Source organism: Rhizobium sp. CCGE 510, assembly GCF_000292525.1.
Taxonomy (GTDB): domain Bacteria; phylum Pseudomonadota; class Alphaproteobacteria; order Rhizobiales; family Rhizobiaceae; genus Rhizobium.
The window spans coordinates 1-56,493 of record NZ_AEYF01000045.1 but is presented as its reverse complement, the minus strand read 5'-3'; the positions used below and the strand labels follow the sequence as shown (position 1 = coordinate 56,493).

Genomic DNA, 56,493 nt, shown 5'->3' with positions numbered 1-56,493 from the left:
ACCTCGCCGGCGTGGACATCGAGTTCGATATCGGTGAGTGCCGACACCGCCCCGAAGTTCTTCGATATTCCGCGCAGGCTGAGGACGGGCTGGCGGGAAGGGGCAAGAGTATGAGAGGTTTCAGACATCGCCTGGCCTTTCCGAAGCGAAACGGCAAGCGCGACCGGCCGACCGGCCGCGCTTGCCTGGGTTCGATTACTTGGTGATGCCGAGCTTCTTGCAGCCGTCGGCGTAGCGGCCGGTGCACAGCTCCTCGGCGGTGTTGATCTTCTTATCGATGATCTCGGCCTTGAGGTTTTCGGCGGTGACGACAGCGGGCACGAAAAGCTGCGCCGGGGTGTCGTAGAGCGTCATTTCGGCCTTCGGCGTTTCTCCGGCCAGGAGCTTGACGGCGACGTCGGCGGCGGCAGCGGCGACAATTTCGCTGGGCTTGGAGATCGTGTTGTACTGATCCCCCGATATGATCAGCTGTAGTGCCGCGATCGTCGCATCATTGCCGGTTACCGGCGGCACGGGATCGACACCGGCTGCCTTGAAGGCTGCAATGGCGCCGCCGCCGGTGCCATCATTGGCGGCGACCACGCCGACGATCTGTTTGCTGAAGCGGGTGATCTGACCGGCTGCCCATTGCTGGGCATTCGCCGGCTGCCAATTCGGCGTGTCGAATTCGGCAAGCGTCTTGTATCCGCCACTCGCAAGACCATCGTGAATACCGTCCTTGATCAGCCCGGCAGCCGCATCGGTTGGCGAGCCGTTGATCTGCAGGATGCCGCCGCCATCGGTCGGCACTTTCTTGGCCTTCAGATGCTGGACGAGCGATTCCGCGATTGCCTTGCCGATCGCCTTGTTATCGAAGGAGACGTAGAAATCGGCCTTGCCCTTCGGGATAGGGCGGTCATAGGCAATGACCTTGACACCCTGGCTCTGGGCGAGCTGGACGAGAGACGCGGCGGCTGCCGAATCCACCGGGTCGAGCACGATGACTTTGGCACCCTGGGTGATGGCCGAATTGAACTGCTGCTGCTGTTTGGCGATATCGGCGTCGGCATTCTGATAGAGAACCTTGCACGAGGCGCAAAGCTTCTTCATTTCCGCGACAAATCCCGGATGGTCGTGCTCTTCGTAACGTGTCGAGCCCTGGTCGGGCATGAGGAATGCGACCGTCGCATCCGAAACGGCGTTTTGCGCAAAGGCGGACGTACCGCCGAGCAGGGATAGGACAAGTGCGGTCGCGCCTGCCACCTTGGTCGAGAATTTCATCATTTCCATATCCTCCCATTGGAAAAAATTGTGTAGCTTCGTCGTTGCATTGTTCTGCTGTGGCCGTTCGGCTGAGCGAACCGCCACGCCTGTCCCGGCGGTTTGCAGTTTTCTGAGGACAAGCGTCTCCTCTCGCGAACCGCTGATTGCGCGCTCGCGTTCAATCGATGTTGGTTTTGGCTCCTCCTCCTCGTCCTCCCTATCGCCTTCTTACGCGGACTTCCGCCATAGTCCCGACAACGGTGCTCGTCCGGCTTGATTAAGCCGCCTTCGCCACGTTGATATTGTCGCCCAATAGCCGCCGGAAGCGGGAAGGCGTCATGCCCTTTTCCGCGAGAAATTGCCGATTGAAATTGGACAGATTGTTGAAGCCGACCTCGAAGCAGATATCGGTGATCGATGCGTGGTCGTCGCTCATCAGAATCTGACAGGCGAGGTTGATGCGCAGTCGCTTCACATATTGCACCAGCGACATGCCGGTATGGCGGCGGAAAGCGCGCGAAAAGGCGCCTGTGGACTGTCCGGCAATCCTGGCGAGATCGGCCTCGTCGAAGGATTTGGTCAGATTTTCCCTGATGTAGGCGAGTGCCTTGTTGAGGCCGGCCGACATATAGCCCGATGGATCGGGCAGATAGTTCGGGCTGGCAAGAAGCTGGGAATCCTGCGCTCGGCTAAGCAGGCCGACGATCATCATGAAGAGTTCGATGCGACGTACACCGTGAGCCTGCTGCACCTCGTTCATGAGGGGAGCAACCTGCCGGCTGGTATCGGCGCCGAAGAGCACGCCGCGGCGGGAGGCTTCGAGAACCGGATCGAAGGGCCCTAGTTCGGCCAGCACCCTCATCGTGTCGCTGATGAAATTCTCGCTGAACTGGATGAGCTGGCATCGAAGCGGAATGCTCGACCCTTTCGGCACATCGCTGATCCAGTTATGGGGAAGATTAGGCCCGGCAAGCACAAGGTTGCCCGGCTCGAACTCGCCGATGAAGTCGCCGACGAAATACCGCCCCGTCGTTGCGACGACGAGATGAAGTTCGTATTCCGGATGAAAGTGCCAACGAACCGTATGATAGGGATAGCCATGCGCCTTCGTTGCGAAGGATTCGCCCGGTCTGATCTGAATGACTTCCAAGTCAGGTTCCATTGTTCCTCCTCCGAGGACGGGTGGTAAGCCCGCGCACCAAATTCCCTTTTTGGCTTTATTGTTATGCGGAGTGTAGTGGGCACTTCTCACGCCCGCCACCACGATTCTCAGGCAAAACTGATACTTTTTTGATGATGAACGCTCCGCAGCTGGCGGAAAGACGGCAGCGACATGCATACCATCCGAGGATTGTGTCAGGCCGCCAAAGCCGCAATGACGTTTCTGACCAGTGCAGAGGAGGACAGCCGGCTCGTGGCACAGCTCGGGGCGCCGACCGCGCCGACCCGTATGGAAACGCCGCCGCGGGCATTGGCGATCGCAAACATCGACTCGTCGGTCAGATCATCGCCGATGGCAATCGGGCAGCGGTTCCTGAAAGGGTCGGACTGGAAAAACCGTTCCAGCGCATCGCCCTTGCTCGATCGTGCGGGACGCAGCTCGAAGACCATCTTGCCGAGCTGCAACGCCCAGTTCGGCCCGGCCAGTTCCGCATAGTGGTGCATGCGGTCTTCGAGTACCTTTTCATATTCGGGCGCCAGCCGGTAATGGGCGGCAACGGCGGCGCCCTTATCCTCGATCAAGACTCCCGGATAGTGCTCGGCTTCCGCAGTCAGCGCGTGCTTCAGCGCCTGAAACTCAGGTGTCGCCTCGACTGTCTGCATTCCCGCTGCGCTCCTGATTTCCGCGCCATGAAGGCCTGCCGTCGGAAACGCAAACGGTTTGAACAGCGCGTCTGCATAAGCAAGCGACCGTCCGGTGACCAATGCCAAGGCGCCGCTAAGCTTGTTCGACAGGCGGTGAAGTTGCCCGGGAAGCGACTCCGGAACTTCGATCGCGTCCGGCGTGGGCGCAAGATTGAGCAGCGTCCCGTCGATATCGAGAAACATCGCCCAACGATCCGGCTCTTCCAAGACCAGTGAAAGCATTTCCTGGGTGGCGCTATCGTCCTGCACGGGATTCTCCAAACGCTGCAGTCATTGAAGCTAGGTCGCCAACCGACGAGGGCAAGGTGAGCTTTCAGACTCCGGAACATCGAGGGGCTGGTCCGCGTTGTATCTCGCCGCCCGTTCGAGCACTCGCGCCGTAGAAGGTATTTTGATGGCCAAAAGCAGTTCCGACCCCCGTGACGAGGTCAATGCCCCGCTAGCACATGGCGCGTTAAACCTGCCATCGGTGACGATCGACGACTACAATAACGAGCTGCGGGACAAGAACGGTTTCGTTGGCGACAACGCCAACAAGAAGACTTTTCAAATGAAGCTCGACGATTGGAGAAAACGCATCCGCAAGGTTGGAGACGACCCGATCGGCAAGACCGCGACGGCGAAGCTTTCCAAGAAAAAGATCGATGCCTTCCTCAAGGGCGACGATATGGAGGCAGCGGCATTGGTCATGGGAGCGGTGGAAGACTTCGCTCAGGACTTCGCCGACGTGATTGGAAAATTCCTGAAGGACAAGCGCTGGGTCAAGACGGAACGTATCGTCGTCGGCGGCGGCTTCCGGCAGAGCCGGTTCGGCGAGCTGACCATCGCCAGGACCATGGTTATCCTCAAGGCCGCCGGCATAGACGTTGAGGTAGTGCCGATCGTTCACCATCCTGATGAGGCTGGACTGATCGGCTCGGTGCATCTGATGCCGCGCTGGATGTTCAAAGGCCACGAGGCGATCCTGGCCGTTGATATCGGCGGCACGAACGTACGCGCCGGCGTCGTTAAATTCGGAAAGGACGACGCGCCGAACTTCGCGGATGCGAGCGTATGGGAGTCGGCCATCTGGCGTCATGCCGATGATGAGCCAAGTCGCACCGCAACCATCGAGAAGTTGGCTGCGATGCTGCACGAACTGATCGGCAAGGCGGAGAAGGCCAATCTCAAACCTGCGCCCATCATCGGGATCGCCTGCCCCGGGATTATTAAAGCCGATGGCTCCATCGAACGCGGCGGGCAGAATCTGCCGGGCGGAAACTGGGAGAGCGACAGCTTCAACCTTCCCGCCGCGCTGATGAAAGCCATACCTGAGATCGGCGACGACAGCACATTCGTGATGATGCACAACGACGCCGTCGTGCAGGGATTATCGCAGATTCCTTTCATGAACGACGTGTCGAGGTGGGCGGTACTGACGATCGGTACCGGTCTGGGCAACGCGCATTTCACCAATCGAGAGGCAACAAAGGCGCGATAGGTCAATTCCACCCGGGGGGAGAGCCAATCAGGTTGGCGGCAGCTCCAGAGGCTTCTCCCCTTTTTCGCTTGGGAAAAGATGGTGATAACTGCCGCGGGTTGTTCTCGGCGGGTTCGAATTGCGCTTAATTTCTCTGGCATCACACAAGCCATGCGCAGACGAAAGATGGATCATGAACTTCAAGGGAATAAGCGCTCCGCTCAATGCTGTCCGTCTCGAACAAATGCTCGGGCTTGTCCCGTCACGCCGCGATCCTGAAACCCGTGATGCAAACGACAAATCCTCCGGCAATGAACCCGTCCGCGGGCTGGAGGCCGAAAACCAGTACCGTTCGCCTGCCTAAATGACAAACGATCTTCCGTGGACGATCTGTGCAGGGTGGCGGAACCTTCACGGCGATTGCTGAGAAGCCAAGATCGCCAGTCAGGCGCACGAAATCAATGCCGACGTCACGGCGATCATAGCGACGGCGCATTCGAACACGATGACTTTAGGCCCGGTAGGCCTAAAATCTAAATCCTGTTCTAAATTAAACAGTTAGAGCATGATGTCGTGAGAAAACCGCTCACACTTTTCGGCATCATGCTCTAGAAATCGACTGCGCTCGGCGGCATCAGCAGGCTATCAATATCGTCGATCCGGGAACGCAGACCGCCGCGCGCCAGGGCCTCGTCAACGCAGGCGGGGGCATCCTCGATGCCGACGGCTTCAAAGTCTGCCTCGCTTCCGACAACGAAGACATCGCCGACCGCTGAGACGCGGTATTGTTCGATTCGATATCCATTCAATGAAACGGCCACAAAGCCCCAGGCGATCAGCCTCGGTGGCAACTGGAAAATGCTGCACTGCCAATAAAATCGCCATGCATTCCACTGCGCGTTTTTTCGGCAGCACCCATTGACAATTCACTCTTCATGGCACTTGATAGGCTATTCCAGTAAAGCAGACAGACGTCCATTATACTGGAACAATGGGAACCATCCATAAGGGGAACGCCATGACCATTTCCTTTCGCACCGGCGTGATGTCGCTGGTCGCCGCTGCCATGTTGTCCACGCCTGTGCTGGCCGACGGCAGCAAGCTCGATGAAGTGCTGGCCCGCGGCCACCTCGTCCTCGGCACGGGCAGCACCAACGCGCCCTGGCACTTCAAAAGTGCGGACGACAAGCTTCAGGGCTTCGACGTCGACATGGGCCATATCATCGCCAAGGCTCTCTTCGGCGATCCTGAGAAGATCGAATATGTGAACCAGTCGTCCGACGCCCGCATCCCGAACATTACCACGGACAAGGTCGACATCACCTGCCAATTCATGACCGTTACCGGCGAACGCGCCCAACAGGTTGCCTTCACCATTCCCTATTATCGCGAGGGTGTGGGCCTGATGCTCAAGGCGGACGCCAAATATGCCGACTACGCCGCCCTCAAGGCGGCCGGTTCTTCGGTCACCATCTCGGTTCTGCAGAACGTTTATGCCGAGACAATGGTGCATGCGGCATTGCCGGAGGCGACCGTCGATCAGTATGATTCCGTCGACCTGATCTATCAGGCCCTGGAGTCGGGACGGGCCGATGCCGTCGCCACGGACCAGTCGTCGCTCGCCTGGTACATGACCCAAAATCCGGGCCGCTATAAGGACGCCGGTTACGGCTGGAACCCGCAGACCTATGCCTGCGCCGTCAAGCGCGGCGACCAGGACTGGCTGAACTTCGTCAACACCGCCCTGCACGAAGCCATGACCGGCGTTGAGTTCGACTTCTACGCCAAGTCCTTCAATACCTGGTTCGGCAAGGATCTGACGCCACCGCAGATCGGCTTTCCTGTAGAATTCAAGTAACGGCTAGGCGGAGCGGGGCTGGTCTCCCGCTCCGCTGCGCGGGATGAGTTCAGGCCGGGTCGGGTCGGCCTGAAATCTGAATCCTGTTGTCAGTTAATGAGTGAGAGCATGTCTAGAAAACCGCTCACATTTTTCGGCTTCATGTTCAGTCTGAAAGGGCGGCCCGTATGGGTTACACGTTGAATTTCGGCGCCGTCTGGCGCAATTTCGATTTTCTTTTGAGCGGGCTCGCGCTCAGCCTCGGCCTTGCGGTGATCTCGATCCTGATCGGGGCTGCGATCGGCCTTGCCGTGGCATTCGCGCTGACGTCCAAAAGCCGCTTCGCGGTCGTGCCTGCACGGGTCTATGTCACGGTAATCCGCAACCTGCCGATTCTCGTGCTGGTGCTTTTCGTCTTCTTCGCGCTGCCGCAGATGGGCTTGCGCCTCGACAAGATAAAAAGCTTCGTCCTGGTCCTATCCCTCTATTCCGGCGCCTATCTGGCCGAGGTGTTCCGCGCCGGGCTGTTGTCGATCCCGGGAGGATTGACGGAAGCCGGCCTCGCCATCGGCCTGACAGGAATGCAGATCCGCAGCTCGATCATCGCGCCGCTGATGCTGCGCAACGTGCTGCCATCGCTGTCCTCGACGATCATCTCGCTGTTCAAGGACACCTCGCTCGCCGCCGCCATCGCGGTGCCGGAGCTGACCTTTGCTGCCCGCAAGATCAATGTCGAGAGCTTTCGCGTCATCGAAACCTGGATGGTCACATCGGCGCTCTACGTCGTGACCTGTTTCCTCATCGCCGCCGTGATGCGCTTCGTCGAGCGCCGCCTGGCCCTGCCGAGATAGACCTGATGTCCCACACCTTTCTCGAACAACTCTGGATCGCTCGATACGTCATCATCAACGGCGTCGGTGTGACCGTATCGATCTCCCTGCTGGCCATCCTCGCGGGTTCCATACTCGGCGTTTTCGTCGGTTTGGCGCTCGTCTATGGCGGAATTGTTTTGCGTCTGGCCGTGCGCGCCTATACCGATATCATCCGTGGCACGCCGGTGCTGGTGCTGGTGCTGGCGAGCTATTATGTCTCCGCCGCCGTCGGCCTCGATCTCGGGCCGTTTTCAGCCGGCGTGCTCGCCCTTGCTGTTTTCTGCTCCTCGCATGTCGGCGAAATCGTCCGCGGTGCGCTTCAGGCGATCCCGAAGGGGCAGACTGAAGCCGCCAAGGCGATCGGCCTGACCTTTACCCAGACCTTCACCTCGGTGCTGTGGCCGCAGGCCATGCGCCAGTGCCTGCCGGCCTGGGTGAATACGGCGGCCGAGATGGTGAAGGCTTCGACGCTGCTCTCGGTCATCGGCGTCGCCGAGCTTCTCCTGCGCACGCAGGAGATCATCTCCCGCAATTTCATGAGCCTCCAGTTCTATTTCCTGGCTGGTGGTCTCTACTTCATCATCAACTACGGCATCGAGCACTTCGGCAAATATGTCGAGCGCAAGACCGCTCTGCCGTCCTGAGGAGACTTCCCGATGGCCAATACCATTCTCGACATCAAGGGTCTGCGCAAGACTTACGGCATCCACGAAGTTCTCAAAGGCGTCGATTGCGCCGTAGAGGAAGGCGAGGTCATTTCCATCATCGGCTCGTCCGGCTCGGGAAAGACCACCTTGCTGCGCTGCGTCAACATGCTGGAAGAATTCCAGGGCGGCACGATCAGCCTCGATGGCCAGGAGATCGGCTACCGCGCCGAAGGCGCGACGCGGCGCCGCAAGAGCGAGAAGGAAATTGCCCGCCAGCGCGCGCTGACCGGCATGGCTTTTCAACAGTTCAATCTCTTCCCGCATATGAGTGCGGCTGAAAACGTCATGCTCGGCCTCGTCAAGGTGAAGAAAATGACGAAACCGGAGGCCCGCGCCATTGCGGAAAAATGGCTCGATCGGGTCGGCCTCGCCGCGCGCACCAACCACTATCCCGGACAGCTTTCCGGCGGCCAGCAGCAGCGCGTCGCGATCGCCCGCGCCATCGCCATGTCGCCGAGGCTGATGCTGTTCGACGAGGTGACCTCGGCACTCGACCCGGAGTTGGTGGGCGAAGTGCTGCAGGTCATCAAAGGGCTTGCCTCCGACGGCATGACCATGCTGCTCGTCACCCATGAGATGCGCTTCGCCTACGAGGTTTCATCGCGCGTCATCTTCATGAACCAGGGCGTTATCTGCGAGGAGGGAGATCCGAAGGAAATGTTCGTGCGGCCGAAGACCGAACGGCTCGCAGAATTCCTCAAAACCTCGAGCTTCAATTGATGCACGTCGCCCGGAAGTAAAGAGGCCCCGTACTGATCGGCCCCGCGGATCGGACTGATGCTCGATCTGAGGCGAGTTTCCACGCGCGGTCGCTTCATCTTCAAGAAAAGATCTGCTGACGGGCAGCCGCGCGCGAAAACGTCAGTCTTTGTTGCCGGCAGGTGCGGGCAGCAAGACGGGTTCGGCCGAATGTCTCGGCAGCATCAGTTGTGCCAGAATATCGTCGGCCGAATGGCTGGAACCGCCAATGCCGGCTTCGCGCAGCTGACGATCGAGATCGCCGCCGTTTTCCAGTGCGGCGAGCTCAGCACCGGCTTCGATGCGGCCGGCCGTGACTTCCTGGCGTTTCTTGATGCGTTCGAGACTTTCGACGGCGCTGCCGAGACGGGTATTGATGCCCGACTGGTTATGGGCGATCGCCGACTGAGCGCGCAATAGCGACTCGTTGGCTTTGACGTTTTCCACCTCGCGCTTCATCTGAGCAATGCGCGCTTCGGTGTCCTGGATAGTCCGCAGCATTTGCTGCTGGCGGGGCAGCAGCCGATCGAGCTCTTCCTGGTCGCGCTGCACTTCGGCACGGCTTGTGGCAATGCGCTGCGCCAGACCCTGGGCGAGATCCGTGCGGCCGGCCGAGATCGCCGAGCGAGCGCTGTCGGTATCCTTGCTCTCCTTTGCGCGGTTTTCGTCCAGTCGGCGCATAACGCTCTTGTTGGACGCCATGATACCGGCCAGATCGGAGCGCGCCCGGCGCAGCGACTGTTCGGCGTCGCGGATTTCCTGGTCGAGAATGCGCATCGACTGGTTGTCGGCTGCGGCTTCCGCTGCCTCGTTAAGGCCGCCGCGAATGGCGGTGAAAATCTTTCCCCAGGTGCTCACGCTGCAATCTCCCCGCTTTTCCATTCTTCGATCATGTGTGCGGCGTCGACGGCATTGGCCGCCAGAATTGCGACCTCTTCGACCACCGTGTCGGCCGACGAGTGCGCCGACAGCGAACCGAACAATTCATACCATTCCTCACCATCGATCGTGGTGATGCCGAAGCTTGAGAGCGGCACGAACTTATGCGTCTTGAGCACCATGCGTTCAAAGGCTTCGCGCTTGGGCACATCCTTGCACGGCAACAGAACGGCGCTGACAAGGATATCGCGCTCCCCGCTCACCGCGACGAAGACGTCGAGATCGCCTTTTTCCTTGAGAGTCACGCATATGACGTCGCCCTGTTCGGGTACGGCGACATCCACATCGCCGAGTGCCTCCGGGTCGGCGGCGAACAGGCGCGTTAAAGTGGTGAGGTTCCAGGTCTCCAAAAAATCCTCCATCGGTTAGAATTTCGAAAAATATCTGGGTATTCGATATGCCACTTAAAGGGGTGGCGCGCTAAATAAATTTCGCTAGGCTGCGCATCCGGAACGGGGGCGAATCGCGTGCCATTTATCGCTTCATTGATGCGGCGTGTATATCTCTCGCTCAGCGAATTGGCTTGGTCCGCCCTTTTTATTCTTCTCGTGATCCATCTGGCCGCCTCCTATCTGCTCTTTGTGCTGGCCGGCGAAGGTGATCTCGTCGGCAATCCGATTGATTTTCTATATTATTATATGGTGACAGCAACGACTGTCGGCTATGGAGATCTGTCTCCAAAATCGGGATTTGGCCGGATCATTGCCGTCCTGTTCGTTCTTCCCGGCGGCATTGCCATCTTCACCGCTGTTCTTGGCAAATTGTTGACAACGATCGGCACGATCTGGAGGAACCGTATGCGTGGATTGGGTGACTATAGCGAACGCACCGGCCATATCATCGTCTTGGGCTGGCAGGATGGGCAGACACACCAGACCCTGCGGCTGCTACATGCTGAACGGCAGGCCAACGAACCGATGAGCGTTCTGGTTGCCAAGGACCTGGCGGAAAATCCCGCCAGCGATTTCGCCGACTATATCAGGACCGAACGGCTCGCCGATGCCGACGCTCTGGCCCGCGCCGGAGTGGCGCAGGCCCGGGCAATCATCGCGCGCGGAGCAAATGACGACGAGACGCTGGCCGCCGTGCTAGTTGCCGAAGACCATGCGCCCAATGCCCATATTGTCGCCTATTTCGCCGACGATCGCACGGCACAGATGGTCAAACAACTCCGGCCGCGCGTCGAGGCGGTGGGCTCGCTCGCCGAGGAGTTGCTGTCGCGTGCAGCCCGCGATCCGGGCTCTTCGGAGATCACCGCACGGCTGCTGTCGGCCGCTTCCAACGATACGGCCTTTTCCCTGCCGGTTCCGCCTTTGCAAAAGCCGCTGCTCTATGGCGACGTGTTTTTAAGCCTCAAGCGTCAGCATAACGTGACGCTGGTGGGCTTGCTGAGCCAGGGCATAACCGACCTCAATTGCCGGGACGAGGTGCTGATGCGGGGCGGCGAGACCCTTTACTACATCAGCGGAATGCGGCTAGATCCCGCTGCCATCGCTTGGGCTCGAATGGGAGAGGTATCATGATCGGCTGGTTCGGCAGAGACAAGAACGAAAAGCCCTTGCCCAAGGAACTTGGCCCCTTGAGCGCCGCCATCGGCGGGGCGCTGGAGATCGATTTCCTCTCGCTGGAGGCCGAGGCTTTGGAGAGCGAGCCGGCCATGCCGCTGCCACGCAGCGGCCCCTTCATCATTGCCGGCTACGGCGAGATTTCGCTCGATGCCGCGACGGTTCTGTCGCGCTACTACGATGAGGATCACCGGATGATCCAGGTGATGTCGGCGTCGGGCCAGCCGGGCGATGCCGTCGACGACATCAGCTTTTATCAGTCTTGGGACAGCGTCGTGCCTGCCGGGCAGAGCGAATGGAACCGCTGGACCGGGCCGGGCGGCCTGATCGGCCTGCCATCCTACGATGCCGACGGTATCCTCTACAGCCGCTTCTGGGGTGAAGGCCCGGAGCGCGCCCAACTGGTGGAGTTTGTCGAAAAGGTCGACGATGGTGAAGCGCAGCGCTCCATTCACCAGACCTGCATGCTGTACTATCGCCCGCTTGGCTCGACGCGCGAAATGCTTCTGATCAATGTCGAGCGCGACCTCGACCTCGGACAGAGCCAGGCGGGAAGTTCGGTGGAATTTCTGATCGGTTACGGACTTGCTCCCGCCGATGTCCGCCGCGTCTGACACCCTATCGATTTTTGACGGAGGAGTTTTTCAATGCTCGATTATGTGGCGGGTCTGCCTGCCTTCCTTGGTTATTTTGCCGTCGGTCTTGGCGCCTACGCTGTTTTCGCGGTGATCTACACATTCCTGACGCCGCAAAAGGAAGTCCAGCTCATTCGTGCCGGCAATCTCGCCGCCGTCACGGCATTCCTGGGCGCGCTTGTCGGATTCAGCCTGCCACTGGCTTCGGCCGCCGCCAATTCGGTCAGCATCATCGACTACATGATATGGGCGGCGATCGGCATTCTGGCGCAGATCCTTGCGTTCTACATTGCCAATTTCACCATGCCGGACCTGCATGAGAAAATCACTGCCGACAATATCGCCGCGGGCATATGGGGCGGCGGCATCGCACTGGTTGTCGGTATTCTCAACGCCGCCTGCATGACCTATTGAGGGGAGGAGAACGATGCGCAGACGTAAGAGCGGGCACAAACGACCTTTCCTCGCCCTTGGCACGATCGCCGCCTCGACCCTGGCGCTATCCGGTTGCGGCGACCAGACGCCTTCGGAGGTCATGTTCACCTCCGTCGACCAATGCGTGACATCCGGCATGGATCGACAGGTCTGCCAGGCCGGTTATCAGGATGCCATGCGGGCTCATCTCGCCGCCGCGCCGCGTTTCAACGGCATGGCCGCCTGCGAGGCAGAATACGGCGCGGGCCAATGCAGTGAACAGCAGGCGAATTCAGTCTCCAACAATAGCGGCGGTAGCGGCAGCGTCTTCATGCCGTTTCTGGCAGGCTACATGCTGTCTTCGGCGCTGAACAACATCAGCGACTATTCCGATTATCGCCGGCGCCAGGAGGCGAATGGCTACTACTACGGTTCGACGCCGATTTATCGCAATCGCGCGGGGCAGACGTTGACAACGACGGTTCGCTCAGGCGGTGCGGGCGGAGACAGTGTGACTGCGCCCTCGCGCCAGAGCGTCAAACCGGTCAACGTCAACACCCGCACCGTCGCCCGTCAGGGCTTCGGCGGCCGTTCGTCATTCAGTTTCGGCGGCTGACATGAAGCGTATCACCCTTCCGGCCCGTCCTGACTGGCGTGACAAGGCGCGGGCCGTCGGCTTCGGGTTTCACGTGATGTATGGCGAGCCCTACTGGCTCGACGATGCCGCCTATAGCTTCACGCTCGATGAGATCGAGACGCAGATCGAAGCGCCGAGCCAGGAATTGCACGACATGTGCATGGATATGGTCGGTGATATTGTCAACAGCGAAGAGGCGCTCGACAGGCTGGCCATTCCGGAGGATCTGCGCGATGTGGTGCAGCGCTCCTGGCAGCGCGGCGACCGGCATCTCTATGGCCGGTTCGATCTTGCCTATGACGGCGCCGGCCCCGCCAAATTGCTCGAATACAATGCCGATACCCCGACTTCGGTGTTCGAGACAGCCTATTTCCAGTACAACTGGCTGACCGACCAGATGGCTTTGGGCGTCCTGCCCAAGGATGCCGATCAGTATAATTCCTTGCAGGAAAGCCTGGTCGAGGCGTTCGAGCAATTTACCAAAGGGCCGATCTTCCATTTCGCTGTGATGACCGACAATGAGGAGGATCGGGGCACGACGGTCTATCTGATGGACTGCGCAGTCCAGGCCGGCCATCGCGTCGAGCTTCTGGACATCCGCGAGATCGGCATCGATGCCGAGGGCCGCTATACCGACCTGCAGGATCGGGTGATCGACCGCTGCTTCAAGCTATACCCATGGGAATTCATGCTGCGCGAGCCGTTCGCCCGCGAACTCGCGCGCTCCGGCGATGTTTTCATCGAGCCCGCCTGGAAGGCCGTGCTTTCCAACAAGGGGCTTCTGCCTCTGCTCTGGCAGCGTCACCCCAATCACCCCAACCTGCTGCCCAGCTATTTCGCCGACGACCCGGCGGCCGCGACCTTGACCGACTATGTGCGCAAACCGCTGCTGTCGCGAGAGGGCGAGAACGTCACCATATTCCGGGATGGCCGGGAATCGATGTCCGCCCCCGGCGATTACGGCGACGAAGGCTTCGTCATCCAGGCCTACGCCCCGCTTTTCGAAAGCGATGGCGGCTTCGCCGTGCTCGGCAGCTGGGTTGTCGGTGATCGCGCCTGCGGTCTTGCCGTTCGCGAAGACCGCTCGCGCATAACCGCCAATCTATCGCGTTTCGTGCCGCACGTCATCGTCGATTAAGAGGTATTCCTTCTCCTATCCTCTTGTGCAAACAGCAGAAAACATTCTCATGACTGATCCTGTCACCGTCTATTCATTGCCCGGAACCTGCTTTTTTGACTTGGCTCCGGCTGCAGGCGGCGAGCCTTATCGCATATTCCTGTCCATTCCGGCGGAAAGACCGCCGGTGACAGGATGGCCGCTCCTCGTGATGACCGACGGCAACGCCACTTTTCCCTTCGCAGTGGCCAGCCTGGTCACGCAGGCACCCTATCCCACGGGTACGAATCTCGGTTGGGGGGTGATCGCGGCGATCGGCTACCCCACTGACGAGCCCTATGATGCGCTCCGCCGGTCCTGGGACCTCGGGCCTCCGCCGGTCAAATCCTATCCGCCCTTCGTGGAGGGCGGTCCTCCTGTTGTCATCGGAGGGACCGGTAAACTGCTGGATTTCATCGAGAACGAGTTGATACCGCGGATTGCGGAGATGGTGACGCTGGATCCACTGCGCCGATCGCTTTTCGGGCATTCCTTCGGCGGCCTCTTTACCCTCTATGCCCTGTTCGAGCGTCCGGGTCTGTTTGCCAATTGGATTGCGGCCAGCCCAACCATCTATTGGGAGAACAATGAAATCCTCAACAATGAGGCGCGGCGTCCAGACGCACCGGGTAATGCACCCTTCCTGCATCTGTCGGCCGGAGAATATGAAGGCGACGAGTTGGCGCCCTTTCAGTACCGGAACGAGGATGCCGCCGTTCGTCTGGAGAAGAGGAAGGCGGAGCGGACTGTCCTCCTGGCGCGGGAGATGGCGGAGCGATTAAGAAGCACTGCCGACGGATTGCATGCCGAATTCGAGCTTTATGCCGGCGAGACCCACATGTCCGTCCTTGCGGCGGCGGTGAATCGTGCGGTTGGTATTGCGTTTACAGTCAAGGGCTCGACCGGCAGGTGACGCGCTCTGCAACCCATCAACGGTGAATACGATCATACTCTGAGCCGAACGTCCCCGCCGATGCGAGCCAGGCGCAGGTTGGTCTAGGGGCCGGCGGCAGGGGCGATCTGCATTTGCGCGGGCTGGACTGTATCCGGTTTTCCGGCAAGCGGGCCTTGGTCGGTCAGGCTTTCGTCTGCCGAGGCCGGCGGCGCCGGCGATTGCGCAGTCGAACCCGTCCGTTCCATTCCTATGGCGGGATTGGAGAGCTGACCCGTTTTCGCATCAGTCGAGGCTTGCGAGTTTACCGAGACCTGGTCGGTGCCGATTGGCTGCGGCGAGATCTTGCCGTCGGACGAAGCAACGCGCCAGACGGTATTGCCGGCGTCATCGGCAACGAGGAGGGCTCCCGTGCCATCGATCCCGACGCCGACCGGCCGTCCTTTGGCGAGGTCGCCTTGGATAAAGCCCGTGACCACATCCTGCGCCTTGCCGGATGGCTTGCCGTTTTCGAATGGCACGTACACCACCTTGTAGCCGTTGAAGCTGTCCCTGTTCCAACTGCCGTGCTCGCCGATGAAGGCGCCGTTGGCGTAGGCGGTTGGAAGCGCCGAATTCATCGAGAAGGTCAGTCCGAGTGCTGCGACATGGCTCGACAGGGCGTAATCCGGTGGGATCGCCCTTTCGACCATGTCAGGACGGGACGGATGCACGCGCTGATCGACATGTTTGCCATAATAACTCCAGGGCCAGCCGTAGAAACCGTCTTGCTTGACCGAGGTCATGTAGTCGGGAACGAGGTTCGGACCAAGTTCGTCGCGCTCGTTGACGACGGTCCAGAGAGCGCCCGTCTCCGGATTGAAGGTCAGGCCGTTCGGATTGCGCAAACCGGAGGCGAAGACACGCGCGGCACCGCTCTGCCGATCGACCTGCCAGATCGCCGCGCGACCCTTTTCGGCTTCGAGGCCATTCTCGACGATGTTGGAGTTAGAGCCGATCGAGACATAGAGCATTTGTCCATCCGGGCTGAGCGCCAGATCCTTTGTCCAATGGTGATCGATCGGACCACCTGGAAGCGGGGTCAGGACCTTCGGTTGGGCGGTGATTTCATTCTGCCCAAGTTCATAGGGGTAGGCGAGGATAGCGGCCGTCGAGGCGACATAGAGGGTATTGTCGATCCATGCCACGCCAAACGGTGAATCCAGCTTCTTCAGGAGATCATGCTTCTCATCCACCGTGCCGTCGCGGTTCGTGTCGCGCAGCAGTGTGACAATGTTGCTCTCTTTCTTCTCACCAACATCGCCATGGGCGATCGACATGATCCAGCCCCGGATGAAATCCTTCGGCCGTGAGGTCGGTTCGCCAGACGGTCCGCGGGACTGGATCACCAGCACATCGCCATTCGGCAAAGTGTGGACTGTCCGGGGATTGGCGAGGTCCTGGGCATAGGCCGTGACCGTCAAGCCATCCGGCGCGGTCGGTGTCTCGCCATCCTTCCAGCCGACGACCTTCGCCACTTTCAGGTCCGGGAGCAGCGAGAAGGCCGGATCCGGGAGGACCGGGTTCGGTCCGATCTGTTGAGACATGTCAAAATTTCCGCTCTGCGCGTAAGCGGCGAGGCCGCCGGCGATAGATAGCGACAAAGCCGAAGCACCGAGGATCTGGGACTTCATCATCATATCCTCCAGGCCAGTCTGGCATACCTGCGGGCCGAAACGGTTGCCGCCATGAGGCACAACAGAAAGGTGGCAGCCGAGAGGGCCAGTCCAAAGGGAACCACAGCGGTCCAGCCATCGCCGGCGTGGACAAGGCTGTTGGCAAAGGCGAGTGCCAGTATGATCAGGTAGAGGAGGAACGACAGGACGGGAGGCCGTAGCGGACGGGTGCGGGGACGCATGAGATCCATCAATCCGGCCAGGATCGCGAGCGCGCCGAATACCAGTCCGGCAAACAGCAGCCATGCGGAGAAGTTCTGCCACATCAAATTGCCGCTCTGCCAAAAGGCGATATCGGTTGCGAATGCGAGCGTGAAGCAGACGAAGGGAAACGGGACAAAGAGCGACTGTATCGGGTAGGCGGCCGCGTCTCGGTCACTGGAGGAAAGTATAGCCATGGCCCGCTCCGTGGGACAGAGTGCTTGGAGATGCTTACCAAACAGCGGCGGCAGGAGATGGTTCCGTGTTCATGGGACGGCTGCGGCATTGCCCAGGCGAAGCGTGATCGGCTGCACAGTGCCGCGCGCGGCCGGTCTTCGACCGCGTCGCCCAACGAATTCTATGGCGAGGTATGTACGCCATCGAGCATCTGCCGCGCCTCAGTCCGCGGCGCGGCGACGGAATGACGCTTGACGAGCGAGCATTCGAGCTTGGCAATTGGATAGCGTTTGCCCGGCATGGTTTCCGGGTTAAGATGTTCGATCGCCCATTGCCCCATGGCAAGATGTGGAAGGACCGAAGTCGTCAGCGGGGGGACGAGATGTCGTGAAATTTCTTCGTCGTCATAACCCACCACCGACATGTCCTGGGGAATGCGAAGCCCTGCATCCTTGAGCGCTTCATAACACCCGATGGCCGTGCGGTCGTTCTGGCAGAAGATCGCGGTCGGCGGCTCTTGAAGCGCCAGCAGTTTCATCGTGGCGGCATAGCCGGCACTGGCCGACCAGTCGCCTTCAATGACCAATTCCGGATCGAAGGGGATATCGGCGGTCGCCAGCGCGCGCCGATATCCGGTCAGCCGGTCTTGCGCGGCCTGCATCCAGATTTCACCGGTGATCGTCGCGATGCGATGGTGCCCGTGCATGATCAGATGCCGGGTAGAGCTCTGCCCTCCGGCGATCTCGCTCGGCACGACGGCCGGAAAAGCATGGTCCGCCGTATAACAATTCAAGAGGACCGTCGGGATGTTGAGCTTGCTGACATAGGGAGGAAGCTCAACCTGGCGGGTATAGATCGTCATATAGATGAGCGCCGATATGCCGCCGCTCGTCAACGCCTTGATGGCTTTCGGCTCCATGATGGGATCACTGAGCGTCTGGGCTACCAACAGGACATTGCCGGCGTTCCAGGAGGCTTGCCGCGCGCCTTCAATCGCAACGATCGCTTCCGGGCTGGTGGCGAGTTGATCCACGGCGAAACCGATCACGTTGTCCAGTCCCGAATAAGAGGTCTTCGTCGTGTAAGTCGTCCCTGTGTAGCCGAGCGCGCGCGCCGCCTCCCATACGCGGTCGCGGGTCTGCTGTGAGATACGGGTGCCGGGCGTGTCGTTGAGAACGAAGGAGACGGCCGCCTGTGAACAGCCAGCCGCCGCGGCGATGTCCATCATCGTCACGCGTGCGGACTTGTCCACGGCAGGCTTGTTGCTCTTTTGGGTTTTAGGTTGTCGCATTCGTGGAAATCGTCTCTGCTTGAGATGATGGTCAGGGCGACCGTTTGTCGTTCTGGCTAATTAATATTAGCATCTATCTGAAAGCGCTGGCAATTGCATCAATTGCTGCAACGCCAGCGGTTATTGCCAGTTGCCAGTACAAAATTGCATCATACTCCGTACGCAATGAAATGTTTTGATCTGGATTGATAATACTATTTACTAATTAAAATTCTTCTATACCGTCGCAGGGCGATCGGAAACAATGCCACTCGTCGCTTTGCGACGGCCCTGGGAGGGGGCGCATTTAGCCGACCGTAAATTGCAAACGGGCCCATGCTGAGGCCCCTCGGGAGGTGTATTATGAAACAGCTGAAACGCAATGCAGCCTTGTTCTTCGCCGGGTTGATGCTGAGCGCGGCCCCGATTGCCGTATCCCATGCCGCCGACAAGCCGACGCTTGCATTCGTCGTCAACGGAGCGTCCGACTTCTGGAAAGCCGCAGAGGCAGGCGTGAAGAAGGCGCAGGGTGAAATGCCGGACTACCAGATGGAGCTGAAATACCCTGAGCAGGCGGCTGTCGCCATTCAGCAGCGCTTGATGGAAGATCTGGTCAGCGCCGGCGTCAAGGGGATCATGGTCTCCGCTGTCGATCCCAAGACCCAGACGGACGGTCTGAACAAGATCGGCTCGCAGACGGCTCTCTTCACCACCGACAGCGATGCGCCGCAGACCAACCGCGTTGCCTATATCGGCTCATCCAATGTCGACGCCGGGATGCAGGCCGCCGAAATCGCCAAGAAGGCGATGCCGGACGGCGGCAAGTGCATCGGTTTCGTCGGCCTGCTCGGCGCCGACAATGCCAAGGAACGTATCCAGGGCATGAAGGACGGCCTGAAGGGCACGAAGATCGAGCTGACAGATGTGCGCGGCGACGATATCGACCAGACGCGCGCAAAGAAGAACGTCGAGGATGCGCTGGTGGCGAGCCCCGACGTCACCTGCATGGTCGGCTTCTATTCCTACAATACGCCGCGCATCTATGAGGCGCTGCGCGACGCCGGCAAACTCGGCCAGATCACCGTCGTCGGCTTCGATGACGACCCGATCACGCTGGGCGGCGTCAAGGAAGGCACGATCGCAGCAACCGTCGTGCAACAGCCGTTCGAATGGGCCTATCAGGGCATGAAGCTGATGGCCGCCTACCTCAAGGGTGACAAATCAGGCGTTCCCAGCAACGGCTTGATCATCATTCCGACGGTGATCATCGGCAAGGACGACGTGGACAAGTATGCCGCCAGCCTGAAGGCTATGTCTGGAAAATAACCCTCCTTCGCGGCGGCGGCATTCGCTGCTGCCGCGATAGACGTCTTATGCCGACACAGCATCAGCTGCCATGGACAGGCGATGAACGATAGCTCCGACATACCGTCACCGGACCCGCTTGCAACGCCGTTCCTTTCGCTTTCCGGCGTTGGCAAGACCTATCCGGGCGTCGTGGCGCTCGAGGGTCTGTCGATCGACATCATGCCGGGAGAGGTCATCGGTCTCGTCGGCGAAAACGGGGCCGGAAAATCGACGTTGATGAAAATCCTCGGCGGCGTGATCGCACCCGACCGAGGCAGTATCCTGCTCGACGGTGCGGAGCTTCGTTCCCTCACTGTGGAATCGAGCATCTCATCCGGCATTGCCTTCGTGCATCAGGAACTCAATCTCTTTGAAAATCTCGACGTTGCGGCCAATATCTTCCTCGGCCGCGAGCCGCTGAAGGCCGGACCTTTCAAACTCGTCGATCGCGATCGCCTGCGAGACATGGTGAGGCCGCTCTTGAAGCGCGTCGGGGCTCATTTTTCCGCCGACACGCCGGTGGTGTCGCTTTCTCTTGCCGAGCAGCAGATGGTGGAAATCGCCAAGGCGCTGTCGATCAACGCCAGGCTCGTCATCTTCGACGAACCCACGTCCAGCCTGCCGCTGGCCGAAACCGAACGGCTTCTCAGCATTATCAAATCGCTGAAAGCCGATGGCATCAGCGTCATTTTCATCTCGCATCGCCTTCACGAGGTCGAGCGCGTCGCCGACCGCGTCATCGTGCTGCGCGACGGTACGCTTGTCGGCACGCTCGCCAAAAAAGACATCGGCCACGACCAGATGGTCAAGCTGATGATCGGCCGGATGCTTGCTGCCCGGACCGCAAAACCGCAGCGCTCGCCGGGCTCGGTTGCGCTGAAGGCAAGCGGCGTGCGCACCGAAGCCTATCCCGGCCGTCCCGTTGATCTGGAGATCCGCTACGGGGAAATCATGGGGCTTGCAGGCCTCGTCGGGTCGGGCCGCACCGAACTTGCGAGGGTATTCTTCGGCATCGACCGCAGCTACGGCGGAACCATCCTGCAGGACGGCCGGGAAATTTCGGTCCGTTCTGCCCGCGATGCCGTCGCTCGCGGCATCTTCCTGGTCCCGGAGGATCGCAAGCGCAACGGCATTCTTCTCGATTTTCCGATCGCCCAGAACATAACCCTTTCCGATCTTCCCAAACTTTCCAGCCGCTTCATGCTTTCTGCTGAACGGGAGACGGCGGCGGCCGAAAAGCAGCGGGTTCGCCTCGGGATCAAGGCGCCCTCCGTTTCGACGCGAACCGGCACTCTGTCCGGCGGCAACCAGCAGAAGGTCGTGCTTGCCAAATGGCTGTCGATGAGCCCGAGAGTGATGATCTTCGACGAGCCGACGCGCGGCATCGATATCGGCGCGAAGAACGAAATCTACGGCCTGATGCGGGCGCTTGCCGATGCCGGGGTGGCGATCCTGATGATTTCCAGCGACATGGAAGAGGTGATCGGCGTGTCCGACCGGATCGCCGTCATGCACGAGGGCCAGATCGCCGGCATATTGGAAGAGGACGACTTCAGCCAGGAAAACGTCCTTTTGCTTGCGGTCGGCAAAAGGGTAAAATAGCGGCTGCGGCCATATAATAAGTATCGGGGAATGGATCTCGAATGATCAAGAAAGATCTCGGACTGCTGCTGTTGATCGTCGTCGTCGGCATCGTCGTCGCCGTCATCAATCCGCGCTTCCTGCTGCCGATCAATCTCGCCAACACCGCCAACCTGATCGGCCTGTTCGGCATCCTGTCGATCGGCCAGGCCTTCGTCATCATTACCGGCGGTATCGAGCTTTCGGTCGGCTCGCTCGTTGCACTTCTCGGCGTGCTGTTCGTCGATTTCATCGCCGTCCAGGATATGCCATGGATGCTGGCGCTGCCGCTCATTCTCGCGCTTGGCGCAGTCGTGGGCGCCGTCCACGGCTGGCTGATCACCCGGCTCAACCTGCAGCCCTTCGTCGTCACCCTCTGCGGCCTGCTGATTTATCGTGGCGCAGCGCGCTTCTATACGGCCGACGGAACGGCGGGCTTTGCTTTCGGCCAAAATTTCCCGGACCTCGAATTTCTGACCGCCGGACGGTTTTACGGCGTTCCCAATACCTTCACTGCCCTCGTGATCATTGCGGTCGTCATGTGGATCATGCTGCATCGCTCGGTCTTCGGGCGTTATCTTTACGCGATCGGCAAGAATGAGGAGGCGGCCCGCTACTCCGGTATCCGTACCAGCCGCATGGTCATGTCGGCCTATGTCATCTGCGGGCTGCTGACGGCGCTTTCGGCGATTTATTTCGCCATGTACACACGCTCGATCTCGCCGGCGAGCCATGGCCAGTTCTATGAACTCTATGCGATTGCCGCTGCCGTCCTCGGCGGCTTCTCGCTCCGCGGCGGCGAGGGATCGATCTTCGGCGTCGTGCTCGGCACGGTTCTGCTCCAGGAGTTGCAGAACCTCGTCAATCTGCTTGGCATCCCGTCGTCGCTGAATTTCGCCGTCATGGGTGGGGTGATTCTTATCGGCGTCCTGATCGACCAGCAATGGCACGCAATCCGCGCGAAGCGCCGCGTCGTCTCTGCCGCCCGGCAGACCGAAACCCGTCATTTGAACGAAGGCAGTTTGCCAGTGGCTGCCAATCAGGACTAGCCGGCGGCCCACCGGCGACCCCGACATTCGCGTCGTGTCTGACGGGTCTTTGCCCAAACGCGGCACCGCGCTTCGGTGTGAGGTGGAAGCGGTCATCGATCGCCGCAGCAGAAGGCAACATGGTTACCGCCTGCGGTCGACAAACATATCCAGAAACTGCACTTATTGTCCGATTGGCGCAGGAAAGATGGCGATCCTCCGGTATCAGAATACATCGTTAACCCCTTCCGTTGGCAAATGAGTTGCGTGACGCGGATGTCGCTCCGTCGGCTTTGACCGAGAGAGAATGACTATGCGTATCCACGTTAGAAATGCTTGCGCTCGATGGAATGATTCGATCGGCACCCTAAAGATGACCGTCGCAACCATCGGAGAGTAAACTTGCCTTGCGCATCCCTCGGCATCCGAGCCAGCTGAGATAAATGATGAATGTTCCAGGATCCGCGCAGTCGTTCGATTGGCGCCGGATCGCTTTGTCACATTTCAAGCTGGTTGAACTTTAGTCGTTTGTCTTTCGGTTCACCGCCGCGCTTAGCCATTCGAACGGCCATACGAACCGCCATATCCACCCATTACAGAGCGCCCCGCGACGACAAGATCTCTCGAGGCACCGTATCCACTTAGGGGCACAAATGTTTTCGATATCGCATGCTAAGGTGGGCACAAAGCTCGCCATCTCCTCAGGCATTGGTCTGCTTTTGATTGTGGGAATGATCATCAATCAGCAGATGAACAACGCCGAAATCGCGACCGCGAATACGGTCGTCGAACGCGAACAATTGATCCTCAACGGCATTCTGAATGCGGAACTTGCATTCTCGCATATGCAACTCGGTGCAAGCGCGATTGACCTGGCGGGGACCGAAAAAGATGCTCAGGCAGCAATAACGCAGGTCAAGGATGCCAGCCAGAGCGGCTCCCACGGGCTTGAAAAACCGATCAGCGTTGCGATGAAGCCGGATGTCCTGAAAGATATCGACGACAGCCTGCGCGGCTATCAGGCGATCATGGAAGAAAAGGCAGCCGCCTTCGTCTCCGCTTTCGAGAAAACCTCCGCGCAAATGTCGGACGAAGAAAGAAGGGATGCAGCATGGGCGTCGGTTCCGGCCATCGATACCAGCAAGATCATTGATCACGCAGCGTCTGCCATTGCTCAATCGAAAAAGAATGCAGAGTATTTTACCGCGCAAGCGAGCGATTCCCGGAATCAGGCCATGTCGCGGGCAAACGAAATCGCACTTGTGGTAAGCTTAGCCATTATGGTCGTGTTGGTTGCTTCGGCAATGGTGCTCATGCGAAGCGTTGGCCGACCGATCCGGGCGATCACCGAGGCGATGCAGCGGTTGGCAGGCGGGGACACGAACCTTAATTTGCCCTATGGCGGCCGCAAGGACGAGATCGGTGAAATGGCGGGTGCCGTTGAGGTCTTCCGACAGGGTGCGATTGCCAATAGGCGGCTGGAGACAGAGGCGATCGAGAGCCGGCTAAAGGCTGAGCAGGACCGGGTTGTGACGCAGCAGCAGGCAGAGGCGGAGGCCAACGAACGGCTGCAGGTCGCAACGTCGGGCCTAGCGGTTGGCCTCAAACGTCTTGCAGCGGGTGACGTTGCTTGCCAGCTCACCGACGCCTTTGCACCGGCCTTCGAAGCTTTGCGACATGACTTCAACACGTCTGTTGAGCAACTCGGCGAGACGCTGTCGGCCATCGCTCATGCCACGTCGACGATCGATAGCGGTGCGCGGGAAATCAGCCAGAGCGCCGGCGATCTGTCGAAGCGTACTGAACAGCAGGCAGCCTCCTTGGAAGAAACTGCCACAGCGCTTGATCAGATCACGACCACCGTCAGCAGTTCTTCGAAGCGTGTCGATGAGGCCAGAACGGTCGCGAATGAAGCGAGCATCAGCGCATCGAAGTCGGGTGAGGTTGTCTCGCGCGCTATGGACGCCATGAGCCGGATCGAGCAGTCGTCCAGCCAGATCTCCAACATCATCGGTGTCATTGACGAAATCGCATTCCAGACCAATCTCCTCGCGCTCAACGCAGGCGTCGAGGCGGCCCGTGCCGGAGAAGCAGGTAAGGGTTTTGCCGTTGTTGCCCAGGAGGTTCGTGAGCTGGCACAACGCTCGGCTAAAGCCGCCAAGGAGATCAAGGGGCTCATCCACACATCTTCGGTCGAGGTAGACAACGGTGTCCAGCTTGTCAGTGAAACCGGCAAGGCACTGAAGACCATCGAAGGTTTCGTCGTGACCATCAATCAGCATATGGAGGCGATTGCCACATCGTCACGGGAACAATCGGTTGGCCTTTCCGAGGTGAATAGCGCCGTCAACGATATGGATCAGGTGACGCAACAGAACGCGGCAATGGTGGAAGAGACAACGGCTGCCAGCTCCTCTCTTGCCAATGAAGCGGCAAATCTTCAGCGCCTGGTGGCGAAATTCAATTTAGGGTCTTCAAAAAATAGCGAAGCTTCTCGCTACAATTCGGGCGTCAGGGAAGTATCGGCGGCATCCATGCCCGTGGCCTCGCCCGCACGCAACCTTGGCCGCAAGATCGCTTCGGCCTTCGGCGGATCGCGCGCAGCCGTCCAAGGGGAGAACTGGTCGGAATTCTGATCGAGGGCGCGATTAAAATGCCCGGTAATTTCCGATAGACCGGGACACCCCGATCGACCAGACTCAGAGCCCGGTTCTCCGGGCTGCTCCGCAAAAACCCCGCCGAAGCGGGGTTTTTTTATTAGGCCGTTCAGTTGTTATGGGCCGCGCACGCCTCGTCCATCGGCGTGGCGTTGCTGGTGCCGCCCTGGGTCTGGAGATTGGCGGAGTTGTTGACCGGATTGGGGCACTTGCTCTTGTCCATTTTCATGGTGCCGCCGGTCGTGGAATTGGTCATGGTGGAATCGGTTGCCATCGGCTTTTTGGTATTCGGGTCGCTGGTTGCACCGCCGCCCTGATCGGCCTGGTTCTTGTCGATCGTGGCGCCGGCCGGCGCCGGATTGGATTGGGCAAAGGCTGAGGTGGCCATGCCGAGAGCGAGAAGCGAAGCTGCTACGAGTTTCATACGCATGTGGTTTCCTCCTTGGGGATCTTTACGTGCTTGGCCTATCCACAACCTCGCCGGCACATCATTGTTCCGCTGCTGCGTACAAATGCGCGCTACCGCTCGGAAGCCGGGGCGGCCGAGGGTTGGCGTCGTCAGCAGGAAGGTGGGCGGCGCACCGCTCACATACAGAGTTGCGGGCTATTTCGCGTAAAGCGCGCGCGAGCGTTCGAGGTGCTTGAGGAGCGCCATTTCCGAGCCGTCGACGTCATTGGCTTCAAGGCGGTCGACGATCTCGTCGTGTTCGGCGAGCGTGAACTTTTCCTTGCCGGTCCAGATCAGCATCTCGGTGTGATATTCCTTCAGCCAGGCAAGCATCGCCTCGCTGACGGCGGCGTAGATCGGGTTGCCCGATATCTGGGCGATGCGGGTGTGGAACTCCATATCGGCATCGATGAACTCTTCGGGCTGCCCGAGTGAGCTGCGCTGGCGCGCGATGATCTCCCTGAGGTCGCCGATATCATCCGCGGAGGCGCGCTGCGCGGCCTCGCGCGCCATGCCGCGCTCGAAGAAGATGCGGGCGCTCTTCAGATGCTCCAGCGAGTCTGCCGATTGCGACAGCATGATCTTGGCGGTGAGATCGACCTGGCGGAAGATCGACTTTGCCGTCAGCCTCAAGACCTTCGCCCGCTCGCCGTGCGAAATGTTGACGAGACCCTTGTTGGCAAGCGACTGCATGGCCTCCCGGATCGCCGGCCGGCCGACCCCGAAGCGCTCCATCAGCACCCGCTCGGACGGCATTTCATCGCCGGGTTGAAGCTCGCCTGAGATGATCAATCGCTCAAGTCGATCAAACACTTCGTCGGAGAGTTTGCGGCGGACGATCTGTTCGAGGGGCTGGGTCATCACATCTCGCTGGCTCAAAACGTCTCCTCCTAACAGTTTTCCGGACCAAGGACAAAGCTCGCCATCGAAAATTGCGCAGCCGAAGATTCCGCTTTCCAACGGTTGGGATACTCATTATACCAGATCACGAGTTGACGCCATGGCAATCTGCGTTTGGCGAGAGGAGCAGCCGTCAGTTTTATGATGATTATCCTGACCTACCGCATCGAAACGGCCGGCAGCATCGAGGCGATGGCTGAGAAGATCGCCAGCGATCAGTCGACCGGAACCTTCGTGCCGGTCCCCGGCGAAACCGAAGAACTGAAAGCGCGTGTCGCCGCCCGCGTGCTGGCCATCCGCCCGCTCGACGATGGGCGCCATCCGACCTGGCCTGAAGTTGCTCCCGGCACGCTGCTCCGCCGCGCCGATGTCGACATCGGCTTTCCGCTGGAGGCGATCGGCACCGATCTCTCGGCGCTGATGACCATCGCGATCGGCGGCGTCTATTCGATCAAGGGCATGACCGGCATCCGCATCGTCGACATGAAGCTGCCCGAGGCTTTCAGGAGCGCCCATCCCGGCCCGCAGTTCGGCATTCCGGGAAGCCGCCGCCTTACCGGCGTGGAGGGACGCCCGATCATCGGAACGATCGTCAAGCCGGCGCTTGGGCTGAGACCGCACGAAACGGCGGAACTCGTCGGCGAGCTGATCGCTTCAGGCGTCGACTTCATCAAGGACGACGAGAAGCTGATGAGCCCGGCCTATTCGCCGCTCGCCGACCGCGTCGCGGCGATCATGCCGCGCATTCTCGATCACGAGCAGAAGACCGGCAAGAAAGTGATGTATGCCTTCGGCATCTCGCATGCCGACCCCGACGAGATGATGCGCAACCACGACATCGTGGCTGCGGCCGGCGGCAACTGCGCCGTCGTCAACATCAACTCGATCGGCTTCGGCGGCATGAGTTTTCTGCGCAAACGCTCCAACCTGGTGCTGCACGCGCATCGAAACGGCTGGGATGTGCTGACCCGCGATCCGGGCGCCGGCATGGATTTCAGGGTTTACCAGCAGTTCTGGCGGCTGCTCGGGGTCGACCAGTTCCAGATCAACGGCATCAGGGTCAAATACTGGGAGCCGGACGACAGCTTCGTCTCGTCCTTCAAGGCCGTCAGCACGCCGCTGTTCGACGCCGCCGATTGCCCGCTGCCGGTCGCAGGCTCCGGCCAATGGGGCGGACAGGCGCCGGAAACCTATCGGCGCACCGGCCGCACCGTCGATCTTCTCTATCTCTGCGGCGGCGGTATCGTCAGTCATCCGGGGGGGCCTGCGGCCGGTGTTCGTGCCGTGCAGCAGGCCTGGCAGGCCGCCGTCGCAGACATTCCGTTGGAGGTCTACGCAAAAGAGCATCCGGAGCTCGCCGCCTCGATCGCGAAATTCAGCGACGGCAAGGGCGCGTGACCGATATGGATGGACTTCTCGTCAGCTATTATGGGGACGACTTTACCGGCTCCACCGATGTCATGGAGGCGCTCGCCTCGAATGGTGTCGAAACCGCGCTCTTCCTCGACATTCCGACGCCGGAGCTGCTTGCGCGCTTCAAGCATTGCCGCGCGATCGGCATCGCCGGAACGAGCCGCAGCGAGGCGCCGGAGTGGATGCAGCAGCATCTTGCGCCCGCCTTCGACTGGTTGAAATCGCTCGACGCCGCCATCTGCCACTATAAGGTCTGCTCGACCTTCGATTCCAGCCCCGAGATTGGCAGCATCGGCAAGGCGATCGAAATCGGCCGCAAGACCTTCGGGCAATCGGTCGTGCCGGTCATCGTCGGCGCGCCGCAATTGAAGCGCTACACTGCATTCGGCAATCTCTTCGCCGCCTACCGGGGGCGCGTTTTCCGCATCGACCGCCATCCCGTGATGAGCCGCCATCCCGTCACCCCGATGGACGAGGCGGACCTTGCGCTGCATCTGTCAAAGCAGACCTCCCTCCCCGTCCTGCTCGCCGATCTTGTTGCGATCACCGCGGCGGACGCCGATCAACGGATAGACGCGCTGGCGTCGAGCTCGGAAGGCATTCTGCTCCTCGATGTCGACTCCGAGGCAACGCAGGCGACAGCCGGCCGGCAGATGCTGCGTGTCCTCAGACGTTCGGCAAGCTTCGTCGCCGGCTCCTCAGGGGTCGAATACGCTCTGCTCAGCGCGTGGCGGCAGGCAGGCTTGATCGGCGCGTGCACGGAATTTCCCGATGTCGGCCCGGTCAATCGCCTCGCCGTCGTCTCGGGCAGTGTCTCGCCGACGACTGAGCGGCAAATCCGCACCGCCGTCGAGAACGGTTTTGAGAGCATCGCCCTCGATCCGCTGGCGCTGATCTCGAATGGCGAAGGCGCGGTGGATGCGGCGGTCGAAGCCGGCATCGGCAAGCTGAAAGAAGGCAAGAGCGTCATCCTTTACACGGCACTTGGCCCTTCGGCCGACCGCGGCGCCGACATCGACCGGCTTCCCGGCGCGCGTCATCGGTTGGGAAGTGTGCTTGGCACGATCTTGTGCCGGCTGATCGAGGCGGAAGGGTTGTCGCGTGCGGTTGTTGCCGGCGGCGACACCTCCAGTCACGCACTCCGGCAATTGAAGATCGACGCGCTGACGACGCTGCTGCCGCTTCCCCAAACGCCCGGGTCGCCGCTGTGCCTCGCCCATGGCGACTATCCGCCGACCAACGGCCTGCAGATTGCGCTGAAAGGCGGCCAGGTCGGGACGGACGGCTATTTCGCGCAGATCCGCGACGGGAGGAAAAGCTGATGGTCGTCTGGGTCGGCACCAGTTTCCAGATGAACAAGACCATGGAGGAAGCACTCGCCTTCGCGTGCCACCTCGCCGAGGCGGACGGTGAACGCGACATCCGCGTCCAGCGCTTCGTCATTCCCGCCTTTACCGCGGTGCGCGAGGTCAAACGCCTGCTTGCCGAGACATCGGTCAAGGTCGGCGCCCAAAACATGCACTGGGAGGACGCCGGCGCCTGGACCGGCGAGATTTCTCCGGTGATGCTGAAGGACTGCGAACTCGATATCGTCGAACTCGGTCATTCCGAACGGCGCGAGCATTTCGGCGAAACCGACGAAACCGTCGGCCTCAAGGTTTCGGCTGCGGTCCGCCATGGCCTGACGCCGCTGATCTGTATCGGCGAGACGTTGCAGGAGCGCCAGGAGGGTCGGGCCGACGCGGTTTTGCGGCGGCAGGTCGAGGCCGCCTTGCGGGGCGTCGACACCGAGGCCGAGCCTTCGGTGCTGCTTGCCTACGAGCCGGTCTGGGCGATCGGCGTCAACGGTATTCCGGCGACCGCCGACTATGCGTCGGAGCGGCACGGAAAGATCGCCGAAGTGGCCAAGGGCATTCTCGGCCGTGCGGTGCCGGTCCTCTACGGCGGGAGCGTCAATCCTGAAAACTGTGCGGAACTGATCACCGAGGCGCATATCGACGGGCTGTTCATCGGCCGCTCCGCCTGGTCCGTCGACGGTTATCTCGACATTCTCCGCCGCGTCAGCGTGGCGATCGAACGGTGATTTCCATGCCTGAGGGCGAGCGAAAGGAAACGGCTATGAAGATCGCAATCGGCGCGGACAGCGCAGGCAAACCGCTCCTGGATGTCATAGCCGCCCATCTGGCCGGCAAGGCAGACCTCGAAGTTCACGACCTCAGCCAATCCGGCTTCTATGCCGATCTTTCGCAGCGTCTCGCGCAGACGATCGTCGACGGCGAACATCAGCGCGGCATCCTTTTCTGCGGTACCGGCATCGGCGTCTGCATTTCCGCCAACAAGGTGCCGGGCATTCGCGCCGCCCTCACCCACGACACCTATTCGGCGGAACGCGCGGCGAAATCGAACAACGCCCAGATCATCACGATGGGGGCGCGGGTCATCGGACCGGAGCTGGCGAAGTCGATCGTCGATGTCTGGCTTGCCTCCGAATTCGACCCCGATGGCTCGTCAGCCGGCAACGTGCAGGCGATCGACCGGCTCGACGCCGAAAAACATGGGTCCTGACAAAGTTAATAGTGATATGGTGATTGACTCATCATACCAGTTTATGATCCTATCCAGTCTGAAATAATGAGGAAAACATGACCAAGATTGCTCTCTTCGGTGCCGGCGGCAAAATGGGATACCGGCTTGCCAAAAATCTCAAGGGTTCGCGCTTTGACGTGCGTCATGTCGAGGTGAGCGACGCGGGGAAGACGCGTTTGAAGAATGACCTCGGCGTCGATTGCGTGCCGGTCGATGCCGCCCTCGACGGCGCCGACGTGGTCATCCTCGCAGTACCGGATACGGCGATCGGCAAGGTCGCGGCTGGAATCGTCGATAAGCTCACCTCGGGCACCATGGTGGTCGCGCTCGATGCTGCGGCGCCCTTTGCTGGCCACCTGCCGAAGCGCGACGACCTCACCTATTTCGTCACCCATCCCTGCCACCCGCCGATCTTCAACGACGAGACGGACATGCAGGCCAAGAAGGATCACTTCGGCGGCCTGTTCGCCAAGCAACACATCGTCTCGGCGCTGATGCAGGGTCCCGACAGTGCCTACGCGCTCGGCGAGGAAATCGCCAAGCTCATCTGGGCGCCGGTCATGCGCTCGCACCGGGTCACTGTCGACCAACTCGCCATGCTCGAACCCGGCCTGTCGGAAACCGTCTGTGCATCGCTGCTCGTCGTCATGCGCCAGGCGATGGACGAATGCGTTGCGCGCGGCGTGCCTGCAGAGGCCGCCCGCGATTTCCTTCTCGGCCATATGAACGTGCTCGGCGCGGTCATCTTCAAGGAGGTCGACGGCGTGTTTTCGGATGCCTGCAACAAGGCGATCGAGTTCGGCATCCCGGCGCTGATGCGCGACGACTGGAAGAAAGTATTCGAACCGCAGGAGATCGCCGAAAGCATCCGGCGCATCACCTGAGCCGGCCTGGGGAGGCATACCCTCCCTCTTAACCGCTCCGAGGAGAACGGAGCTTCATTCACCACTGGGAGGAAAACATGAAACTGACGCGCAGACTAACACTTGCAGCTTTTGCCGGCGCGCTGGCGCTCGGAACTGCCATGCCGGCCTTTGCGGCCGATCTCATCGCCATCATCACGCCGGCGCATGACAACCCCTTCTTCAAGGCTGAAGCCGTCGGCGCCGAAGCCAAGGCGAAGGAACTCGGCTACGAGACCCTGGTCATGACCCACGACGACGACGCCAACAAGCAGTCGGAAATGATCGATACGGCCATCGGGCGCGGCGCCAAGGCGATAATCCTCGACAATGCCGGCGCGGACGCCTCTGTTGCCGCCGTCAAGAAGGCCAAGGATGCCGGCATCCCGTCCTTCCTGATCGACCGTGAAATCAACGCGACAGGCGTTGCCGTCGCCCAGATCGTCTCGAACAACTATCAGGGCGCGCAGCTTGGCGCGCAGGAATTCGTCAAGCTGATGGGTGAGAAGGGCAATTACGTCGAGCTGGTGGGCAAGGAGTCCGACACCAATGCCGGCATCCGCTCGCAGGGCTATCACGACGTTATCGACGACTATCCGGAGCTGAAGTCGGTCGCCAAGCAGTCGGCCAACTGGAGCCAGACGGAAGCCTATTCGAAGATGGAAACCATCCTCCAGGCAAATCCCGATATCAAGGGCGTGATCTCCGGTAACGACACCATGGCCATGGGCGCGATCGCAGCACTCCAGGCAGCCGGCCGCAAGGACGTGATCGTCGTCGGCTTCGACGGTTCCAATGACGTGCGCGATTCCATCAAGGCGGGCGGCATCAAGGCGACCGTGCTGCAGCCCGCCTATGCACAGGCTCAGCTGGCGGTGGAACAGGCCGACGCCTACATCAAAAACAAGACGATGCCGAAAGAAGAGAAGCAGTTGATGGATTGTGTTCTCATCAACGCCGACAATTCCGGCAAGCTTGAAACCTTTGCCCTGACGAACTGATCAGTACTAATTGCGGAGGGTGCAGCGTTGCGCCCTCCGCAATGCATTTTGCAAGACGTCGAGGTTTATCCGCATGTTGAGAATGAAGGGCGCCCTGCTCGCTGCCGTCGTGGCGGCGGCCCTGCCTAGTTGCAAGATCATCAAGACGCCGACCGCCGAGGAAAAGGCGGCCGCTGCGGCAAAGACCGCCTTCGACCCGAATGCAAAGGTCGAGGCGATCTGGCAGCCTGAAGTCGTTCCCTATTTCGAAAAGCGCGCCGGCGATCTGAAGGACGTCGCGCAACTTGCCGCCTCCAATCCCGATGCCGCGGGTGAGAAATATGGCAATCCGCGCAAGCAGAGCAGCTCTCCGTGGAGCTATGCGGTGAAGATCACCGGCAAGGTGGTTGCGGCCGACACGGCCTCGCGTGCGGCAACGCTCGATGTCGACGCAGATGGCGACGGCAAGGTCGATGCGAAAGTTCAGATCGGGCCGGCGCTGCGCGGCACCGCGCTTCGCGACACGCTTGATTTCGTCAATTTTAATGATTTCAAGAACCAGATCGAATGGGCGCAGTTCGGCAAAGCGTTCAACGAGAAGGCCAACGCCGCCTTTCTATCCGCCGTCCCGCGCGACGGTCTGGTCGGCAAGACTGTGACGGTGATCGGGGCCTTTCCGCTTCCGAAAAGCGGCGAGCTTCCGCTCGTCACACCGTCGGAACTGAAGGTGGGTCCATGACGGCGGCAGAGGTACCGGACGACCATATCATCCTGCGCCTCGACGACGTGTCGAAGGTCTATTCGGGCATTGTCGCTGTCAAACGCGCCAATCTGGAACTGCGCCGTGGCGCGGTGAATGTCCTGGTCGGGGAAAACGGCGCCGGCAAATCGACGCTGATGAAAATCATCGCCGGCGTCGAGCGCCCGACGCTCGGCCGTATCATTTTGGACGGCAAGCCCATATCCTTCGACAGTCCCGCCGATGCGCAGGCGAATGGCATCGGCATGATCTTCCAGGAACTCAATCTCTTCGCCAACATGTCGGTGGCCGAAAACATCTTCGCCCGGCGCGAGATCACCCGCGGCCTGCTCGGCATCGATCACAAGGCGCAGATCGAGAAGGCCAATGAATTTTTACGGCGGCTCGATGCGGGCATCGAGGCGGATACGATGGTCGAGGATCTGCCGATCGGCCAGCAGCAGCTCGTCGAGATCGCCAAGGCGATGTCGCTCAATGCCCGTATCCTGATCATGGACGAGCCGACCTCCGCCCTTTCGGCGGCCGAAGTCGAAATCCTGTTCAAGGTGATCGCTGAGCTGAAGGCTCAGGGTGTCGCGATCGTCTATATCTCGCATCGGCTGGAAGAGCTGATGCGGATCGGCGACTATATCACCGTGTTGCGCGACGGCCAGATCACCGGCCATGCCATGGTGCGCGACATCGACACGCGCTGGATCGTGCGCTCGATGATCGGTTCGGATGCGAAGGATTTCGCCAAGTCGGTCACTCATTCCGTCGGCGGCGAGGTGTTCCGCGCCGAAAACATCAGCCTTCCCAGGCCGACCGGCGGGCTTGCGGTCAACGACGTCTCGCTGTCGGTCAAGGCAGGCGAGATCCTCGGCATTTACGGCCTGATGGGCGCCGGACGCAGCGAATTCTTCGAGTGCGTGATCGGGCGGCACACGCATTCGACCGGCAGGATCTTCATCGACGGCAAGGAGGTGCGCGCCCGCGACACCACGCGGCGCATCCGCCGCGGCCTTGCGCTGATCCCGGAAGACCGGCAGCGGGAGGGGCTCGTGCAGGTGCTCTCCATCGCCTCCAACCTGACGCTGGCGAGCCTTTCCCGCTTCACCCGGCTCTTCCACATCGATCGCAGCGCCGAGAGGGATGCCATTCAGGAGGCGATCCGCGATCTCTCGATCAAGGCGCCGAATCCGGATTTCGAGGTTACCTCGATGTCCGGCGGCAATCAGCAGAAGGTCGTCATCGGTAAGGCGCTGATGACCAATCCGAAGGTGCTGCTGATGGACGAGCCGAGCCGCGGCATCGATGTCGGCGCCAAGGCTGACGTCTTCCGCACCATGCGCCGGCTGGCGGCAAACGGGCTCGCAATTTTATTTTCGACTTCCGACCTCGAAGAGGTCATGGCGCTTTCCGATCGCATCGCGGTTTTGAGCAACGGCCAGCTCCTGGCCGTCTTCGAAAGAAGCGAGGCCACGGAAGAGGCGATCATCGCGGCTTCGGCCAAGGGACACGGACATCAAGGGAAACTCGCGTCATGATGGCGGCTACCTCCACCACTCTTGCGCCGAAGGGCGCCAACGGCTCGGCGCTTCTAACGCTGATGAAGCTCAGGACCTTTATTGCGCTTTTCGCCGTCATCATCTTCTTTGCGATCTTCGCGCCGAACTTCACTTCGACGGCGAATATGATCCTGATGTCGAAGCATGTGGCGCTGAACGCCTTCCTGGCGATGGGAATGACCTTCGTCATCATCACCGGCGGCATCGATCTCTCGGTTGGCTCGATCGTCGGGCTGTGCGGCATGGTCGCCGGCGGGCTGATCCTTTACGGCATCGAACTGCCGATCGGCTACACCATCTATTTCAACCTCTTCGAGATCGTGCTGATCACGCTGTCGATCGGCCTCGCCATCGGACTTATCAACGGCCTGCTGATCACCAAGCTCAATGTCGCGCCGTTCATCGCCACCTTGGGCACGCTCTATGTCGCCCGCGGGCTGGCCCTGTTGTCTTCGGATGGCCAGACCTTTCCGAACCTCGTCGGACGGCCCGAATATGCGACGACCGGCTTCGACTTTTTCGGCGCGGGGCGCATTCTCGGCCTGCCCGTTTCGATCTGGATCCTGATCGTGCTGGCGCTGCTGGCGGCCTACGTTGCCCGCTCGACGCCGATCGGCCGCCACATCTTCGCCGTCGGCGGCAATGAGCGGGCAGCACGCATGTCCGGCATCCGCGTCGATGTCGTGAAGATCTTCGTCTACATGTTCTCCGGCCTTTGCGCGGCGATCGTCGGCGTCGTCATTTCTTCCGAGCTGATGGCCGCCCACCCGGCCACCGGCGAGAGTTTCGAACTCAATGCGATTGCCGCAGCCGTTCTCGGCGGCACTTCGATGTCCGGCGGCCGTGGCACGATCGGCGGCACGATCATCGGCGCCTTCGTCATCGGCATTCTCTCCGACGGACTGGTGATGATGGGCGTCTCCTCTTTCTGGCAGATGGTCATCAAGGGTCTCGTCATCATCATCGCCGTCGTCGTCGACCAGGCGCAGCGCCGTCTCCAGCAACGGGTCACCCTGATGCAGATGGCAAAGGCAGGCTGAAATGACCGAACTGAAAGGCGCGTTGATCGGCTGCGGCTTCTTTGCGATCAACCAGATGCACGCGTGGAACGATGTCGAAGGCGCCGGGATCGTCGCGATCTGCGACCGCGATCCGGAGCGGCTGAAGATCGTCGGTGATCAGTTCGGCATCGAACGCCGTTACAGCGATGCCGAGGCCCTGTTTGCCGCTGGCGGCTTCGATTTTGTCGATATCGCCACGACGGTTCAGAGCCACCGCGCCCTGGTGGAAATGGCCGCTGGGAATAAGGTGCCGGCCATCTGCCAGAAGCCGTTCGCCAAGACGCTGTCGGATGCCAAGGCGATGGTCGAGGCCTGCCGCAGCGCCGGCGTGGCGCTAATGGTACACGAGAATTTTCGTTGGCAGACGCCGATCCAGGCGGTGCTTAGGGTGCTCGATACCGGCGCCATCGGCACGCCCTTCTGGGGCCGCTTCTCCTTCCGCTCGGGCTATGACGTGTTTTCGGGTCAGCCCTATCTCGCCGAAAGTGAGCGCTTCATCATCGAAGACCTCGGCATCCATACACTCGATATCGCTCGTTATATCCTTGGCGACGTTTCATCGCTCTCGGCCCGCACCAAACGGGTCAATCCCAGTATTAAAGGCGAGGATGTCGCGACCATTCTGCTCGATCATGAGAGCGGCGCGACTTCGGTCGTCGACGTCAGCTACGCCACCAAGCTCTCGAAAGAGCCCTTCCCCGAGACTCTGATCGAACTCGACGGCTCCGAAGGCACGATCCGTCTGACTCAGGGATACAGTCTGGAAGTGACCAACGCCAAGGGCACTACCACCACGGACGTCTCGCCGAAGCTGCTATCCTGGGCCTCGCGGCCCTGGCACAATATCCAGGAGAGCGTCTACGCGATCCAACAGCATTGGGTCGATCAGCTGGCGCGCGGCGCGGAGCATTCGACCTCGGGGGCCGACAATCTGAAAACCTTCGCCCTCGTCGAAGCCGCCTATGACAGTGCTGCAAGCGGGCAGACGATCGATGTCGGAGCGATGCTGCGATGACGATCGATGCATTCCAGCTCTTCGGTACCCGCGCTGTGGAAACGCCGCCGGTTCGCCTGACAGCCGGAAAGCTGACCGCCGATCTCGCCAACGGCAACCTCCGCACCATCCGCTACGATGGGGTCGAGGTCCTGCGGGCGATTTCCTATCTCGTTCGCGACCGGGACTGGGGCACCTACAGCCCCGAGATCGCCGATCTCAGCATCGAGCAGCATGACGATCGTTTCGAGGTCGCCTATCTCGCCCGGTGCAATGGGCCTGGCGAGACGAGGCTCGTCATCGACGTCCGCATTTCAGGAGGCTCGACCAGGCTCGATTTCGAGGCTGAAGCGAGGACCGAAACGGGTTTCGAGACCAACCGCTGCGGCTTCTGCATCTTGCATCCGATCGTCGGCGTCGCCGGTTCGCCGGCGACCGTCGAACATGTCGACGGCCGCGTCGTCGCGACCTGCTTTCCCGATCTCATCGAGCCCTGGCAGCCGTTCAAGGATATGCGCGCCATTGCCCATGAGGTGATGCCTGGCGTTGCCGCGGAATGCCGGATGGAGGGCGACACGTTCGAAATGGAGGATCAAAGGAATTGGTCCGATGCCTCCTATAAGACCTATGTCCGGCCGCTCGCCCTGCCCTGGCCCTATCAGATGCCCATCAGTCAATCCGTCCGGCAGAAGACGTCGCTTGTTATCAGAGACACTCGCCGTTCCGTCGTGCGCTCAGCCGCGAGTTCGACTGGCGCCGTCAAGCTCGAGCTCGGAGCGCGCACCGGCGCCATGCCTGAGATCGGCGTCATCATTACCCCCGAGGAGGCGGAAGCGACACTTTCGGCGCAGTCCGTCCTCGCGGAGATCGCGCCCCGGGAGCTTCTCTTCCATTTCGATCCTGATGCCGGACACGGCCTCGAAGCGCTGAAAAACTTCGCCGCGATCGCTGCCGCCCATCGCGGCCGCTCGACGCTGGAGATCGCGCTTGCCTGCAAGGCGTCGCCGGCAAGCGAGGCGGCCGAGATCGCCCGCCAGATGCAGCGCGCGGACTTCAATCCGGATGCGATCCTGATCTCGCCCTCCGTCGATCGGCAATCGACGCCGCCCGGCAGCAAATGGCCGGACTGCCCTCCCTTCGAAGAAATCTATGCCGCAGCCCGCGCCGCCTTTCCCGGCATACGCATCGGCGGCGGCATGCTCAGCTATTTCACCGAGCTCAACCGCAAGCGCGTGCCATCAGGCGAGATCGACTTCGTCAGCCATTGCACCAATCCGATCGTGCATACGGCCGACGATCTCAGCGTCATGCAGACCTTGGAAGCACTGCCCTTCATCACCCGCTCCGTTCGCGCGATCTACGGCGACAAGCACTATCGCATCGGCCCGTCGACCATCCCGATGCGGCAAAACCCCTATGGCAGCCGGACGATGGACAATCCGTCCGGCGGGCGCATACCAATGGCCAACCGCGACCCGCGCCACAACGGACGCTTCGTGGCGGCCTTCGCGCTGGGTTACACGATCCGGGTGCTGGATGCTGGTCTCGAATGCCTGACACTTTCGGCACTCACAGGTCCTTTCGGGCTGATTGCCGGGCTTGATGAGCCGACAGAACAAGGCGGGCGGCGGCCGCTGTTCGACACCGTGCGAACATTATCCGCCTTGGCGGGTGCATCCTGGCAGGAGTGCGTCTCTGCCTCGCCTTCCGAGGTGCTGTCTTTCGTTGCGCGGGATGTCACGGGAGCCAAGCTCCACGTCGTCAATCTGACCAGCGAAAACCGGACGATCGATTGCAGTGCATGCCGGCCGGCGGATTCGGAGAAAGAGCTATTGCTCGCACCATTTGCCACCGCCGTTTTGCCGCTGGCGGATTGACGTCCCGCGCGCCAGCCGCATCTATGCAGTCGGAGCTCGTTCTGGGGAGGATCGGCGTGAAGACGAAGAAGCTTATCAATGCAGGCGCGGACGCCGTCGACGAGATGCTGCAAGGCGTCTTGGCAGCGCATCCCAGGCACCTCTATGCCGTGGAGGAGATGCCGCGGGCAATCATTGCCAGAAACGGGCCGCGCCAGGGCAAAGTCGGGTTGGTGATCGGCGGCGGATCCGGACACGAGCCGACATTTCTCGGCTACGTCGGCAAGGGGCTGGCCGATGCTGCCGCAATCGGTAATGTCTTTGCCTCGCCGCCACCCGATCCGATCATCGCCTGCGCCAAAGCGGTCGACGGCGGCGCTGGCGTGCTCTTCATGTACGGCAATTATGCCGGCGACGTGATGAATTTCGACATGGCCGCCGAAATGCTGGCGCTTGACGAGATCGAGGTGCGCACCGTCCTGACCACCGATGACGTGGCGTCCGCCCCGGCCGATCAGATGGACAGGCGACGCGGCGTGGCGGGCAACGTCTTCATCTTCAAAGCCGCCGGTGCTGCCTGCGATCTTCTTTACTCTTTCGACGAGGTCGAGCGCGCCGCCCGCCATGCCAATGCGCAAACCTATACGATGGGTGTCGCACTCTCACCCTGTTCGCTGCCCCAGACCTTGAAACCAAATTTCCTGATCGGCGATGACGAGATGGAGATCGGCATGGGCATCCATGGAGAACCCGGCGTTGCCCGCGAGCCGCTTCGAACGGCCGACGCGGTAACCGACGAACTGATGGACCGCATTCTCCAGGAGATGAAGGCAGAGCGGGGCGATCGTGTCGCCGTGCTCGTCAACTCGCTGGGCTCTACGCCGATGATGGAACTCTACATCATGATGCGGCGCGTCAAGGCGCGGCTTGATGAAGCCGGGCTTACCATCCATACCGCGCTCGTAGGAAACTACTGCACCTCGCTCGAAATGGCCGGCGCCTCGGTCACGATCATGCATCTCGATGACGAGCTTCAGCGGCTGATCGACCACCCTTGCGATTGCGCCATGTTTGCGAGGTAATCGATGATGATCGCGACGAAAGATCTACAGCACCTCTTTGCCCAGATCGCAGAGGATATCTCGGCGCAGCGCGATCATCTCTGCGAGCTGGACGGCGCCATCGGCGATGGCGATCACGGCCTTGCCATGGATGCCGGCTGTGAGGCCGCGGCCAAGGCCGTTGGTGCGCTCGACTCCGCGCAGGCCGCGCCGACGGCCGTGTTCAACACAGCGGCAAAGGCATTCCTGAATGCGGTCGGCGCGTCCTCCGGCCCGCTTTATGCCACGGCCTTCATGCGCGCTGGAGCGGCGGCCAAGGACCGGCTTGAGCTGACCGACGACGATTTCCTGCGGGCTTTCGCGGCGATGGCGCAAGGCATTCAGGAACGCGGCAAGGCGGAGCCCGGCGAGAAGACGATGGTCGATGCGTGGAAGCCTGCAGCCGATGCGGCGCTGGAGGCCTGGCAGTCGGGAACGCCCCTTCCCCAATGTTTCGAGATGGCGGAGCGGTCAGCGCGCCAAGGCTGTGAAGCGACCAGAGATATGACGGCCGCCAAAGGGCGGGCGTCGCGGCTGGGGGATCGGGTGATCGGGCATATCGATCCGGGTGCTGCCTCCGCCGTTGTCATCATCACGGCCATGGCGAAATTCACTCGGCACCGGGATGGTTAGCTCAGGCTTGTAATCTCAAAATCTCGCCGATAGGTTGTTGGCTCACGACGAGGTGGCCAAGACATGCACATTCGAAAAGCCGTGTCCTCCGATGCGGAGAAGTTGAGCGCTCTGCTGAACGAGATTATCCAGGCGGGCGGGACGACAGCGCTCGAGACTCCGCTTTCGGCCGCCGAGTTCGCGGACTGGTTCATCGATGGCGAATTTTCCCTTGCCTGTCATGTTGCCGAGCACAAGCAGGCGCTTGTCGGCTTTCAATCGCTGAGCTCATACGGCGATCCGCCGAAAGGCGTCGCCGACATCGCGACCTTTGCCCGCATGAACCCAAAGACCGCAGGCGTCGGCAGCGCGCTTTTTCCCGCGACCCGGGCGGCAGCCGAAGAGCTCGGGCTCGAATTCATCAATGCGACCATCCGCGCGGACAATGTCAGCGGACTTGGCTATTACGCGAAGATGGGCTTCGAGACCTATGCCAGGCTCGCCCAGGTTCCACTCCAGGATGGGACGGCTGTCGACAGGATCAAGAAACGTTTCAGTGTAAACGCCATGAACCGCACGACGCCGCACGCCTGATCGTGCCGACGGCGCTCCTGGGAAAGTGTGAGACCCGGAGGCCGGGCGGGCTCAGGCTGATGCTGCCTGCTCGCACTCAAGCTTTGGTGCCTCGACATTTCCAACTTAGGAGTGCGGCATATTAAGCATGTGACATAACAACGAAGTTTTCTACAATGGAAGTGAAATCGTACTTAAGTTCCGTCATGAATGCCCGCGCTTTATTGAGGATGCTATCCACTGTCGATGTGATCCGATAACGGCCTGAGAGATGGGCAGACGCAAAGGCGCAAAACTGAACAGATCAAAGCCATGTGCGGAGATAGTCATGCCCACTGCGATGTTCACGGCCGACGAACTTGCGGTGATCCGCCGCGCTTACGCCCATCAGGTGGCGGCGACCGCGGGAACGACGAATCCGAGGATCGAGGCTGCCTTTGGCGTCGTGCCTCGCGAAAAATTCCTCGGGGCGCCGCCATGGCAGATCGCCAATCTGGGTGGCGGATATCGTCCGCTGCTCTCCGCCGATTTGGTTCTGGCCTATCAGGATGTGCTGTTCGCCTTGCAGCCCGACAAGGGCGTCAACAATGGCAGCCCGTCGCTGCATGCCCGGCTCCTGGCGGAACTGGACGTCCAGATCGGCGACCGCATCGCCCATATCGGCGCCGGCACCGGTTATTATAGCGCCATTCTTTCGGAGTTGGTGGGCGCCACCGGCCATGTCTATGCCATCGAGATGGATCCCGATCTGGCGGGCCACGCTCACGCGGCGCTTGCCGATCGGGCCAATGTCAGTGTCATTTCCGGCGACGGCAATCAATGGCCGCAGCAAGAGATGGATGCGGTCTACGTGAATTTCGCCGTCGGGCGTCCCGCTGCGCCCTGGATCGAAATGTTGCGGCCCGGAGGGCGCCTTGTGCTGCCACTCGGCGTACCACGCCAGGGCCGGTCAACGAATGGCGGTCGTCATGCGTCTTACGGCGCCGCACTTCGTATTGAGCGCGACGCGAGTGGATTTTCAGCGCGTTGGATCGGCACAGCTTATTTTGTCTGCGCCGATGGTGGACTGACGATCGACGAGAACGAGATCGAGGCGCTGACAGCAGCGTTCAAGCGCGGCGGCATCGAGTTCATCAAAAGCCTGCTCTGGAAGACGGACCCGCGGATAGGGCGCTGCTGGTATATCGGCGACCAATGGGCGCTTTGTTATGACGACCCCTGAGACATTCATTCCAGAGAGCCGCCTGCTCCATCTCGTTTGCGAACATGAGCAATGCAGCGCACCACCGCGCCGAAGATCTCGATGCCCCTCGCCTTTTGACCCGGTGCGTTCAGTTGGCGCAGTTTTGATCTGAGACGAAATGCTAGATCCGAAGCCCGGCGGAGACGGTTGGAGCGATGGCACTCGGAGTGTCGACCTTAAATCCGATCTTTCCGAAGCTTAGTGCAAGCTCGCCACCGGCGCCTTCCCAGTGATGCGCAAAAATCTGATGTTGAAATTTAATGTCTATGATCTTTGAGATTTAGGCGCCGTGCATTCGCGCCACGGCCATGCCGGCGAAAGTAGATATTGAATTGCGCGCCACTGCTGGCGGCAACGCGGCAGCTTCGACGCAAGTTGGCGATGCAGGCAATGAGTTTGCCGCTGGATCCGCCGATCCCGGCGCGTCTCGTTTCAGGACTGATCGACAGGAGTGGAAGAATTGGAGGATGTTGCCCGTCCGGCGATTCCAGTGGTTTGCCGAAACAACAGAAGCCCGGCGCGGGAGAGGGCGCCGGGCTTCGATAGTGACCGACAGCCTGGGAGGAGGAATGCTGTCCGTCGGACCGAAGCGGCTCGGAGGGGTTAAGCGCTTCGGTCCACCACGAGGTAGTGTCGCAGTGCGGTAAATTCAAGCTTGAGGGCTGGGTATGGCGGGTGACGGGCTGGAGGACGTCGAATAGGCGCCGCTTATGGATGACTCGCGGATTCTGTATGGCGTTGTCCGCGGACAACTTGCGTTATGTCGTCGATCTGGAATGGTTGCCCGTTGTCCGCGGACAACCCATTCGCAACTATTTGCGGATCCTCGCCATCCACCCTTTGCATGCCTGATCCTCGCTCGTCTTCAGCGCGGCATCCTCCAGGGCTCTCTCATTCGGAGGTGCGCAGGTCGGAGCCTCGAAGGCGCACTCTGGCGTTGCCTCTTGCGTTCATCCGGCGTTGGACCAGCGGCCCCGCCCTTCGAGGCCCCTGCGGGCGCCCGTGATGAGGCTCACGTGGGGCAGGGCCGCGGATTCCGCAACGCCTGTCATTGGGTGCAATCCCCAGCGTTCCTTGTTGAGGGCGGCATCCTTCAACACTCCTCATCCTGACGCGCGCGGGCCGAAAGCCGGAGCTTCGAAGGACACGCTCCAGCGCTGCTTGTTGCGTCATTCGGTGCCGAAGCACCCGCCTCCCCTTCAAGGCCTCTTGTGGGGTAACTCAGGGTGAGACTCTCGTCAGCGGTGGCACGGCATCCTCCAGCGCTCGCTGTCGGGCGCGGATGCCCGGTGTTCCATATTGAAGGCGCCGCCCTCTGGGCGTTCTTCATCCTGAAGCGCGCGGGCCGAAGGCCGGAGCCTCGAAGGACGCGCTCCAGCGCTGCATCCATTCGGTATCGGAGCACCCGCGCCGTCCTTCGAGACCCCTTGTGACGCACCTCAGCATGAGGCTCTCGTGGGCTGCGGCACAGCATCCTCCAAGGCCGTTGTTGGGCGCAGGTCTCCAGTGTTCCTTGTTGAGGGCGTCGCCCTCAAGGCGTGCTTCCTCTTGAGCGGCTCGGGCCGACGGGCGGAGCCTTGATGGGACGCGCTCCGGCCCTGCTCCTTGCGGTCATTCGGCGACGGCGCACGACGGCGCACCCGCCTCGTCCTTCGAGGTCCCTGCGGCGCGCCTCAGGATGAGACTTCTGAAGAAGATGGTGTGGTATCCCCAAGGCGTTCCTCATGCTGAAGTCCGCAGGCCGGGTGTCGGGGCGCCGAAGGACGTGCTCCAGCGCTGCTCCTTGCATTCATTCGGCGTCGGCGCATGACGGCGCGCTCGCCTCGTCCTTCGAGGCCTCGCGGGGATCTCAGGATGAGGCTTCTCGGCTGGGCGGTGGTGCGGCATCCTCCAGCACTTCCCAGGCGCGCAGGCCGAGAGCCGGAGCCTCGAAGGACGCGCTCAGCGTTGCTCCTTGCTCTCATTCGGCGTGGGTTCATTCGCCTCGTACTTCGAAGCCCTTCGGGGCGCCTGAGGATGGGGGGCTGGTACGGCTTCCTTCAGCGCGCGTAGTTGGGCGTGGATCCCCAGTGTCTTTTTGTGGAGGTCGCCACCCTCCCGGCATCCCTCAACCTGAGAGCTTGTGAAGCTTTTGAAGCTGGTGCGTTTCTGGCCGATTTTGGGCGGTTTTGGTTGGTCTTGGCCAGTCTTGGCTGGCCGATGTCATCGAGGGTTAGCCGATTGCGAGGTGCGTTCGGGTGGTCGCGTGTTGGTGTCTGGGTGATTGCAGTGGTTTAGCCATTGGCAAGCCGATGGCCTTGCAAGATATTGTTGGTGAGTGCGTAGCAGAGCACGACGGCCTGGACCTTTTCGATGCCGCGCACCGTCAATTGTCGCAGATTCCAGTTGCGCCAGCGGGCATGGATGCATTCGCAGATCGAGCGGGGTTTGTACTGAGCCTTGCCCGCCTCGCTTCCCATGCGGGCCCGCCAGGCTGATACACCCGGACCGTCGCCGCGCCGCGGTAAGAAGGGATCGGTTCCGTGCTTGGAATGGGTGGGCGGACAAAAGACTTCAACCCCTTCGCCGTGCGCCCATTCGATATCTTCAGCGCTGCAAAAGCCGCCATCGGCGAGATAACGTCGCGGCAGATGGCCGCTCAGCGCGCGTAACCGCTCCAGCATCGGCCGCATGAGGCCGCGGTCGGAGCCGGCATTGGTCACTTCGAGCCCGACCACGAACTGCTCACCGGCCGTGCTCGCAACCTGCACATTATAACCCGGACGGAAGCCGCCGTCGGCCATCTTCATCACCCGCGCCTGTGCATCTGTGCTGGAGGCGCGAGGCTCCTTCGGCTTTTTGCCATTGCCGCGCTTTTCTTCGCGCGCCTGGCGATGGCGCTGGATCTCGTCAAGGGCCACCTGGGCTGCTCTGAGCCGCTCGCCGCGCTCACGCGCCGCTCGTTCCCTGGCCGCCTCGATGCGCCGAGTGCTGGCATCCGAACGCGCATCGACCTCGTGCTTGAGCTGATCCACAACCGCCTCGGCAATGGAAAGATGCCGATCAAGCGTCGCCTTGCGGCCGAACGAGGCGGCCCCCGCGCTCGCCCGGACCCGCACGCCATCCTGCGCCAGACTATCGAGAACGACGAGGCCGGCATCGGCAAGCGCCGCCAGATGCTCGGCCAGCAGTCGGTCGAGCAAATCGGCGCAACCAACCCGAAAATCCGCCAGCGTGTGATAGTTCACCGAGACACCGCCACACAGCCAGCGATAGACGTCGTGGCTCCCGCACAGCCGTTCCAGCGCCCGCGCGCTGCCGACGCCGTCGCTGCTGGCATAGAGCCACAGCGCCAGCAAAAGCCGTGGCGAAATCGGCGGATGACCCGGCCGGTGCTCACGCGCTTTGATCCGATCTTCAAGCGCGCTCAGATCCAGTCCCTCGACATAGCGCCAAATAACGCGCACTGCGTGATCCTGGCCAATCAAGCTGTCGATATCCACGGCTCGCAACTCGATCTGATCGCGCACCGGCTCGCGCATGCGCGCCGCCCCGCGCCCCACCTGAGCACTGCGCCACGATCCATGCACCGGCAATCCTTCGAACAGCTCGTCGCTCACGATCATCCCCCAAGCAAATCAATCACCCAACAGAATCACAATCCAATCGCCGCCGCCACCAAACATTCACAGGCTCTGAGGCGCGCAGGCCGAAGGCCGGAGCGTCGAAGGGCGTGCTCTAACGTTGCTTCTTGCATTCAGCGTCGGTGCACCTCCTCGCATTTAGCTGCTGTCCACACCAGTTGCGGGGCGTGCCGAAGGGGCTTCGCGGCCATCGTCTGATTGCAAGTTGTCCGCGGACAACGGGCAATCAGACAAGCGGAGCTGCAACCGACCTCACGGAGCCGCCGCTTGACTCCGGGCCTTGTCCCGGGAAGAACCTCTGGCCGAGGCGTCACCCGGCCGAGGCCTAGCTGCCGCACGTTTATGACGAGGTGATCACGTGCGCCGTCGTGGCACGTGACCCTGCATTTTGCATCGGTCGATGCCTGGAAATATCGAGCCGGTTGCCCTTCTGCCATGTGACGCCACATCCATGCGCGCGATGGCTGGTCGATTTGCGTGGCAGTCTTGCGGCCTCGGCATGCGACGAACCGAATGGTCATGAAGTAGGGGAGGGGCTGTTTCTCAAGCAGCGCCGACCCGGTCCGCAGACCGGACTTTGCAGCGCGCGGATCGTCAATGCGTTGTCGACTGAGGGTTCGAGATCTCGATGGCGGGCAGACTGCGCCGGCTTCCGCGGCGGGCAGGCGGGATGATGCCGGACGAAAGCTACTCCGTCGGTCGGGTCGGAATATTCGCGGTTGATGACGAGGGCAGCTATTGCAGGTATTTGCCACTGCCGTTATGGTTTTGTCGATCGCTGCAGGCACCGCAATTGCAAGATTGCAGACGCATTGGAGGCAGAATTCGCAGTCTTTGAGACCGCAACGATGGTTGTCGGGCAGGCCTGTCGAAAAGATCACTCAGCCAGTAACGAAACTAAAGTGCGAATTTGCTTCCGCAACTGGAAGTGATGATAACGATATCAATGGTTTAAGATGTGAAAAGTTGCGACATGCACCTTGCCGCCGGGTGATAGATTCGCCTGCAACGACCGATTTGACAAGCCCCAATCGGCCAAAAGTGCCGCTGCTCGACCGGCTCGGGGAGCGGAATGATCTTGCCCCGCTCGAATGGTCACGGGGGGCAGCGGCTTGCATCCTTTAGCGGCACTCTGCGTTATCCCGGCACCAGATCGGAGAGCATCCTCATGCCAGATGTGCTTCACCTCAAGAAGATGTCGATCGCAGCGGCGATGGTGGCTGCGGCGATCGGCGCGTTTGCGTTGGTGCAGGCAACGGAGCGCAGTGCCGTTGCCCCGGCTGCGGAACCCCGCCGCGTGGGTGACGATCATGGCCGCAGCGCCGCGACGCCCGAGGCTATTCCGCTCAGCGGACTTCGCGATGTGTTCTGGCGCGTCTACCATGAAGTGCTGAACGACCGGGTCACGCTCATTGCCGCGGGCGTGACCTTCTATCTGCTGCTGGCGCTGTTTCCCGCCATGGCGGCTCTGGTGGCTCTCTACGGGCTGGTTGCCGATCCGATCACCATATCCGAACATCTCCGCGAATTGGCCGGCCTCATGCCGCCGGGAGCCTTCGACCTGCTTGCCGATCAGATCAAGGAACTCGTCAACAAGCGCGACAGTGCGCTTGGCATCACCTTCTTCGTCGGTCTCGGAATCGCGCTATGGAGCACGCACAGCGGCACGCTGGCGATCTTCGATGCGATGAACGTCGCCTATGAGGAGAACGAAAAGCGCGGCCTTATCCGGCTGAACCTCACAGGCCTCTGCTTCACCTTGAGCGCCATGCTTCTGACGGTGGTCATGGTGGCGCTTGTCGGGATCATGCCTGTCGTCCTCTCCTATCTCTGGCTCGATCAATTCAAGGAACACATGGCCCTTCTCCTGCGGTGGCCGCTGCTGCTGCTGGTCGTCGCGGTGGCGGTCACATCGGTCTACCGCTTCGGCCCCAGCCGGGAGCCTGCCAAACTGCGGTGGATGACGTGGGGGGCTGTTCTGACGACCGTCGCCTGGGCGGCCATGTCGCTCGGCTTCTCCTTTTACCTCGATCATTTCGCCAATTATAACGCCACATACGGCACGCTCGGTGCGCTGATCGGCTTCCTTATCTGGATCTGGCTTTCCGTCGTCATTCTCGTTGTCGGCGCAGAACTCAACGCCGAACTGGAGCATCAGACCGCGCGGGATACGACAACGGGCACGCCGCTGCCGATGGGCGCGCGTGGCGCCTATGTCGCGGACACTTTGGGCGAGACCGTCAACTGATCGTTGAGGAGCATCATAGATGACTGCTTCTCCAATGCGGTTTTGATGTACTTTATGCTTCGCCAGTCCCGACAGAGGAGACGATCATGACGGCCCCGCATCCTTCCAAAACCCATATCGGCAATCACGCTCTGCATCCCGAAACGCAGATGCTGAATTACGGCTACGATCCCGAACTCTCGGAAGGGGCGGTCAAGCCGCCGGTGTTCCTCACCTCCACCTTCGTTTTCAACTCCGCCGAGGATGGCCGCGACTTCTTCGATTACGTCTCCGGCCGCCGCGAGCCGCCTGAGGGGAAAGGAGCGGGTCTCGTCTATTCGCGCTTTAATCATCCCAATAGCGAGATCGTCGAGGACAGGCTCGCCGTCTATGAGCGGACGGAAAGCGGCGCGCTGTTTTCCTCAGGCATGTCGGCGATCGCCACCACCCTGCTTGCCTTCGTCCGGCCGGGCGATGCGGTCCTGCATTCGCAGCCGCTCTATGGGGGAACGGAAACATTGCTGGCCAAGACCTTCCTGAACCTCGGCGTCGCCGCCATCGGCTTTGCCGACGGGGTCAGCGAAGTGTCGGTGCAGAAGGCGGCTGAGGAGGCGATGGCCAAGGGCCGGGTCTCCGTCATCCTGATCGAAACGCCCGCCAACCCGACCAACAGCTTGGTCGATGTCGCGATGATCCGGCGCATCGCCGACGCCATCGGCGCAAAACAGGGGCATACGCCGATCGTCGTCTGCGACAACACGCTGCTCGGGCCGGTTTTCCAGCGGCCGATCGAGCACGGCGCCGATATCTCGCTTTATTCGCTGACCAAATATGTCGGCGGCCATTCCGATCTGATCGCCGGCGCCGTTCTCGGGCGCAAGGGGATCGTCAAGCAGGTCAAGGCCCTGCGCGGCGCGATCGGCACCCAGCTCGATCCGCATTCCTGCTGGATGCTCGGCCGTTCGCTGGAAACGCTGCAGCTGCGCATGGAGCGGGCAAACAGCAATGCGCGGGCAGTTGCCGATTTCCTGCGCGATCACCCGAAGGTCGAAAAGGTTCACTACCTTCCCTATCATGATGCGGACTCGCCGCTGGGGCGCACCTTCGCCGCACAATGCACCGGTGCCGGCTCCACCTTCTCTTTCGACATCCGCGGCGGTCAGCCGGCCTCCTTCAAATTCCTGAACGCGCTGCAGGTCTTCAAGCTTGCCGTCAGCCTCGGCGGAACAGAGTCGCTGGCGAGCCATCCGGCCACGATGACCCATTCCGGCGTGCCCGCCGATGTCCGTCAGCGTATCGGCGTTCTGGAATCGACAATCCGGCTGTCGATCGGCATCGAGCATCCGGATGATCTTGTGGCGGATCTGGAGATGGCACTGCAGTCGGCGTGATGCCGATGGTAGAATGCTGTCATTGATACGATGCCCGGCGGCGCCGGGCATCGTGGGTGACGTCACTTGTCGTCGGTCGTCAGTTCTGTCTCGTCGGTATTCAGCACGAAGACCGCAAGCAGGCGCGCCGGCTTTGTCTTGCTGGCATTCTTGCTGACGGCGTGATGATCGCCCGGAAATTCGGGAAAGCTTTCGCCGGCCTTGTAGACCTTCTCCGGCCCGTCGTTCACCTTGCTGGTGATCGCCCCTTCGAGAACTGTGGCGTAAATGAAGGCCGAGGCCGGGTGCGTATGGCCGGGCGACGAGCCGCCCGGCGCATATTCGACGAGCACCGCCCGCATGCTCTTACCGGGAACATTGGGAAGCTTCTGGTCGAAAACGACGCGGACCTTCGCGTCGCCGCCTGCGGCGTGAGCTTGCGTGCCGGCGGCAAGGATAATGGCGAGCGCCGCTGCCGAGATTATTTTTCTGAGCATGTCTGTCTCCTCAGTTGATGGGAATGGGTCGTCAGGCGCCGGGTATCAGGCGCTCTTTTTCTGCGGCGGCTGCCGGCTCAGCCAGTCGTCGAAGCGGATCCGGCCGAGCCGCGCATTGGCTCCGGTCACCAGCGAATCGTCCTCAAGTTCGACGCCGAAGTAGCGGGCGTGCGGATCTGATATCACCTGGCGCGGATCGTTCGTCGCCTTGAAGAGGCGCGTCACGATTTCGGTGAGGCGGACTTTCTCCGGTCCGCCGATTTCGATCGTGCCATTCATAGGCGTGGCCAGCGCCACCTCGGCCATGACATCGGCGACATCGTCCGAAGCGATCGGCTGCACATAGGCCGGCGACAGGTGCACCATCTGTCCGACCGTGCCCGACTGGGCGATGCCTGCCATGAATTCGTGGAACTGGGTGGAATGAACGATGGTGTAGGGTATGCCGGAACTTTTGATCAGCTGTTCCTGGGCCATCTTGGCGCGCATGTAGCCGCTGCCCTGAAGGCGCTCCATGCCGACAATCGACAGCGCGATGTGATGCTTCACGCCGGCGGCGGCCCCTGCCTTGAGCAGGTTGCGGCCCGAGGTCTGGAAGAATTCGAGAACCGCCTTGTCCTCGAAGGAGGGGGAGTTGGCGAGGTCGAGCACCACTTGGGCGCCTGCGAGCGCTTCGGCGAGCCCCTTGCCGGTGATCGTGTCGACGCCCGAATTGGGCGAGGCCGGCAGAACGTCGTGCCCCTTGCTGCGCAGTCTTTCCACGGTCTTCGAGCCGATGAGGCCGGTGCCGCCGATAATGACGATTTTCATGGGTAGTCTCCTTGTCCTTGCGAGGATTTCCTCTGTTGACGTGAGGTGGCTGCCGAAATCGCCTCCTCGGCGAGGCAAGCGACTTCATCGGTATGGAAACCGTCTCTCGGGTACGGGCGGCCGGAACCGATGGGCAGGAGAATGCGCCGGATCGCGGCCCCGAACCATTCTCCTCCAGTCGTTGTCGCCCTATGCGAAGGCAGTAGGCTGCCTCGCCGAAATGGCGGAATTTCACGTCAGCAGGGATTGGCCGACGTACCGCGGGTGCGGTGAGCGGAGGTGAGGGCTGGAGGTAATCATTGTCGTGCAAGCTGCGGGGCTTTTCGCGGCGAGGCTGTCCGGTTCGTGCCAGCGGCTGCCCCTCACCCTAACCCTCTCCCCGTCAAACGGGGAGAGGGGACGTGCCATACGAGATGTAGATGGGGACGGAGAGGTTGCGGCGTGTTCCCTTCGCCCCGTTTACGGAGAGAAGGTGGCGGCAGCCGGATGAGGGGCTGGTCTCGCCGATCTCCTCGCCTGACCACGGAGAAAGTGGAATAGGCCGACTTCGTCCGAAGTCTGAGCCGGATGCACGTCGTCCTTCTCAGGAAAGCCTGACGGCCTCGAACAGCGCCGTCAATCCGATGCCGCCGCCGATGCCGATCATCGCCAGGCCGGTGGCGCCGGGAACGCTGGCGCGGACCAGCTGACTGTACAGTCTTGTAACCAGGATCGCGCCAGATGCGCCGAAGGGATGGCCCAAGGCAATGGCGCCGCCGTTCTTGTTGACCGCGTCGGCGGGGATATCGAGCTGATCCAGCGATGCCAGAACCTGGGCGGCGAAAGCCTCGTTGAATTCGATGGCATCGACGCCGGAGAGCGGGAGGCCGGGCTGGCGCTGCAAGAGCTTTTTGGTCGAGGCAACCGGACCGACGCCGAGCAGGTTGGGGTCGACACCGGCAGCAGCGCTGTCGATGAAGGCGAGGCCCTTGTCGATGCCGAGACTTTTCGCCATTCCCCGGCTGATGACAAGCACCAGGCAGGCGCCGTCATTCAGCGGGCAGGCATTGCCTGCTGTTACTGAACCGTCGCGGAGAAAGACCGGCGGCAGGTTTGCGAGCGCCTCCAAGGATGTGGATGGGCGTGGGCATTCGTCGCGTTCGACCAATCCGTGGCCGGTGGAGATTTCGACGATCTCAGGTCGAAAGATGCCGGCTTCGGCCGCCGCGACGGCGAGCCGGTGGCTGCGCAGCGCGAGTTCATCCTGTCTCTGGCGCGATATGCCGAATTGACGGGCGACGTTTTCGGCGGCAATGCCCATTTCCGGATCGCCGATTGCATCGGGCGAAAACCGGGCGCGGCCATAAAAGCGCGGCGGCATCCCATTGGCTTTTGGTCGTTCGACACGCCATGGGGCGGTGCTGACGCTCTCGACGCCGCCAGCCAGAAAGCATGAACCTGCTTTCGCCTGGATCAGGCGGGCGGCCATGACGATCGCTTCCAGGCCCGAGCCGCATTGCCGGTCGACCGAAACACCCGGAACCGCCATGGGCAGGCCCGCGGTGAGCGCTGCCAGCCGCGCGATATTTCCGCCGCCGCCGGCGGCGTTGCCGACCAGCACGTCGTCAATGGCTTCGGGCGCTATCGCCGTTTCAGACAGGATCCGGCGGATGATCGGCGCGAGCAGGTCTTCCGCCGCAACCGTCGAAAGCGATTCAAAAGCCCGGCCGATCGGCGTGCGGTAAGCGGCAACGACGACCGGCTGCCAATCCTCATCAGGCTGATAGGCGTAGGACAAGTCCGTCTCCCGAGATCATCGATGCTTCCACCTGCCCCCTGGCGATCTTGCCGCTGCTCGTCATCGGCCAGGATTCGATATGGTAGAATTGCCTGGGGATCTTGTACCTGACGAGCCTATCCGCGCAATGATCGGCGAGGATTTTGGCGTCCATCGTCTCTCCCGACACGACCGCGACGATCCGCTGGCCGTAATAGGCATCCGGCAGGCCGAAGACGACGGCATCCTCGACGCCCGGGCAGGCTTTCAGGGCGCTTTCGACTTCGGCGGGATAGACGTTGTTGCCGCCGGATATCATCATGCCGCCCGCCCTGCCGATCACCCGCAGCATGCCGTTTTCATCGAGTTTGCCGAGATCGCCGACCGTCGCTCCCGCCTCGGTGACCCGGAACGCCTGGCCGTCGTCGCCCCAGAGATAGCCGTCGGCGATCAGGTCGCTCCTGACGAAGATGGTTCCCGGCACATCGGTGCCGACGTCGTTTTCATCAGGGTCGCGAATGGAGATATCCACGCCGGGATAGGCCCGCCCCACCCGATCGACCGGAAAATCAATGGCGCCGCCGACAAGGGTCGAGACCGTCATGAAGCCGATTTCGGAGGCGCCGTAATACTCCCTGATGCGCGCCTTCGGAAAAAGACGGCGCATCGATTCGACCCCGTTGACATCGAGTTTCGCACCCGCGGTCAGGACATCACGCAGGGAGGTCAGAGCCGGTTTGCCGGCCCAGGCCCTGGCAATGCCCGCTATGTGGGTGGGCACGGCAACCAGCCGCTCGATCTCTGCAGCCGAGAGCGTGCGCGCGACGGCATCGGCATCCCATTTCCGGACCGAATGGAAGGTGCCGCCGGCATCCAAGGCTTCAACCAAGGCGTAAAGCGCCAGCCCATGCGCCAGCGCGCCGGGGCATAGGGTCGATGGCGCGTCTTCGAGTTCGAAAACGAGACGTCCGCGATCGAGGCTCCGGCGCCACTGCTCGCGCGAGCGATAATAGGCTTTCGGCTCGGCGGTGGTGCCCGAGGTAAAGCCGATCAGGAAAATCCCTTCCGCCTCATTGGGCAACTCGCCTTCCGCTGCGCCGCCATCGAACGGCTCAGCTCCGGCGACAACAACGGGAACGCCGAACCTGCGGCCGATCTCGGCGCTCGGCCCGGCATCGTCGTCGACAACAAGCACATCCGGCGACAACTGCTCGATGATGCGTTCGATCCTTTTCGGCGGCATCATCGGGTCGATCACCGCGCAGGCATTCGGGGCGGCGGTGGCGGCAATAAAATACTCGGCAAAGCCGATATGATTGCCGAGGCTGAGCGCGGCAAGCTTCTCCACACCGGGCAGCTCGAGCGTGCGGCGGTTTGAGCGCGGCAGACCCTGGAGAAAGCCATAGATTGCCCCGGCACGGGAATGGAGTTTGCCATAGTTCAAGACGCGGTCGCCGATCACCAGCGCCGGATTGTCCGGCCTGTCCGTGGCATGTCGAAGAAGCTGCGCATGGATCGGCATGGACACCCGCTGGTTTGAAGATCGGCCGTCAGCCCAAGGCGGCTCTGGTCGCGTCCGGAATCGGCGTCGGGCGGCTGTCGGAAAGGTCGACGCAGACCCAGACAAGCCCGGCCGAGGCGCAATGGGCGCCGTCGCGCCGGCGAAAGAGTTCGATCGCGAAGGCGAGGCTCGTGCGCCCGATTTTCTCCACGGCCACCTTCGCTTCAACGACATCATCGACGTCGATCGGACTGTGAAAGGTAATTTCCGCCTTCTTCACGTGATAGGCAACACCCGAGGAGGTGTGGCGGAAGTGGCTGAGAATTTCCCGGTGCCGCAGGAATTCGACGACGGCATCCTCGCAATAATCGAGGTACACCGAGTTATGGACATGACCATAGATGTCGATGTCTCGCATCGAGACCCGGAACGATGCTAAAGGCCTGTCGTCAACACTCATTCGATCACCGAAAATTCGATGGCGTGTTCTAACCGCTGTTGTCTGGGGGATGCAATGCAATATCAGGCGGTCGTGCGAAAATTCGGCCCGGCCGAGGAGGTCGTCGAAATCGAGCGGGCCGCGTTGCCGGTGCTGCGGCGCGACCAGGTGCGCGTGCGCCTTTTGGCGCGGTCGATCAATCCGTCCGATATCATCACCATTTCAGGCGCCTATGCCGGGCGGACGACCTTGCCCTTCATTCCGGGCTTCGAAGCCTTCGGGGTGATCGAAGCGTGCGGCGAAGAAGTCCATGGGCTTGTTCCGGGCACACGCGTGCTGCCGGTGCGCAGTGCCGGCGGATGGCAGGAATTCAAGGATACCGATCCCGACTGGTGCCTTCGCGTTCCGGACGGGCTGTCCGACTTCGAGGCTGCCACGAGCTATGTCAACCCGATGACGGCCTGGTTGATGCTGCACAAGAAGATCGGGCTGAGGCCGGGTATGCGCATCGCCATCAATGCCGCCGCCTCTTCGATCGGATCGATCCTGATCGGCCTGGCCAATGCCGTCGGCGTCGAGCCGGTCGCAATCGTCCGCAGCGAGGAATCCCTCCAGCGCCTGCGCGGTCGTATAGAGGCCGTCATCGTCGACAGGGCGGACGGCGACCTGGCGGCGGGGCTTGCCAGCCGGCATGGACTGGACGCGGTGCTTGACTGCGTCGGCGGCGCGCGTGCCGCCGTGCTCGCCGATGCGCTTAGACCCGGCGGCTATTTCGTGCATTACGGCCTGCTCTCGGGCCAAAGCATCCCGCCGTCCTTCTGGGCCTCACATCCCGATATCGTCTTTTCCTATTGCCACTTGCGGGAATGGGTGCATTCCGAAACCGTTGACAATGTCCAGCGTGCCTATTCCGAAGTAACGGCACAGATCGCTGCGAAGGTCATCGCGACTGAAGTGCGGGAAGTCTTTCCCCTGGAAAAGATCGGCCAGGCTCTGCAATCCGCCCTCCCTTTCCGAGCGGGCGGCAAGGTGCTGCTTGCCTGACGGGCGGGTTCCCGCCTCGTCTTTCGAGGCTCCTGCGGGGAACCTCAGCAACCGTGTTGTTGGGCTCGTTCCAGGGTGTGCTTCTTTTAAGGATGGTGTTGATCATGATGATGAATTTTCGCATGGCGGCGACGATGGCGACCTTGGGCGGTTTGCCGGCGTCGCGCAGCCTTGTGTAGAAGGCCTTGATGGCCGGGCTGCAGCGGATGGCCGAGAGCGTTGCCATGTAGAGGGCGCATCTGACGGTGGCGCGACCGCCGGCAATGTGGCGTTGTCCGCGCCAAGTGCCGCTGTCGTGGGCCATCGGTGCGACACCGACGAGGGCGGCAAGCTTCTTGTCGTCGATGGCGCCGAGTTCGGGCAGTTCGGCGATGAGCACGGCGGCGCCGACCTCGCCGATGCCCGGGATGGTCAGCAGCAGGTCGCGGCGTGCGGTCATATCGGGCTCGGCGTCGATGGCGAGCGCGATGGCGGCATCGACGCGGGCGAGCTGGGCCTTGAGGGCGGCGAGGGTCTCGGCAATCAACACGGCGACGGCTTGAGGGGCATGTTCGAGGCGGTTCTTCTCGGCGACCGCCATATCGACGAGCTGGCGGCGGCGGGTGACGAGGGCAGCAAGCGCGATGCGGCCGTCGTCGATATGGGGGATCTGTGCCGGCCGCATCGCTCTGGCGAAGTGGCGAATGACGCGGGCATCGACCTGATCGGTCTTGGCCAGACGTCCGCTGGCCCTGGCGAAATCGCGGATCTGGCGGGGATTGACGACGGCAACGGCAATGCCGGCGGCCATCAGTGTCCTGACGATCGCCATCTCGTAACCGCCGGTGGCTTCGACGACGACAAGCTCTGCGCCGATCACCGCGGCTGCGAGTGCGGCACAGCCTGCCGCATCGTTGTCGAAGCGGACAACGGCGGCTTTACCCTCGATGGCCACATCGAGATGGGCCTTCGAGACATCGATACCGACCATGAAAGTTTTGGGGGCATGCATGGGGTGCTCCTCCTTGCAACGCGGGCTCAAAGCCCAACCAACCGTTCGAGCGAAGATATGGCGACGGAGATGCTTGCTGAGGTACGAGTTCAAAACCCAAGGATGACACGCATCCCCGTCGCACAGCCGCATTATACAGCAACGGCAACGTACAAGGATGAGGCTCTCTTGAACGCCGGCGCTACATTCTCCGCCCCCCATGATTTGCATATGGCATCTCAAACGCCTGTTATTGTGGCGCGGCATCCTCCAACGGCCCTCATGCTGAGAGCTTGTGAAGCTTTTG

At 61.3% G+C, this 56,493-nt stretch carries 52 protein-coding genes and 1 pseudogene (1 of these 53 only partly in view); 34 read left to right on the top strand and 19 right to left on the bottom strand.

Annotated elements, in window-relative coordinates; all coding sequences use genetic code 11:
* From RCCGE510_RS24315 to otsB, 4 genes are all read right to left on the bottom strand, one after another.
* A protein-coding gene (locus tag RCCGE510_RS24315) for an ATP-binding cassette domain-containing protein (protein WP_007634323.1) crosses the window boundary here: on the bottom strand, positions 1–128 show its start. Its footprint begins 694 nt before the window's first position; only the first 128 of its 822 coding nucleotides appear in the window; the start codon lies at positions 126–128; its stop codon lies off the left edge, out of view.
* A gap of 67 nt (positions 129–195) precedes the next feature.
* Positions 196–1,269: a sugar ABC transporter substrate-binding protein gene (locus tag RCCGE510_RS24310; protein WP_007634320.1), complete on the bottom strand. Its 1,074-nt coding sequence runs from the start codon at positions 1,267–1,269 to the stop codon at positions 196–198.
* 250 nt (positions 1,270–1,519) lie between these two features.
* Positions 1,520–2,404 carry an AraC family transcriptional regulator gene (locus tag RCCGE510_RS24305; RefSeq protein WP_007634318.1) on the bottom strand — a complete coding sequence of 295 codons (885 nt, stop codon included), beginning with the start codon at positions 2,402–2,404 and terminating at the stop codon, positions 1,520–1,522.
* A 194-nt stretch (positions 2,405–2,598) separates the two neighbouring features.
* Positions 2,599–3,378 carry a trehalose-phosphatase gene (gene otsB / locus RCCGE510_RS24300; protein ID WP_192815356.1) on the bottom strand — a complete coding sequence of 260 codons (780 nt, stop codon included), beginning with the start codon at positions 3,376–3,378 and terminating at the stop codon, positions 2,599–2,601.
* Between the two features lie 124 nt (positions 3,379–3,502).
* Between otsB and RCCGE510_RS24295 the strand changes: the two genes are divergently transcribed.
* Positions 3,503–4,588: an ROK family protein gene (locus tag RCCGE510_RS24295; protein WP_007634316.1), complete on the top strand. Its 1,086-nt coding sequence runs from the start codon at positions 3,503–3,505 to the stop codon at positions 4,586–4,588.
* 172 nt (positions 4,589–4,760) lie between these two features.
* A complete protein-coding gene (locus RCCGE510_RS35260) occupies positions 4,761–4,931 on the top strand; it encodes a hypothetical protein (RefSeq protein WP_007634314.1) in 171 nt (56 codons plus the stop codon).
* 244 nt (positions 4,932–5,175) lie between these two features.
* Here RCCGE510_RS35260 and RCCGE510_RS24290 read toward each other — a convergent pair whose 3' ends face one another.
* Positions 5,176–5,376, bottom strand: coding sequence for a hypothetical protein (locus RCCGE510_RS24290; RefSeq protein ID WP_157179934.1), 201 nt, complete (start codon positions 5,374–5,376; stop codon positions 5,176–5,178).
* 209 nt (positions 5,377–5,585) lie between these two features.
* Between RCCGE510_RS24290 and RCCGE510_RS24285 the strand changes: the two genes are divergently transcribed.
* From RCCGE510_RS24285 to RCCGE510_RS24270, 4 genes are all read left to right on the top strand, one after another.
* On the top strand, positions 5,586–6,425 hold the full coding sequence (locus tag RCCGE510_RS24285) for a transporter substrate-binding domain-containing protein (RefSeq protein ID WP_007634312.1): 840 nt from the start codon (positions 5,586–5,588) through the stop codon (positions 6,423–6,425).
* A gap of 167 nt (positions 6,426–6,592) precedes the next feature.
* The gene (locus RCCGE510_RS24280) at positions 6,593–7,255 is read left to right on the top strand and encodes an amino acid ABC transporter permease (RefSeq protein WP_007634310.1); all 663 of its coding nucleotides are present in this window, start codon (positions 6,593–6,595) and stop codon (positions 7,253–7,255) included.
* 5 nt (positions 7,256–7,260) lie between these two features.
* On the top strand, positions 7,261–7,920 hold the full coding sequence (locus RCCGE510_RS24275; RefSeq protein WP_007634309.1) for an amino acid ABC transporter permease: 660 nt from the start codon (positions 7,261–7,263) through the stop codon (positions 7,918–7,920).
* Between the two features lie 12 nt (positions 7,921–7,932).
* Positions 7,933–8,703, top strand: coding sequence for an amino acid ABC transporter ATP-binding protein (locus RCCGE510_RS24270; RefSeq protein WP_007634308.1), 771 nt, complete (start codon positions 7,933–7,935; stop codon positions 8,701–8,703).
* Positions 8,704–8,844: 141 nt separating this feature from the next.
* Here the strand turns inward: RCCGE510_RS24270 and RCCGE510_RS24265 are convergent, their stop codons facing one another.
* Both RCCGE510_RS24265 and RCCGE510_RS24260 read right to left on the bottom strand, forming a co-directional pair.
* Positions 8,845–9,579 (bottom strand): PspA/IM30 family protein, encoded by a 735-nt coding sequence (locus RCCGE510_RS24265; RefSeq protein ID WP_007634307.1) that lies wholly within the window; start codon positions 9,577–9,579, stop codon positions 8,845–8,847.
* Complete coding sequence (locus RCCGE510_RS24260) at positions 9,576–10,022, bottom strand: YjfI family protein (protein WP_007634306.1); 447 nt, start codon at positions 10,020–10,022, stop codon at positions 9,576–9,578. The genes RCCGE510_RS24265 and RCCGE510_RS24260 overlap by 4 nt, the downstream gene beginning before the upstream one ends.
* A 105-nt stretch (positions 10,023–10,127) precedes the next feature.
* Between RCCGE510_RS24260 and RCCGE510_RS24255 the strand changes: the two genes are divergently transcribed.
* The 6 genes from RCCGE510_RS24255 to RCCGE510_RS24230 are packed head-to-tail and all read left to right on the top strand — an operon-like array spanning position 10,128 to position 14,980.
* Entirely contained in the window at positions 10,128–11,183 is a 1,056-nt protein-coding gene (locus RCCGE510_RS24255; RefSeq protein ID WP_007634305.1) for a potassium channel family protein, read from the top strand.
* Entirely contained in the window at positions 11,180–11,839 is a 660-nt protein-coding gene (locus RCCGE510_RS24250) for a YjfK family protein (RefSeq protein ID WP_007634304.1), read from the top strand. The genes RCCGE510_RS24255 and RCCGE510_RS24250 overlap by 4 nt, the downstream gene beginning before the upstream one ends.
* Positions 11,840–11,872: 33 nt before the next feature.
* Positions 11,873–12,274: a DUF350 domain-containing protein gene (locus RCCGE510_RS24245; protein ID WP_007634303.1), complete on the top strand. Its 402-nt coding sequence runs from the start codon at positions 11,873–11,875 to the stop codon at positions 12,272–12,274.
* 13 nt (positions 12,275–12,287) lie between these two features.
* Positions 12,288–12,890, top strand: a complete 603-nt coding sequence (locus RCCGE510_RS24240) for a DUF1190 domain-containing protein (RefSeq protein ID WP_007634302.1) — start codon at positions 12,288–12,290, stop codon at positions 12,888–12,890.
* A 1-nt stretch (position 12,891) separates the two neighbouring features.
* On the top strand, positions 12,892–14,049 hold the full coding sequence (locus tag RCCGE510_RS24235) for a glutathionylspermidine synthase family protein (RefSeq protein WP_007634301.1): 1,158 nt from the start codon (positions 12,892–12,894) through the stop codon (positions 14,047–14,049).
* A gap of 49 nt (positions 14,050–14,098) precedes the next feature.
* A complete protein-coding gene (locus RCCGE510_RS24230; protein WP_007634300.1) occupies positions 14,099–14,980 on the top strand; it encodes an alpha/beta hydrolase-fold protein in 882 nt (293 codons plus the stop codon).
* 83 nt (positions 14,981–15,063) lie between these two features.
* Here RCCGE510_RS24230 and RCCGE510_RS24225 read toward each other — a convergent pair whose 3' ends face one another.
* The 3 genes from RCCGE510_RS24225 to RCCGE510_RS24215 all read right to left on the bottom strand — a co-directional run bounded on the left by RCCGE510_RS24225 (position 15,064) and on the right by RCCGE510_RS24215 (position 18,343).
* Entirely contained in the window at positions 15,064–16,635 is a 1,572-nt protein-coding gene (locus RCCGE510_RS24225; RefSeq protein ID WP_007634298.1) for a sorbosone dehydrogenase family protein, read from the bottom strand.
* Entirely contained in the window at positions 16,635–17,072 is a 438-nt protein-coding gene (locus RCCGE510_RS24220; RefSeq protein WP_007634297.1) for a DUF2231 domain-containing protein, read from the bottom strand. The genes RCCGE510_RS24225 and RCCGE510_RS24220 overlap by 1 nt, the downstream gene beginning before the upstream one ends.
* Before the next feature lie 161 nt (positions 17,073–17,233).
* Positions 17,234–18,343: a substrate-binding domain-containing protein gene (locus tag RCCGE510_RS24215; RefSeq protein WP_007634296.1), complete on the bottom strand. Its 1,110-nt coding sequence runs from the start codon at positions 18,341–18,343 to the stop codon at positions 17,234–17,236.
* 342 nt (positions 18,344–18,685) lie between these two features.
* Here RCCGE510_RS24215 and RCCGE510_RS24210 point away from each other — a divergent pair, with 342 nt between their 5' ends.
* From RCCGE510_RS24210 to RCCGE510_RS24195, 4 genes are all read left to right on the top strand, one after another.
* Positions 18,686–19,648: a sugar-binding protein gene (locus tag RCCGE510_RS24210; protein WP_007634295.1), complete on the top strand. Its 963-nt coding sequence runs from the start codon at positions 18,686–18,688 to the stop codon at positions 19,646–19,648.
* Between the two features lie 81 nt (positions 19,649–19,729).
* On the top strand, positions 19,730–21,271 hold the full coding sequence (locus RCCGE510_RS24205) for a sugar ABC transporter ATP-binding protein (RefSeq protein WP_007634294.1): 1,542 nt from the start codon (positions 19,730–19,732) through the stop codon (positions 21,269–21,271).
* Positions 21,272–21,312: 41 nt separating this feature from the next.
* A complete protein-coding gene (locus RCCGE510_RS24200) occupies positions 21,313–22,338 on the top strand; it encodes an ABC transporter permease (protein WP_007634293.1) in 1,026 nt (341 codons plus the stop codon).
* Positions 22,339–22,970: 632 nt separating this feature from the next.
* A complete protein-coding gene (locus RCCGE510_RS24195; protein WP_007634291.1) occupies positions 22,971–24,953 on the top strand; it encodes a HAMP domain-containing methyl-accepting chemotaxis protein in 1,983 nt (660 codons plus the stop codon).
* A 130-nt stretch (positions 24,954–25,083) separates the two neighbouring features.
* Here RCCGE510_RS24195 and RCCGE510_RS24190 read toward each other — a convergent pair whose 3' ends face one another.
* Together RCCGE510_RS24190 and RCCGE510_RS24185 are read right to left on the bottom strand one after the other, a co-directional pair.
* The gene (locus RCCGE510_RS24190) at positions 25,084–25,404 is read right to left on the bottom strand and encodes a hypothetical protein (RefSeq protein WP_007634290.1); all 321 of its coding nucleotides are present in this window, start codon (positions 25,402–25,404) and stop codon (positions 25,084–25,086) included.
* A 174-nt stretch (positions 25,405–25,578) separates the two neighbouring features.
* Entirely contained in the window at positions 25,579–26,283 is a 705-nt protein-coding gene (locus RCCGE510_RS24185; protein ID WP_007634289.1) for a transcriptional regulator NanR, read from the bottom strand.
* A gap of 180 nt (positions 26,284–26,463) precedes the next feature.
* Between RCCGE510_RS24185 and oiaX the strand changes: the two genes are divergently transcribed.
* The 15 genes from oiaX (at position 26,464) to RCCGE510_RS24110 (ending at position 41,928) form a co-directional block, all read left to right on the top strand.
* Complete coding sequence (oiaX, locus tag RCCGE510_RS24180) at positions 26,464–27,720, top strand: 3-oxo-isoapionate-4-phosphate decarboxylase OiaX (protein ID WP_037079622.1); 1,257 nt, start codon at positions 26,464–26,466, stop codon at positions 27,718–27,720.
* 5 nt (positions 27,721–27,725) lie between these two features.
* Positions 27,726–29,057 carry a four-carbon acid sugar kinase family protein gene (locus RCCGE510_RS24175; RefSeq protein WP_007634287.1) on the top strand — a complete coding sequence of 444 codons (1,332 nt, stop codon included), beginning with the start codon at positions 27,726–27,728 and terminating at the stop codon, positions 29,055–29,057.
* Complete coding sequence (locus tag RCCGE510_RS24170) at positions 29,057–29,818, top strand: triose-phosphate isomerase (RefSeq protein ID WP_007634285.1); 762 nt, start codon at positions 29,057–29,059, stop codon at positions 29,816–29,818. The genes RCCGE510_RS24175 and RCCGE510_RS24170 overlap by 1 nt, the downstream gene beginning before the upstream one ends.
* Positions 29,819–29,853: 35 nt before the next feature.
* The gene (locus RCCGE510_RS24165) at positions 29,854–30,300 is read left to right on the top strand and encodes an RpiB/LacA/LacB family sugar-phosphate isomerase (protein WP_007634284.1); all 447 of its coding nucleotides are present in this window, start codon (positions 29,854–29,856) and stop codon (positions 30,298–30,300) included.
* A gap of 77 nt (positions 30,301–30,377) precedes the next feature.
* Positions 30,378–31,205 (top strand): phosphogluconate dehydrogenase C-terminal domain-containing protein, encoded by an 828-nt coding sequence (locus tag RCCGE510_RS24160; RefSeq protein WP_007634283.1) that lies wholly within the window; start codon positions 30,378–30,380, stop codon positions 31,203–31,205.
* A gap of 77 nt (positions 31,206–31,282) precedes the next feature.
* The gene (locus tag RCCGE510_RS24155; RefSeq protein WP_007634281.1) at positions 31,283–32,224 is read left to right on the top strand and encodes a D-ribose ABC transporter substrate-binding protein; all 942 of its coding nucleotides are present in this window, start codon (positions 31,283–31,285) and stop codon (positions 32,222–32,224) included.
* 73 nt (positions 32,225–32,297) lie between these two features.
* Positions 32,298–32,942 (top strand): DUF2291 domain-containing protein, encoded by a 645-nt coding sequence (locus tag RCCGE510_RS24150; RefSeq protein WP_037079619.1) that lies wholly within the window; start codon positions 32,298–32,300, stop codon positions 32,940–32,942.
* Entirely contained in the window at positions 32,939–34,489 is a 1,551-nt protein-coding gene (locus RCCGE510_RS24145; protein ID WP_007634279.1) for a sugar ABC transporter ATP-binding protein, read from the top strand. Before RCCGE510_RS24150 ends, RCCGE510_RS24145 begins: the two co-directional genes overlap by 4 nt.
* Entirely contained in the window at positions 34,486–35,550 is a 1,065-nt protein-coding gene (locus RCCGE510_RS24140; protein ID WP_007634278.1) for an ABC transporter permease, read from the top strand. The genes RCCGE510_RS24145 and RCCGE510_RS24140 overlap by 4 nt, the downstream gene beginning before the upstream one ends.
* A gap of 1 nt (position 35,551) precedes the next feature.
* Positions 35,552–36,586, top strand: coding sequence for a Gfo/Idh/MocA family oxidoreductase (locus RCCGE510_RS24135; protein WP_007634277.1), 1,035 nt, complete (start codon positions 35,552–35,554; stop codon positions 36,584–36,586).
* Entirely contained in the window at positions 36,583–38,442 is a 1,860-nt protein-coding gene (locus RCCGE510_RS24130; protein WP_007634276.1) for a hypothetical protein, read from the top strand. The genes RCCGE510_RS24135 and RCCGE510_RS24130 overlap by 4 nt, the downstream gene beginning before the upstream one ends.
* Positions 38,443–38,498: 56 nt before the next feature.
* Positions 38,499–39,503, top strand: a complete 1,005-nt coding sequence (locus RCCGE510_RS24125; protein ID WP_007634275.1) for a dihydroxyacetone kinase subunit DhaK — start codon at positions 38,499–38,501, stop codon at positions 39,501–39,503.
* A 3-nt stretch (positions 39,504–39,506) separates the two neighbouring features.
* Positions 39,507–40,154, top strand: coding sequence for a dihydroxyacetone kinase subunit DhaL (gene dhaL, locus RCCGE510_RS24120; protein ID WP_007634273.1), 648 nt, complete (start codon positions 39,507–39,509; stop codon positions 40,152–40,154).
* Between the two features lie 63 nt (positions 40,155–40,217).
* Positions 40,218–40,727, top strand: coding sequence for a GNAT family N-acetyltransferase (locus RCCGE510_RS24115; RefSeq protein WP_007634271.1), 510 nt, complete (start codon positions 40,218–40,220; stop codon positions 40,725–40,727).
* Between the two features lie 307 nt (positions 40,728–41,034).
* Positions 41,035–41,928 carry a methyltransferase domain-containing protein gene (locus tag RCCGE510_RS24110; RefSeq protein ID WP_037079616.1) on the top strand — a complete coding sequence of 298 codons (894 nt, stop codon included), beginning with the start codon at positions 41,035–41,037 and terminating at the stop codon, positions 41,926–41,928.
* A 2,294-nt stretch (positions 41,929–44,222) separates the two neighbouring features.
* Here RCCGE510_RS24110 and RCCGE510_RS24105 read toward each other — a convergent pair.
* Positions 44,223–45,554: an IS1182-like element ISRsp20 family transposase gene (locus RCCGE510_RS24105; RefSeq protein ID WP_007634267.1), complete on the bottom strand. Its 1,332-nt coding sequence runs from the start codon at positions 45,552–45,554 to the stop codon at positions 44,223–44,225.
* Between the two features lie 1,186 nt (positions 45,555–46,740).
* Between RCCGE510_RS24105 and RCCGE510_RS24100 the strand changes: the two genes are divergently transcribed.
* Both RCCGE510_RS24100 and RCCGE510_RS24095 read left to right on the top strand, forming a co-directional pair.
* Entirely contained in the window at positions 46,741–47,820 is a 1,080-nt protein-coding gene (locus RCCGE510_RS24100) for a YihY/virulence factor BrkB family protein (protein WP_007634266.1), read from the top strand.
* Positions 47,821–47,906: 86 nt separating this feature from the next.
* Entirely contained in the window at positions 47,907–49,190 is a 1,284-nt protein-coding gene (locus tag RCCGE510_RS24095) for a cystathionine gamma-synthase family protein (protein ID WP_007634265.1), read from the top strand.
* A 62-nt stretch (positions 49,191–49,252) separates the two neighbouring features.
* On the opposite strand, the gene RCCGE510_RS24090 is transcribed toward RCCGE510_RS24095, so the two are convergent.
* The 5 genes from RCCGE510_RS24090 to RCCGE510_RS24070 form a co-directional block, all read right to left on the bottom strand.
* Positions 49,253–49,666: a cupin domain-containing protein gene (locus RCCGE510_RS24090; RefSeq protein ID WP_007634264.1), complete on the bottom strand. Its 414-nt coding sequence runs from the start codon at positions 49,664–49,666 to the stop codon at positions 49,253–49,255.
* A 45-nt stretch (positions 49,667–49,711) separates the two neighbouring features.
* The gene (locus RCCGE510_RS24085; RefSeq protein WP_007634263.1) at positions 49,712–50,476 is read right to left on the bottom strand and encodes an SDR family oxidoreductase; all 765 of its coding nucleotides are present in this window, start codon (positions 50,474–50,476) and stop codon (positions 49,712–49,714) included.
* Positions 50,477–51,059: 583 nt separating this feature from the next.
* A complete protein-coding gene (locus RCCGE510_RS24080) occupies positions 51,060–52,253 on the bottom strand; it encodes a thiolase family protein (protein WP_007634257.1) in 1,194 nt (397 codons plus the stop codon).
* Positions 52,231–53,754 (bottom strand): AMP-binding protein, encoded by a 1,524-nt coding sequence (locus RCCGE510_RS24075; protein ID WP_007634256.1) that lies wholly within the window; start codon positions 53,752–53,754, stop codon positions 52,231–52,233. The genes RCCGE510_RS24080 and RCCGE510_RS24075 overlap by 23 nt, the downstream gene beginning before the upstream one ends.
* Positions 53,755–53,782: 28 nt before the next feature.
* The gene (locus tag RCCGE510_RS24070; RefSeq protein ID WP_007634254.1) at positions 53,783–54,193 is read right to left on the bottom strand and encodes a thioesterase family protein; all 411 of its coding nucleotides are present in this window, start codon (positions 54,191–54,193) and stop codon (positions 53,783–53,785) included.
* Positions 54,194–54,247: 54 nt separating this feature from the next.
* On the opposite strand from RCCGE510_RS24070, the gene RCCGE510_RS24065 reads away from it, so the two are divergent.
* A complete protein-coding gene (locus tag RCCGE510_RS24065; RefSeq protein ID WP_007634252.1) occupies positions 54,248–55,216 on the top strand; it encodes a zinc-dependent alcohol dehydrogenase family protein in 969 nt (322 codons plus the stop codon).
* A 67-nt stretch (positions 55,217–55,283) separates the two neighbouring features.
* On the opposite strand, the pseudogene RCCGE510_RS24060 reads toward RCCGE510_RS24065, so the two are convergent.
* Positions 55,284–56,207 (bottom strand): annotated as a pseudogene (locus tag RCCGE510_RS24060) (IS110 family transposase); the annotation flags it as partial.
* Positions 56,208–56,493: the final 286 nt, after the last annotated feature.

What these genes read in the sequence shown, in the direction of transcription:
- RCCGE510_RS24235 (WP_007634301.1), top strand. Translation starts at nt 12,892, where the DNA reads ATGAAGCGTATCACCCTTCCGGCCCGTCCTGACTGGCGTGACAAGGCG.
- RCCGE510_RS24305 (WP_007634318.1), bottom strand. Translation starts at nt 2,404, where the DNA reads ATGGAACCTGACTTGGAAGTCATTCAGATCAGACCGGGCGAATCCTTC.
- RCCGE510_RS24225 (WP_007634298.1), bottom strand. Translation starts at nt 16,635, where the DNA reads ATGATGAAGTCCCAGATCCTCGGTGCTTCGGCTTTGTCGCTATCTATC.
- RCCGE510_RS24095 (WP_007634265.1), top strand. Translation starts at nt 47,907, where the DNA reads ATGACGGCCCCGCATCCTTCCAAAACCCATATCGGCAATCACGCTCTG.
- dhaL (WP_007634273.1), top strand. Translation starts at nt 39,507, where the DNA reads ATGATGATCGCGACGAAAGATCTACAGCACCTCTTTGCCCAGATCGCA.
- RCCGE510_RS24100 (WP_007634266.1), top strand. Translation starts at nt 46,741, where the DNA reads ATGCCAGATGTGCTTCACCTCAAGAAGATGTCGATCGCAGCGGCGATG.
- RCCGE510_RS24295 (WP_007634316.1), top strand. Translation starts at nt 3,503, where the DNA reads ATGGCCAAAAGCAGTTCCGACCCCCGTGACGAGGTCAATGCCCCGCTA.
- RCCGE510_RS24280 (WP_007634310.1), top strand. Translation starts at nt 6,593, where the DNA reads ATGGGTTACACGTTGAATTTCGGCGCCGTCTGGCGCAATTTCGATTTT.
- RCCGE510_RS24145 (WP_007634279.1), top strand. Translation starts at nt 32,939, where the DNA reads ATGACGGCGGCAGAGGTACCGGACGACCATATCATCCTGCGCCTCGAC.
- RCCGE510_RS35260 (WP_007634314.1), top strand. Translation starts at nt 4,761, where the DNA reads ATGAACTTCAAGGGAATAAGCGCTCCGCTCAATGCTGTCCGTCTCGAA.
- RCCGE510_RS24310 (WP_007634320.1), bottom strand. Translation starts at nt 1,269, where the DNA reads ATGGAAATGATGAAATTCTCGACCAAGGTGGCAGGCGCGACCGCACTT.
- RCCGE510_RS24200 (WP_007634293.1), top strand. Translation starts at nt 21,313, where the DNA reads ATGATCAAGAAAGATCTCGGACTGCTGCTGTTGATCGTCGTCGTCGGC.
- RCCGE510_RS24115 (WP_007634271.1), top strand. Translation starts at nt 40,218, where the DNA reads ATGCACATTCGAAAAGCCGTGTCCTCCGATGCGGAGAAGTTGAGCGCT.
- RCCGE510_RS24130 (WP_007634276.1), top strand. Translation starts at nt 36,583, where the DNA reads ATGACGATCGATGCATTCCAGCTCTTCGGTACCCGCGCTGTGGAAACG.
- RCCGE510_RS24090 (WP_007634264.1), bottom strand. Translation starts at nt 49,666, where the DNA reads ATGCTCAGAAAAATAATCTCGGCAGCGGCGCTCGCCATTATCCTTGCC.
- RCCGE510_RS24175 (WP_007634287.1), top strand. Translation starts at nt 27,726, where the DNA reads ATGGATGGACTTCTCGTCAGCTATTATGGGGACGACTTTACCGGCTCC.
- RCCGE510_RS24205 (WP_007634294.1), top strand. Translation starts at nt 19,730, where the DNA reads ATGAACGATAGCTCCGACATACCGTCACCGGACCCGCTTGCAACGCCG.
- RCCGE510_RS24270 (WP_007634308.1), top strand. Translation starts at nt 7,933, where the DNA reads ATGGCCAATACCATTCTCGACATCAAGGGTCTGCGCAAGACTTACGGC.
- RCCGE510_RS24150 (WP_037079619.1), top strand. Translation starts at nt 32,298, where the DNA reads ATGTTGAGAATGAAGGGCGCCCTGCTCGCTGCCGTCGTGGCGGCGGCC.
- RCCGE510_RS24135 (WP_007634277.1), top strand. Translation starts at nt 35,552, where the DNA reads ATGACCGAACTGAAAGGCGCGTTGATCGGCTGCGGCTTCTTTGCGATC.
- RCCGE510_RS24140 (WP_007634278.1), top strand. Translation starts at nt 34,486, where the DNA reads ATGATGGCGGCTACCTCCACCACTCTTGCGCCGAAGGGCGCCAACGGC.
- RCCGE510_RS24210 (WP_007634295.1), top strand. Translation starts at nt 18,686, where the DNA reads ATGAAACAGCTGAAACGCAATGCAGCCTTGTTCTTCGCCGGGTTGATG.
- RCCGE510_RS24085 (WP_007634263.1), bottom strand. Translation starts at nt 50,476, where the DNA reads ATGAAAATCGTCATTATCGGCGGCACCGGCCTCATCGGCTCGAAGACC.
- RCCGE510_RS24165 (WP_007634284.1), top strand. Translation starts at nt 29,854, where the DNA reads ATGAAGATCGCAATCGGCGCGGACAGCGCAGGCAAACCGCTCCTGGAT.
- RCCGE510_RS24105 (WP_007634267.1), bottom strand. Translation starts at nt 45,554, where the DNA reads ATGATCGTGAGCGACGAGCTGTTCGAAGGATTGCCGGTGCATGGATCG.
- oiaX (WP_037079622.1), top strand. Translation starts at nt 26,464, where the DNA reads ATGATGATTATCCTGACCTACCGCATCGAAACGGCCGGCAGCATCGAG.
- RCCGE510_RS24160 (WP_007634283.1), top strand. Translation starts at nt 30,378, where the DNA reads ATGACCAAGATTGCTCTCTTCGGTGCCGGCGGCAAAATGGGATACCGG.
- RCCGE510_RS24075 (WP_007634256.1), bottom strand. Translation starts at nt 53,754, where the DNA reads ATGCCGATCCATGCGCAGCTTCTTCGACATGCCACGGACAGGCCGGAC.
- RCCGE510_RS24110 (WP_037079616.1), top strand. Translation starts at nt 41,035, where the DNA reads ATGCCCACTGCGATGTTCACGGCCGACGAACTTGCGGTGATCCGCCGC.
- RCCGE510_RS24195 (WP_007634291.1), top strand. Translation starts at nt 22,971, where the DNA reads ATGTTTTCGATATCGCATGCTAAGGTGGGCACAAAGCTCGCCATCTCC.
- RCCGE510_RS24155 (WP_007634281.1), top strand. Translation starts at nt 31,283, where the DNA reads ATGAAACTGACGCGCAGACTAACACTTGCAGCTTTTGCCGGCGCGCTG.
- RCCGE510_RS24230 (WP_007634300.1), top strand. Translation starts at nt 14,099, where the DNA reads ATGACTGATCCTGTCACCGTCTATTCATTGCCCGGAACCTGCTTTTTT.
- RCCGE510_RS24275 (WP_007634309.1), top strand. Translation starts at nt 7,261, where the DNA reads ATGTCCCACACCTTTCTCGAACAACTCTGGATCGCTCGATACGTCATC.
- RCCGE510_RS24260 (WP_007634306.1), bottom strand. Translation starts at nt 10,022, where the DNA reads ATGGAGGATTTTTTGGAGACCTGGAACCTCACCACTTTAACGCGCCTG.
- RCCGE510_RS24070 (WP_007634254.1), bottom strand. Translation starts at nt 54,193, where the DNA reads ATGAGTGTTGACGACAGGCCTTTAGCATCGTTCCGGGTCTCGATGCGA.
- RCCGE510_RS24220 (WP_007634297.1), bottom strand. Translation starts at nt 17,072, where the DNA reads ATGGCTATACTTTCCTCCAGTGACCGAGACGCGGCCGCCTACCCGATA.
- RCCGE510_RS24185 (WP_007634289.1), bottom strand. Translation starts at nt 26,283, where the DNA reads ATGACCCAGCCCCTCGAACAGATCGTCCGCCGCAAACTCTCCGACGAA.
- RCCGE510_RS24250 (WP_007634304.1), top strand. Translation starts at nt 11,180, where the DNA reads ATGATCGGCTGGTTCGGCAGAGACAAGAACGAAAAGCCCTTGCCCAAG.
- RCCGE510_RS24240 (WP_007634302.1), top strand. Translation starts at nt 12,288, where the DNA reads ATGCGCAGACGTAAGAGCGGGCACAAACGACCTTTCCTCGCCCTTGGC.
- RCCGE510_RS24285 (WP_007634312.1), top strand. Translation starts at nt 5,586, where the DNA reads ATGACCATTTCCTTTCGCACCGGCGTGATGTCGCTGGTCGCCGCTGCC.
- RCCGE510_RS24065 (WP_007634252.1), top strand. Translation starts at nt 54,248, where the DNA reads ATGCAATATCAGGCGGTCGTGCGAAAATTCGGCCCGGCCGAGGAGGTC.
- RCCGE510_RS24190 (WP_007634290.1), bottom strand. Translation starts at nt 25,404, where the DNA reads ATGCGTATGAAACTCGTAGCAGCTTCGCTTCTCGCTCTCGGCATGGCC.
- RCCGE510_RS24170 (WP_007634285.1), top strand. Translation starts at nt 29,057, where the DNA reads ATGGTCGTCTGGGTCGGCACCAGTTTCCAGATGAACAAGACCATGGAG.
- RCCGE510_RS24245 (WP_007634303.1), top strand. Translation starts at nt 11,873, where the DNA reads ATGCTCGATTATGTGGCGGGTCTGCCTGCCTTCCTTGGTTATTTTGCC.
- RCCGE510_RS24215 (WP_007634296.1), bottom strand. Translation starts at nt 18,343, where the DNA reads ATGCGACAACCTAAAACCCAAAAGAGCAACAAGCCTGCCGTGGACAAG.